The organism is Shewanella sp. 2_MG-2023 (genome assembly GCF_030548905.1).
GTDB lineage: Bacteria > Pseudomonadota > Gammaproteobacteria > Enterobacterales > Shewanellaceae > Shewanella > Shewanella electrodiphila.
Genome location: NZ_JAUOSO010000012.1, coordinates 57672 through 115342 on the forward strand (window position 1 = coordinate 57672; position 57671 = coordinate 115342).

The window sequence follows — 57671 nt, forward strand, 5'->3', positions numbered from 1 at the left end:
GTTGGGTGATTAATCGTCTTTGGACACCAAGTAATGGCTTAGATCGAGTCGTTCCTCAAGCAGGATTCATTGCAAAACTCACGCTTACAGGTCAATTGATATTCACTATCAGTCATCCTCAAACCATCGGTGTTTATCGTCCAGACCAACCATTTAGACCTACCGATATCGCCATTGCAGATAACGGCGACATATACGTGACTGATGGCTACGGTTCGGATTACGTTTTACAATACGACTGCAACGGAAAATATATCCGTCATTGGGGTGGGCATGATAATAGTGACGAACGTTTAAACTTAGCTAACACCCATGGTATTGGTATCGACAAGCGCCAATCTGTTAAAAATGTTTCTTCTGATAAGTCACAGCATCTCATCATTAGCTCTCGTGCTGACAATACATTAAAACAATATTCTTTAACTGGCGACTACCTCGACACCATTGATGTTGCAGGTGCTTATATAGGTGGACCCGTTTTTCATGGCGATCATTTTTTTGCGCCTGTGTGCTGGTCGCACATTGATGGCCATAATGCTGATAATTCTGGTTTCATTAGTGTTTTTGATATTAATAATAAAGTCATATCAAATTTGGGTGGAACAGCGCCTGAATATATTGATAACGTTTTACAGCCTATGCAAACCACTTGGGATGTATTTAAGCACTGTCATGGACTATGTATCGATAATGACGAAAATATTTATGTTGGCCAATGGAATGCACAGCAAACCTATCCAATACAGCTAATTAGAATATAACCTTTTCATTGTAAAACCGGCTTTTGGCAATAATAGAAGCCATGTTCAATATATAAGAACCGAGAACTATTTAAGTTTACTGGCAAGTACTTGTCATAAGCTATCAACATAGTTAAATGGCATAATGAATGAAACGTTAATTGCTGCTAGCAGCCTAATTGTTTGGTAATTTGGGCTGCTGTATTCATAACAAGGTGTTTAATTTTCTCAGTGCTATATTTTGCGCCTAATTGTGTATTTAGTGAAGATACAGAGAGTGCAGCAACCACTGACCCTAGTGGTTTTCCAATCAAGGTTGAAAAATCATATACACCTTCTGTCAGCTCACTTTTACCTGCTATGTAACTCAGTTTTTGTATATTAGCAAGTTCGTTAATAAAAGCGGTTTGTTCATGTGATGCTAACTGAATAAAGCCTTGATCACGTTTTAAAATCATATCTCGTACTTCTTCATTACTGTTTGCCAATAACACTTTACCTGATGCAGTAGTGCTCGTTGGGAAAATTGAACCTTCGGTAATATTCAATGACACAGGGGTATGGCTACGAGCCTGTACAATTACCATAACCTTACTCTGATACAGCATGCTTAAATGGCATGACAACCCAATTTGGACGGCTAAGTCTTCCATATGAGGAAGCGCACATTGACGCATTTGATCTACCGGAGAAATGGAATGCGATAAATTATAGAGCTTGAGCGATATACGATAACAACCTGATTTTTCGTCTCTAATTAGATACCCTCTAGCTTCTAAGCCAATTAATATGCGATAAATTTCATTAGCGCTACGTTTTAATCCCTTAGCTATTTCTGCTTGTGATTTAGGTACTGATTGTTCGGTTAAATACTCTAAGACATCCAGCGCTTTATCCAACGCAGGTACTGCGTATTTATTTTCTTGCTGATAAACCATTACTTTTATCCATTTTAAACTTTAAACCTTTAACGCTTGAAAACGTCAAATCTAAGTCATTTCCTTGCGGTTAAACCACAAAATCATCGCCGTTTACATTCATATATGAATATCAAATTTAAATTTAAATATTATTTGTATATATTGCGTTAACTGTTCTAACATTGTCAACAATCTACATAATTAAACATAAAGACTACATAATTAAACATAAAGACAATGTCAGAGGAAAAGCATGAGCAATCAATTATTGTTAACTGATAAGCAAGTACAAGACTTTCACCGAGACGGTTACGTTATTGTGAAAGGCTATTACAACCAAGCAGAAATTAGCAAACTACAAGATACGGTATTTAATGATGAATCCTTATACCAACGTGCTTGGGATAAAAAAGATGCCACTGGCACAGTAAGCAAAGTGTGTTTATGGCAAGAGTTAGGTGACGATTTTTATAGCATGTTTTCCCGTGGTAAGCGCTTAGCCGATTCTGTGGAAAAGATCCTTGGTGAGCCGGTATTTCATACTACAACTAAAATTATGATGAAAGAGCCTTTAGTGGGTGGAGCATGGGAGTGGCATCAAGACTACGGCTATTGGGCAACCGACAATTTCCATTTATACCCTAAAATCGTTAGTTGTATGATCGCAATTAACAAAGCAACGATAGAAAACGGTTGTCTAGAAGTATTGAAAGGTTCACATCATATTGGCCGAATTGATCACAACAAAACTGGCGATCAAAAAGGTGCAAATATGACATTTGTTGAAGAAGCATTAAAACATCATGAGCTAGTAAAAGTTGAATTAGACCCTGGTGACACGCTTTTCTTCCATTGTAACTTGTTGCATAAGTCAAACCAAAACACTTCAACAGAACCACGTTGGGTGATGATACCCGCATATTGCGCCGAGTCAGCTAAACCATTTAGAGAGAACTCTTTGGTATACATGCCACTCGAAAAAGTAGAAGACAATGCCATAATAAATTGGCGAGAAACTGCATCGGCTTAAGTTGATGCTACTTACATACTGACTAGTTTACCATTTTGCACAAGTATACAATCCATACCAGCATTTTGTGCTGCTTGAAAGCCTATTTGAGTATCCTCAAACACAATACACTTGTGTGCTGGGATACTCATTTTACTGGCCGCGGTTAAGAATGTTTCTGGGTGTGGTTTGCCATTTTTAACATCCGATGACGTCACCAGTGCTGCCAAGTTAGATAAAATACCGTGTTCTGCTAACAACTCTTCTGCATGCTTCCTATCGGAACCTGTACCAACGGCTATCGGCATTTTATTTAAATAAAACTGATATATTTCATTAGTTACCTGAATGAGTGCTGGTGTCGATGTATCTTCTCGCCAGAAACTTCTTTTAGTGAATGTAACAGCCTCTGGATCATGAGACAGATTAAATTTCTCATTTAAAAGCACCGCTATTTGTTTTGTAGGTACACCACCTAAATTCCACATGTAAGCTTTGTCGAATGGAATACTGTAATGTTCACAGGTTCTTTGCCATGCTTTTGCATGTCTTGGCATGGAGTCAACTAAAGTGCCATCCATGTCAAAGATTATGCCTTGATATTTATTTAAATCCACGGCCAACTCCTGCTCTGAAGCTTATGTTAAGTAAGCTAAATTCTTACACATAGAACCAATAAATAACACAAGCTTTCCATACCGGCATACTCAAACAGCATATATTTAATACTTTTCGGCCTTATGTAGGTATTTAAAGCTCAATTTGCACAATATTATGTTGTTAACTATTTACAATGTTATTTGATAAAACCGAGATAGCACAATGAAAGTAAGTGAATTACCAGATCCGTTTGAGCAGACTCGCCTTAACGAAGGCGCTGCAATCATTGATGACCAAGATGACCCTGTCACTATGGTTTTGGGGCTAAAAGATGTTAGAAAGTGCGCCCATAACTGGAAAGTATTTCAATCTGGCGGCGAAGAAGTTGGCCGTATCGTTGTACCTTCTGAAATGGCTATTCGTGATACTCGTCAAATACCTTTTGAAGTTGACCCACCTAAACATAAAGGCTATCGCGATTTAGTTGAACCTTGGTTTAAACGTCCTTTAGAACTCGCTTATCAAGAAAAACTTAGCGATATCATTAATGATCTTGTTGATGAAGTTATCGCTAGGCCGACAGTTGAAGTAGTCACAGACTTTGCACTCAAATTACAATCACGCGCTCTTACTTTACTGCTTAACATTCCTTATGAGGAATCTGAGCTTTGGATCAGTTGGGGGACGCATGTATTTAGAAGTGATGACACTGCACTTGATGCCAGTAAAGCTAATATTTTATATGACTACATTGACACACAAATAGATAAAGCCGCGAAAAATCCAGGTGATGATTTATATTCGCTGCTGCTTAAAAGTGAAGCAAACGGTAAAAAGCTTACCAGAGAAGAAGTTAAAGGCGTGATGATTCTTACCTTTGCCGGGGGACGCGATACCATTATCAATGCTGTTACTAATACAGTTGCTTATTTAGCTGATCATCCAGAGTCATTAGTGAGATTAGATATTGAGCCTGACATTACTGGAAAAGCAGTGGAAGAGCTTGTTCGTTATTTCTCACCACTAACCCATATGGGACGCATTGCCACGGAAGATACTCAAGTATGTGAACATGCAATAAAAGCACAAAGCCGCATTTCATTATGCTGGGCTTCTGCAAACCGCGATAGTAAAGCATTTGAAAATGCCAATGAAGTGGTACTTGATCGTAAAATCAACCCACATGTCGGTTTCGGATTTAGTACCCATAACTGTTTAGGCGCAACGCATGCTAGGCAACTACTAGCCTTATTACTTAAATCATTAGCATCTAAAGTCAATTCAATTACCGTTAATAGCGCTGAAGATAATATTGAAGACTGGGATAAGTTCCAGCGGAAAATAGGTTTTCACGCTTTGAATGTCACGTTCAAGGCTAAGTAAGTTAATTGTATCTTAGGGGGAAATTATGGCGAAAATCACATTTATTACACAAGAAGACGAGCAAGTAACGTTAGAAGCAGACTCAGGCTCAGTGATGGAACTGGCCGTTCAAAATGGTATCTCTGGCATCGATGGCGACTGTGGTGGTGTATGTTCATGTGCCACCTGTCATGTTCACGTAGCTCCGGAATACCAAAGCAAGGTAGGTAAGGCCAGCGAAATAGAGCAAGACATGCTGGAATTAGACGACAATGCGAATGAACATAGCCGCTTATGCTGTCAAATTGAAATATCAGAAGATATTGATGGCGTTATTTTAACGGTAGCTGGCTAACGTTAGCCATTAACAAAAACATAGAGAACATTATGTCGTTATCTGAACATCAAACTTGCCTAATCATAGGCGCAAGCCACGGCGGCATTAGCGCTGCTTTTTCACTAAGAAAAGAGGGTTGGCTAGGTAGTATTATTTTAATTGATAGCGACCCTACACTGCCTTATCACAGACCACCGCTTTCTAAAGCCTACTTAACGGATGTAAATGCTGATCAACCGCAGGTACTTAAAGCAAAGACGGCTTATGATAAAGCTAACATTACTTTAATGTTAGGTGAAAAAGTAACACAACTGGATCCAGAGAAACAAATAGCCCTTTTGGCAAATGGTGTTTCCCTTCGCTATAACAAATTAATTATTTCTACTGGTGCACGCCCTTTTATTCCTCCTATTAAAGGATTAGATACGGCCCAAAATGTTTTTGCACTGCGCACTGCAGAAGATGTTAACCAAATTCGTACAAGGTTCAACCATACTGAACAAAAGCGAGTTGTAATCATTGGTGGTGGTTATATTGGTTTAGAAACCGCTGCCTCACTTAATAAACTAGGCGGAAAAATTTCCGTACTAGAGCGTGAGAGCCGTTTACTTGCTCGAGTTACATCGCCAGAAATGTCTGCATATTTTGAACAACTGCACTTAAACAACGGCGTTAACATTCAAACTTCTAAAAATGTGCAAGCTATAAAATATTCAAACGACGAGCAAATAGTTTGCTGTGAAGACGGCAGCAACTATCCAGCTGACATTATTCTTATTGGTGTTGGAGTTCGGGTAAACCAAGAGTTAGCTGAGCAGGCTGGTATTGATGTAGATAAAGGTCTTATAAAGGGCATCAAAGTTACAAAAACCTGTCAAACTAACCACGATGACATTTATGCAATAGGAGACTGCGCATACCACCATAATCAATATTACGATCGCTGGCTGCGTTTAGAATCAGTACAAAATGCAGTTGACCAAGGCAAAGTCGCGAGCGCAAACATTTGTGAAAAAGACAACACGTATAATGCTCTACCTTGGTTTTGGTCAGATCAATTTGATGTAAAACTTCAAATGGTTGGTTTAGCGGCTGGTTACGATAATATTGTCATTCGTAAAGAACTGTGTGAAAGACTTAGTAAAGAATTTAGTGAAAAACTCAGTGAGCAAAAGGCAGCACAAGAAAGATTTTCTGTTTGGTATTTTAAAGGTGATCGCTTGCTTGCTATTGACGCGGTAAATCACGCAAAGGCTTATGTGTTAGGCACAAAGCTTTTAAAAACACATTCGACATTAAACAAAGCTCAACTCGCCAATAGCCAAACTGATTTGTCTATTGAAGCTCTTACTCGGTAACTTTAACTATTGTATTCCATGCTGTGCAGCATTCTCTCACCCCATAAGGTTAAATAAGATGGCCTTAGTTGACTTTGGTTAGTTGACTTTGGTTAGTTGGCTTTGGTTAGTTGACTATAGCTTAGTTACGAAAATAGCTAGGTATGAAAATAGCTTAGTTATGACTCTAGCTAAGCTAAAACTAAATAGCGGGCTAGCCCTTTCATTCTGTATGATTTGGATTAAGCCTGCCATTCTCTAACTTTCCTGAGCAAGTGTTGAATTTTCCTAACCAGTGGACCAATAGCATAGAGGCAATTTAGTACATTAATCTGAATAAAAATTGAATTTAGTCACCCTACTTTTAAGAGCGGCCAATAATCCACACATTATCCAAAACATCAATAAACGACTAAAAATGAGATTTTAAATCTTCACTTCAGGCCACAACGCCATTCAGTTATTAGCCATAGGGTTAAAGCAAAACTAGTTTGGATAACCATTCGGATTTTTAGATTGCCAGCGCCAAGTATCTTTCATGATGTCTTCTAATGACTTTGTAGGCTGCCAACCTAATTGAGCTTTCGCTTTGGTTGCATCGGCCCAAAAAGCGGGTAAATCACCATCTCGACGAGGTGAGAATTCATAATCCACCTTTTGCTTTGAATATTTTTCAAAACCATGAACAATTTCAAGTACGGACAAAGGCTCACCTGTACCTAAGTTAAATGCTTCACAGCAACCACTGTGTTGTTTTATTAACCATGTAAGGGCATCTATATGACCATCGGCTAAATCCGTAACGTGAATATAGTCTCGTAAACAAGTGCCATCTTTAGTTGGGTAGTCATCGCCAAATATAGCAAGCTTTTTACGCTTTCCTACCGCAACCTGAGCAACAAATGGCATTAAATTATTCGGTATGCCATTTGGGTCTTCACCAATTTCTCCACTAATATCAGCACCTATTGGATTGAAGTACCTTAAGTTTGCTACTTTAAAATCACTGTTAGCTTTACAATAATCCATTAAAATTTGTTCTACCATGGCTTTGGTTTTACCATAGGGGCTTGAAGGATTACCTATTGGCTGACTTTCTTTATAAGGCGGCTCGTTTGCTTCACCATAAACGGTTGCCGACGAACTAAAGACTAGCTGATTAACATTAAATTTTTTCATCACAAACAACAACATCATCGTACCTTGAACGTTGTTGTAATAATATTCCAGAGGTTTTTGTACTGACTCTCCAACCGCTTTTAGACCTGCAAAATGTATGACTGCATCAATTTTATGTTTAGAAAAAACATACTCCATAGCTTCTTTATCTAGAATATCGGTCTCTATGAAGGTAACCACTTTTCCCGTTAATTTTTCAACCCGTAAAATAGATTCTTTTGAAGAATTAGACAGATTATCAACAACAACGACTTCGTAACCTTTATTAAGCAACGAAAGCAATGTATGGCTACCAATATACCCTGCTCCACCTGTTACTAGTACTTTACTCATAATTTCATCCTTGCATTAATGAGTTGTAACCACTGACACCCCTTGAACAGGCTGACTAATATATATGCTTTCTTTTAACCCTGTCTTAGCTTGATATTTTTCTTCTATGACTTGGGTGACTGAATTCACTTGTTCATCTGGTACTAAAGCGACAATGCAGCCACCAAAGCCACCGCCTGTCATACGTACACCACCTGACTCAGCTAGCACATCACCAATGATATCGACTAAAAAATCAATTTCTGGCGTAGTGATTTCAAACAAGTCACGCATTGATACATGGCTTTGTGCCATTAATTGACTAATTGATTGAATGTCATTTTCGTTAAAGGCTTTCATTGCTTCAAGCGTGCGTTGGTTTTCATATACGATATGCTCTGCCCGTTTTGCCACGGTATCATCCAATTCATGCTTTTTAAGTTCGAACAACGTAATAGGCACGTCTCTTAAATGTGATACGCCAAAGTGATTAGCAGCCACTTCACATTGCTGACGGCGGACATTGTACTCACTGTCGACCAAACCACGTTTCACATTAGAATTAACCATCATTATGGTCATCCCCTTTGGTATAGAGACATCTATCAATTTTAAGCTACGGCAGTCTATACCTAGGGCCATTTGCTCTTTACCACAAGCTGAAATTAGTTGATCCATAATGCCGCATGCACAACCGACAAAATTGTTCTCCGCCGCTTGACTTATCAAGGCATCATCTTGTTTTGAAATACCTAATTGGCAATATTGGTCAAAGGCATATGTTACCCCAACTTCTAAAGCTGCAGAGGAGCTTAAACCTGCACCTTGAGGGACATTGCCAGTAATGGCTAAGTTGCAACCTTTTAATGGATAGTTACGTTTTTGCAATTCGGCTACTACACCACGTACATAGTTTGCCCACTGCTTTCCTTTAACGTGTTCAATCGGCTCACTTAAGGAAAATTCATCCTGTTCACTTTCGTAGTCTAGTGCCACCACACTCACTTTATCATCAGCTCTAGGCGACACGGCTACAAAGGTGGCGTAATCTATCGCACATGGTAATACAAACCCATCATTGTAATCAGTGTGCTCACCAATCAAATTGACCCGTCCAGGCGCTTTAACAATAAAAGATGCCGGCTGTGAAAAGTGCTGTTCAAATCCTGATTTAACTTTTTCTACTAGACTCATGGTACTTTCCTACGAGTTGGCATTTTCTTGAATGGTGTAATGAACATCTGATAAAGCACGTAAACGTTCAGCTGCTTGCTCGGCGGTGAGATCCCGCTGCGCCTCGGCCATCATTTCATAACCCACCATGAATTTTTTAATCGTGGCTGAGCGCAATAATGGAGGGAAAAAGTGAGCATGTAATTGCCATTCACTGTGAGCTTGACCATCATAAGGTGCACCATGCCAACCCATAGAATAGGGAAATGAGCATTGGAATAAGTTATCGTACTTAGCGGTTATTCTGCGCAATATTTCAGCCAATGTAGATTTTTGTTGGCTTGATAACTCGGTCATTCTCGTCACAGGAAACTTAGGCAACACTAGTGTTTCAAAAGGCCAAGCCGCCCAATACGGAACAACGACTAGCCAATCATTATTTTCAACTACCGTTCGACTGCCGTCACTTGATTCACGTTTAGCGTAATCAAGCAACAAACAACTACCATATTCGCTTTGATAAGTGCTGAAGCTATCTTGTTTCTTTTCGACCAATGTAGGTAAATGGTTTTGCGCCCAAATTTGCCCATGGGGATGAGGATTTGAACACCCCATTACAGCCCCCTTATTTTCAAACACTTGTACCCAATGATACTTTTCAGATAGCTGAGCACATTGTGTTTGCCATGTATCGATTACGGCGCTAACTTCTTGATGAGTCAATTCAGGTAATGAACGGGCATGATCTGGTGAGAAACATATGACGCGACTTTCGCCTTGTTCTGCTTTCAAACGAAATAAAGGGTCGGATTGTTCAAAGTCAGGTGTTTGCTCATTTAATGCCGCGAAGTCATTAGTAAACACAAATGTGCCAGAATATTCAGGGTTTACTTCACCATTAACACGGGTATTCCCTTTACATAAATAGCACGACTCGTCATAACTTGGCTTTACACTGACGTCAGCTGACTCTTCTTGTCCTTGCCATGGACGTTTAGCGCGATGTGGGGATACTAATACCCACTCATTAATTAACGGGTTAAACCTGCGGTGCGGGTGTTCAGTTGGATCGAATGTCGTCATATCAATAATCTACATTTAATTGTCAACAAATAATAAAGTGAAAAATAAAAAGCTATTATCTAGCTCCCTAATTTTCGTTAATGCTTTATCTAACAGCGTTCTGGAACCTAGCCACATCTCGTATTATTTGTGCGGCGTAAATTTACAGATGTAGTTTCTTATAGCTTTCATCATATTTATGGCATAGGCCGTAATAAATACCAGATTTTTCGATTTCTATTTCTTCTGGTTGTCACAATAAAACAATGGCTTCAGATGCAAACTGCACTGTTATTTATGGTCCATTTGTAGCAAAGCAACTTGCGATTTCGCCTTCAAAGTTTCACACCACTACTTCGTGGTCACTAATTCCGCTTCAATTTCTTCAATGGTTTTGTGTTTAGTTTCCGGCAACAACTTGTATAAAAATGCAAAACCAACAACGCCACTGACAGCATAGAATAAAAAGACATCAGCAGCGCCTAAGTTATTTAATAACCAAGGAAAAAACTGTTGAACCAAATAGCTCACCATCGAACTAATAAAAGCAAAAACTGGAATAGCAACACCACGGACACCAGTTGGAAATATTTCTGAAAATAGTACCCAAAGTATTGGTCCTAAGGAGTAATGAAAAGCAACAATAAATAACATGATACCTGTCATCACAAGCGCAACATTAATGTTAGTCGCGCTTTGCATTAATACGCTTTCAACCGCTCTAAGTTCTGATTCAGATAACTGCGCCTTTAGCGCTGCTTTAAATTCAACATCGGTATCAAATGTTTTACCTGCCAACGCTTCAATACCTGCAACCTGGTGTGTCTTTTGAATTTCAACAATCTCATCAGTGGTAAGTTGATAAGTTGCTTGCTTAAAGCCAATATGACAAATATATAAACTTATACTAGCTAAAATAAGACCGGACATAAGTAGTGGTCGACGGCCTACTTTATCAATTAAGAAAATAGCTAAAATAGTAAAGGCTACGCCGACTACACCTACTACAACAGCATTTAGAAAAGCTGCATCTGTTCCTACGCCAATTTGTTCAAATACAGTTGGTGCATAAAATAATATGGCATTAATACCAGTTGTCTGCTGAACAATAGCGATAGTTAACGCAATAAATACCACTTTACGTAACTTGGTTGAGAACAAGGATTTAAAAGATGCGAAAAATGATTGGCTAGCGGGGTCTATTTCAAGACTTCGTTTAACTTGTGCGACTTCTTTTTCTGGCGATAAGTCATGATCAAATCGGGCAATAATCTCTTTTGCTTCTTCTTCTTTGCCTTTCATGATCAACCAGCGCGGGCTCTTAGGAACAGTAAATAAAAGGCCGAACCAAACAATGGCAGGGATAATTTCAATGCCTAACATCCAGCGCCATGTTTGCGTATCCAACCCCAGAGCTACAACCCAGTCCGCACCAGATTGTGACAACTGCAACATACCGTAGTTAATAAAATAAGCTGCTGAAAAACCAACAACTATACTTACTTGTACAATAGAAACTAGCTTGCCACGAATGTTTGCCGGTGCTATTTCACCTATATACATGGCAGCTACAGATAAAGAAGTAAAAGCCAACCCGCCAATAAACCTAGCAATAACTAAAGTTTCATAATTTGGTGCGAAGGTAGAAGCAATTGCGGAAAATATATAGATAAAGGAAATGCCGATTAGAGTTTTCTTACGACCTAGTTGATTGCAAACGTGACCCGTGAACATTAAAGCAAGTAAAACAGCTAAGCCTGGTGCACTTACCATAGTACCCACTTCCATATCCGATAATGAAAACTCAGCGGAAACATATTTTATCGTGCCAGAAATCAGCGCAGCATCGAGTCCTAATATAAAAGCGCCAAAGGCAACCACCATGGCACAATAATATACGCTGTGCGAATCACTATTCATAAACATCCCCGTTTTTACTTTTCTTTATTGTTGTTGTCTCTATGAGATCTCCCACCTAATTGAAGCGGTAAATCAACTTATGACAACTCTCCCTTAAGTTGCAATCATGTTACCCTATAAATGCGAAATTGTTAACAATTAAATATATACAAGCTTATTTTTATATCTGCAACTTAAACACAAAGCACTAATACCATTTAATTTCAATAAGTTAACGTGTGATTACCTTTAAGGAATTAGAATCGAACAATCATTAAGCCAACAAGATTACCAACCAAACACCTTACCTAAAAGTGGGAATGCTTCTCACGATATGATTATCAGCAATTGGCAAATTAACTTATTAACTTGACTGTACAGGGGAAAGCTATACATCAGCCATTACCATGTAAAAACTGTCATGCACTCGCAGTTAATAGCCAAGATAACATCATGATGTTTAACGACTACCCTATTAATCCTGTCGTAATTTACAATAAGGATGGCGATTAATTGATAACTGGGGGACTATTTTTCCTAGCGCTTACTCGGTGAAAGTTGCCAACAAAAACGATGAAGGTTTCCTTTATATTTTAGCTAGTGGTTTAATAGTCTATCGCTATTGGAATAGATAACTATTGGGGCTTGCGATCCACTATTTAATAAAGTCAATTCACAAGCTGATTTCATTGCCAAAACAAGGTTAGATATCAAGCTTATATTTAACTTGGGAGATCATTTGATATGGCATCTAAATGCCTAAGCTTGCTTAAGTTGGTTTAAATGATCGACCAATACAAAACATAATTCTATGTACTGAACAGCTTCTACTTTGCCAACTTCATACCCTTTTGCATGGGCAACTTTATTTCGAAGAACACGTAGTTCGCTGAATAATTTTGCTTTTTTGGTATCAATGATTTGTTCAGTGACTAGCGTCTCTTCAATGTCTTTATAGCGTGTATTAGAATCTAAAATGACATTCGGTAGTTTGGTGCTGATAAGGTTTTCTGCGGCTTTATCTACTTCACTCCAAGCTTGTAAAATTGACGAGCTAGGTAAATTGTCGACTGATGCGATTAAAACAGATTTCTTGTCAATTTCCAGTTCAGGAAATGCTCCTTCGGCTTTTTTAGATACCGCTTTTAAATCTTGGCCAAATTCCACTTCAAAATCTTTGAATTTAAACTTTTTGGCTAATGGAATTAACGCTGACAATGGCTTTTGAAGTGTGACGACACTAAAAATAAAAACTAGCGGCCAAGCGAGCTTATCTAATAACTCAATAAAAAATTGCATTCCATTCATTTACTGACAAATCCTTTGTTCAAAGTATCTAAATTAAGTTGTTACATTTTTTGTCTTTCTTCTACACACTCGTATGAACCCATTTCAAACTCACGACACACCCATGGTCGATTCTCATAAATCGTACACATTAGGGTTTCTCTATCAACAGCAATACACCAACCATCGTCTAGGCGTTTCATCACTTCACCGCCCCATTGATCTTCACCGATATACTCTATGGGTACGCCCGTCTCTGAGATTAAAATCACTTCTAATTTACAACAACACGCTTTACAACCAGTACAGGTTATATTGGGATCGATATCTGTACTATCTATACTTAAAATTTCAGTGATTTCTATTTTCATATCAGCCGTTGCTGTAGCGTATAGCTGTATTTTAAACAAATAAGCTAAGTGTGTTATCTAGGGCAGATGATACCTTAGCCCCGTACTTATACATAACTTAATGACTGAATAGCGTGAAATTTGCAGAATTAATTAACCAATAAATTAATAAGTCAGTGACTTAACCTCATCTATTGTTAAATATCGCCATGTTCCAGTAGGAATATCTACCGTTAAGTTTCCAATCTTTTCGCGGTGTAACTGTTTTACTTTATTCCCTACAGCAAAGAACATTCTTTTGACTTGGTGGTAGCGTCCTTCAGAAATAGTCAATAAAACTTGATGTGCAGCAGGTTCATGGCTTGGATCTGTTTCAATGTGTTCAAGCTTAGCGGGTAACGTGGGTTTAGATTCCCCCTGTAACAGCAAGCCTTCAGCAAATCTTTCAGCTACGCCTAGTATTAAGGCTTTTGCTAATGTGACTCGATATGTTTTCTCACATTGCATTTCTGGTCTCATGATATTAAAAGACCAGCGCCCATCATCAGTGATAAGCACTAAACCTGTTGTGTCGGCGTCTAATCGGCCAGCAATATGAAGCTCATCCTTATTCTCAATTTCAAGATAATGTAAAATCGAAGGATAATCTCCATCTACATTTGAGCATATTGTATCTACCGGCTTATTAAACATTAAATACCTAAAAGGCCTTGGGACTAACTGCTTACCTTGATATTCAATATAATTATTTTCATGCACTTGGTAACGAACATCTGTTATGACTTGTTGATTAACAGTGACTTCACCAGATTCAATACAAGTGGTTACTTGTTGCTTCGTTAATCGAGTGCTGCGCATTACAAATTTGTCTAATCTCATTTATTTATCTAATCACTTATATTGACGAGTATTTTACACTTAACACCCAAACAAAAAACGGCCCTGAAGCCGTTTTAATACTGAAATGATTTACTGATTAGCAGATAAAGTTAGAACCAAACTTCTTCTATGGCATCAGCAATAACCGGCGCAAAGTTACCTAAGATATTACTGTGACCACCGGTGTAAATAGCAAAGCTATTATCAATAGGTTCTAACGATTCATCTAAGGTTAACATATAGGTTAATGATGGAAACAGAACCGTCGTAATGTCATCCATTACTTCAGCACCAGCAACTAATGTATAGTCGTCATTTGATAATTCAGAATATGTGGTTTCATATAACTCTTCAGCTGAGACTTCTTCAATCTCACTTACATTAGTCAATAAAACAGGATTATCACTATCACTTGCTAATGAAAGTGATGTGGTTTCGTAACCTTCAGGCTCAGACCATGTATAGCTATAACCATCGCTTTGAATATATTGGCGAGTATTCTCAAAATACACTTTTGATGCAGAGTCATCGGTCGCTAAATGAAATACAACACGGCTATTATTATAGCTACGGGCATTATCTTTATTGATAACCGCTTGTTCCATTGAATATTCAATTTTCACTTCTCGGACGTCGTTGTCATTGACTGTATTAATGCAATGGGTGTCGATTTTTTTAGTGGCCACACATAAACGATTAATGACCGCATCAGACAAGCCTAATTGGCGTGCCTGATCTTTAAAACCCGAATCTATCTTAGCGTCAGGAACAATGGGTTTAGGGTGAATAATATCATCGAGTAAATCACAGCCACTAACACTGACACATAACACACCAAAAACGATCAATTGTTTCATTTAGATTCTCATTAGATAGCACACTTATAAATGTTATTGTGTCAAAAAATAATTAAAATCAGTAGCTTTAATTTTATGGTTTAGCAAAAAGTGGGGAGATTACAGATGTGCTAACGAAAAATTTAAACAGAATGTACCTATTTTTACAGATTATTTACCCTAAATAGCAATTAGGTAATATGTCCTGCTACCTTTTAATACAGAGAATCTAATCTCTCATAATAAGATGTTTTGTTGTATTTACAGTTTAAGACTAATCTATAAACAGAATGATGATTAACAAGGATAAGTTACATGACCTTTAATCCCCTTAAAATAACTACACTTTCATCAATATCTTTATTAGCTATGGTAAGTGTTAATTTATCTGCAGCTTCTTTAAGTGGTCTCAGTCAATACAAAGGCTCAGGAAGTATTACCCAAGGCTTAGCTAAAACAATTGAACCGAATATTTTTGACTGTAAAAGCGGGCGCAGTCGCATGGCTGGTATTGGAGAAATTTCCGATTCAAAAGGTAAAGTATGGACTGTTCCTGCTACAAACCACTTTACTACAGCTCCAAAAGCAATCGATTTATATGAGCAATGTGCAGGCATCACTCACAGCAGTATTGCTGATGTCAATCAAGCTGATGTGCCACTCGTTGTTGTTGACCCTGATGGGGAAGAAATTACTGGCTATATTTTTGCTGACAATTATTTTGAGCTATATATCAACGGCAAAATGATCGCAGTTGATACCGTTCCTTTTACGCCATTTAATTCAAGTCTGGTTAAATTTAAAGTCCGTACACCCTATACGATTGCAATTAAAGTCATTGATTGGGAAGAAAATCTGGGATTGGGAACAGAAAAGAATCGAGGTAAAGCTTATCACCCTGGTGATGGCGGTTTTATAGCAAGTTTTAGTGACGGCACTGTCACTAATGAAGATTGGCAAGCGCAAACTTTTTATACCTCGCCTATTTATGATTTGACTTGTTTAACAGAATCTAAAGGTAAACGTATGTCCATTACATGCAGTACACTAGGGACTGATGAAGGACAAGATGCTTTTGCTGTTCATTGGCAGACACCGAATAACTGGATGACTAAAGAGTTTGATTCAAGTTTGTGGCCACAAGCAACGCTATACACAGAAGATGAAATTGGTGTAAACAATAAAAAAGCGTATATGAACTTTATTGATAAATTTAGCGGTGCTGGCGCCAGTTTTATTTGGTCAACGAATGTAGTACTCGATAACGAAGTATTATTAAGATACACAGTAAAATAATACGCTTAGGTTATTTTTAATCATACCCACAAGGAGTGAAATGATGCTCCTTGTGGTACCGTTAATGAATTCATCAGGCACATTCCAACGTTGAGTTTCAAGCCCCTATCTCAGATAGGTTCTATTGTAAAAAAGCGACTATATCCTTAACACTTTAGTGTTTCGAATCTGTGATAATTTCATACTATCTGCTCAGCTACCTAGGTCATGCACCGATCAATTTTCTCGAGCTATTTGAGAATATTTTTTGAAATATGAGTGTAAGTAAGACACTTGCCAAAATAGAGCCAACTAAACTAGCGAGCCCATATAAACCTATTTCGAATGTATTTCTGTCAGTTATTAGCCAATTTTGAGCTACATAAATAATCCAGCCCATAAAAAATACATGTAAAAAATAAACTGAAAACGCCATATCACCTAACACAGTCACCAACGATAAGAATGAGATTTGCTTTGGTGTCTTTGCAGATTTAGGTTTTTCTGTTGCTAAATACAACCCAACTAACACAACACCTGTAATAATCAATTTTTGCAAATAGATTAATGACTGCCTAACAGAAAACCAACCAGTATCGTAAAAGTCGAAAAAATAACTAGCGACAATCGCTACACTTAACACCACTAATAACAATAATAAGCTTTTGATGTGTAGATTAATCAAATCTAAAATTCGCTTGAAATGACAGCCGAAGAATAAGCCTGTTGCGTAGGCTCCAGCAAAATAAAAAAACGTTTGTAACTTAATAAAGTCAGGAAATGGACTACGTGAAATGACCAAAGGTATCAGCATAATGGTCAATGTAAGCCATTTATATTGAGGATTGCTAACCAATTGCCATAACAATGGCGTTAATAGATATAGCACCATTAACACGGGGATATACCACAAATGAATTGACGCTTTTCCTAACAACAAACTGATGAAAAATTCATTTTGAGGCATTTCGCTTTGCCACCCCCCATAAAACGAAAAGTAAAATAACGATACTGCAATATAGGGTAAAATTACATGTAATAACTTTTTTTCATAAAACTGTTTCCAGGAGCGTTTTGCTAATACCATGCTAAATAGCATTCCGGAGATAAGTGCAAAATAAAGCGTTGAGCCATGAAACAACATTTCAGTTATCGAAAAAAGAACCTTAAGTCCTATCGAGTCTAACGACCCTGTCCAAAAAATCATAAATGACCAAGCATGTGCGCCAACAATTGCAATAATGGCTAAACCTCTAAACAAATGTAGAGGCAGATTAAAGCTTGTCTTAGTTTGGCTGTGTTTATTAAGTGCTAGTTGGTTGAATATTCTGTATAGCTTTGGCATGTTTTTATCTTAATTAGCAATCCCTTAACTTACTAAGCTAGCGACTGTACTAATAATATTCAATTACATACGATTGCAGGTAATTTCTTTTATACCCCTATTTATTTTTTATCAGTGAGCTAACAACATTATTCCGTTCATCAGGGCTTCTGTTTTAAGGATTCAGGGATGATCAGCTAATGCGACTTGAGGGGTAATATGGTGGAAATTAATGCTGGTAAAACACTAGTATGAAATTTTATTATGTTGCCTAGTTATTATTAATTTCAGCTATTTTTCTCAAATACCTTAAAGGCTCAATGATAAACTTCCACAATGAGACAATGTATCTCAGCCGAATTTGAACACTGTCACCCTTAACACTGTCATCTTTATTACTGCCATATTGAATACTGTCACCCATCTGATTTAATTGTACTTTTAACTAATTCTGCGTCATTTAGTTAGGTTAAATTTACCAAGACACACTTGTCACAACCTATTAATATAGGTAGCATCGAGCCATAAAATATTCAATTATGCACAATAGGATTTCCCAACATGGAAAGTGGTATCCCGCCAAATTCTCAAGTAAATGATCAAGTAATCAACCAAACAGAGACTGCGCAAAAGTTAGCTACCAGAGAACAGCAAATTGACAACCTCATCGTTCAACAATTGGCTAAAAAACCTTGGTATCAGAATCCTGAAATGATTGTTGCTTTTTCTGCATTAGTCATTGGCATTGTGACCACTTTTACCTCGATTTATTCGGCAGCAATCGATCGCGCATACGCTAGAGCTTCAGTTTGGCCCAGTGTTGAAATAGCTAGAGGCTATGGTTACGATTCATTTAGATATATTGTTTCTAACAATGGTACAGGACCAGCGGTCATCAAGTACGCTAAGGTAACACACGATAAAAAATATCTATCCCAATGGAGAGATATCAATGTATTCGAAGAGGTTACGCAATCTCACATAGGAAAAACGGTGTTATCTGCGCAAAAGACGATCACGCCAGTGCTGTACAAAGGTAATAAAGTTGATGATATTTTAAAAGCGGATAATTTAATTTCAATAGAGCTTTGCTACTGCTCTATTTACGACGAATGCTGGATTGTGAATCGTGATAATAATCCCATGCCAATTGAGCAATGTGTGATTGATGATAAGTACAAGTTTTTACAATAATGAACTCAACTCATTCATCTGAGTAAATAAAAACTCATCGAATTAAATTTAACATAAAAATTGATAATAACTTATTTTCAGATTCAATGACGCTAAGTTATTTCTCTAAACCACTCATTACTCCACGGAAGGTGTAAATTGAAAAAGTTATTCGTTTTAATCGTTCTTTATGCGTTATATCAAAATTGGGATGCCATAACCAATAACACGAACAAGCCCACTTTTGCAGCCGACAATGTCGTGGTGATGTACTCAACGGACTGGTGCGGTTACTGCAAGAATGCACGTCAGTTCTTTAATGACAATAACATCGCGTTTGCTGATTATGATATTGAAAAGTCTTATGATGCTAATGAGCGCTATGAAGCATTAGGTGGGCAAGCGATTCCCCTCTTACAAGTCAATGGCGTGATTATCCGTGGGTTTCAACCTCGTAAGATTGTTGCTTCATTGCATTAAGCCTTGCTAGATGCTTGTACTTGCAATAACTCTATGATTTCATCCGTTACTTGAATCATATTCTTCTGAATATTTTCGGATAGTAATTTTAGGTTATTAAAATCTGGTTTATTGATTATTACAGCCTCAATAATTGAATATTGAGGCATTTCACTGTTATTTTTATTCCACTTTGTTGATTTTAACCAGTTCCAGTATTCTTTTTGAACTGGAATAGTATTTCCTAAAAGCCAAACCTCGAATCTCATTTCTAAGTGATTTAACACAAGAGTGAATTTTAAATTTTTACGCTTTAAAAAATCATTGGTGTAATAAAAATATGTGAAATCCATGTAGCCATGGCGAATTTTTGTAAAAGAGTATTGGTGTTCTAAATCTTTTACTAGTTCCGTTCTGGTGTTCATTACAAATTTCACCAACTCGTTATACGCAACTAATATATCGCCTTTGCGCAGCTCTTTATGATAAAGAGTCACAATGTCATTCAAGTTTTTCATTATAACCTTCCAACCTACACCTGCACTGATACCTAGCCTCATTATATTTCAATTCGGTCACCATGACTCGGTGGCGTCGAAGTGACTGTAAAGACTAAATCAAGATCGTGTTGGTTGCTCAGTTGATGTCTTGAACCTGCAGGAATATGTATCCCCTCATTTGGGGATAACCTAAAAGTTTCCCCCTCAAGTTCCATGGTTGCAATACCGGATAATATAAAAAAGAATTGCTCAGCTTTAACATGGAAATGGCGAGACTCGGCACAACCCGCAGGAACTCTTTCCTGGATTACACTTAAGCTATCTGATTTTACAAGGTGCCAACCATCACATTGATTGCCCCAAGTATATTGTTCAGCTAATTGATGACTAATGACGGTCATGCGTGCTCCTTAAAATAAAACGCTACGTTAAACGGAGCAATAATCGGAAAATTATTATGGTTTTTTCACAAAATATAATTATAAACAAGTCTGGGTAAAACCTTATGCCACATTAAGAGGCTAAAAATAGTTGGCTCCAAAGTTCAGAGGGATGAAACCTAACCAGCTGTTTTTAAGCTATTTTAATAACTTTCTGCATTACATTACAAAAGGGCTTCTTTATAACTGCTATCGAAGTTAACAAGCAACTTACTTAGGTATTTTAAATTTATTTTATTTGGTTTAAATCCGGAGTTTATCTGAATATTATCGATATGCTTTTTTAAGCTCTGTTCATCTTTCGACCAAAAAGCTATATTCCCCAACACAAAGTCATTCCAATGCATTGGAAACTTAGATAAGTCTTCATTGTCTATTAAAACGCTTTTTGCGTGTGTGATTGCTTGTTCATAATTACCAGCAAAGCCCTCCATTTGAGCAAGGTGCCAGATTAAAGCATTCTCTTTTGAATTATTATGTTTGATGAAGGTTTTAATTAAACTTGCTGCTTCAGCATAACAACCTGACGCTTCTAACAACCTAAAACCTGAATCATTTGTTTGATCAAATTTCTGATAAGTTAAATTCAAATCTGCTTCGAGTCTATCAGCAAGTTCAGATTTACAATCAGCGAGAACTGAATTAGAAAAAGTAAGTAATAGAATTGCTAGTGAAACGCCAATCTTCATTGTGATACTCCTTTTAAACAACTTGGTCTGTGTTTGATTGCTGTTAAACCTCGTTTGAGATAATTTTTACTTTTCTTTTTTTACTTTATGTGACAAACGAAGACCATAGATAATTGAAGCTATGCCAAGCAGTGATATCATTAGTGCTTGTTGAGATCCTGCAAAGAATGACCATACTCCTGGAATTAAAATAATTACACCAATTGCATAGAAAATAGTTGGTCCTATTAAGCGTTTAGACCTTTCAGAATGCCCCTTATATAAGGCATCTTTTCCAAAGCTTATAAAAGAGCTTCCAAATAGTATTAACACGACCATCGCACCAATAACAAAACTATCATCTTCTTTCCACATCATTCCTTCCAACAGTCTGCCAATAACAAGCCAGAAAGCACTGACGACAGAACCAGTACCAATAATAAAAAATGGTATAGCTATTATTACCCTTGAAGTTTTTAACTTATTCATTTAATCCCCGTTATAAAACAGAACTAATAACACTTCACATATGGAGCAGATGCTTGCTGGTTACTATTTTTTGTTTAATTTCCCAAAAAATTATTTTGGCTACCAGTTTTCACTGTATTTTTTATTAGCTTCAAATGCTTCCATTTCTAACGGTGCTTTATCGTATTCGTATTTCGACATATCGGAAAAATGTTGGCTTACTACTTCATCTAAGCTGGCTCTTTCTATTTGTAGTACATGAACCAATTCATGAGCTAGTCTCGTCCTATTTAACTCAAAGTCTTTACGAGCGTATATTGAATAACCGAAGACTTGAGCATTGTTTATTATTCCTTCACCAACAATCCCAACCGCTTCACCAAAAACCTTTAATGCGAAGTTTTCATAAGGGAAAGGTACTTCATTAACATAAACAATTCTTACTTTTTCTGGATGTACGATTCCAATTTCAGCCGCGAGCAACAACTCTTTTTTATCTAAGGAGACGCCTATTTCCTGCCCTTTTCGATCTACCTCATATGCCCAGTCTATATACTGAGGCAACAATACACTGGTTATAATTTTTTCATAAGAAAGGACAATAACAATGGCTACAGTTATAAACATTAAAGTTATGATTTTAAGTATTTTCATTTTATTAAACATTCTTTCTCTTATTTGATATTGTTCTTCCGCTTTCCTATATGTAACTTGCATTATAATTCCCTTATATTCAATTATTTAAAACTAATACATGCGGAACTTAAATTAGCATGCCGACTAACAGGCTTATTAGCATAATTCCGAAAAACATCCTTAGCTATTCAACGCAATATATATCGCTAACATGCCTAAATTATCAATATTTTTAGCAAGTTATCAGCTTAGTAACCTTGAAACAATTATCCTTTTGGGTAGATAAAACAGAGAATAAATTTTAACGAGAATCTTTATTCTCGATAAAAAATCCGCAGAGTTCTTAAATTACGCTACATATCAATACGTTAAGTCCTCATAATCTAAAACCGAGAATTTTATTGATTACATAACGAGAAATAAAATGGCGCAAATTTAAAGAAATAAATGATACCTGCGTGAATACACAGGCATTAAAGCTAATGAGAGATTGAGTGTGTTAATGAATATTTTGTGCTGCTTCTCTTTTAGTACATTATTTTACAATGGCGAGTTAGGTAAAGCTGTTTACATGATGGAGACAGACAAATTTAATACTCCGTCTGTTCCATGTTGTAGAAGTAAGTGACTGTGACTACCCTTGCCTATATCGACATAATCACGTATTCAAGCCTGTTAAACTTAAGCCTCTGCTATATGAAAACAATATAGGTTGTTGTTAGTTATTATTTATTAGTTATTAGAATTTTTTAAAGCTGTCTTTAAGATTGCACCAAGAGCTTTTATAAAGAGCAAATTGCAAGCGTCATTGACAGTGTAATTAGTTTAATTGACTTAAACCTTCATAGCTTGATTCATATCTTACTGCTCTGAACACTTCTGAGCCTACGTTATATTCCCACGTAATATTGAAGTTGTTGTCGTACTCAAATAAACGGCCTTCTGTCCCTTCACAAACGAGCGTATTACCATTGGTTAATCTTTGTGCACCTGAAATTCGCGATGCATAAAACTCACCAGTCACACCTTCGCTATAACTGCTGAGCATTTCACCTTCAGTACAATCATTTTCTGCTGAACAAAACTCATCGACTGATGAATAATCGCCTTCGGGTCTGTTAGTCCCATTATTGAAGACTAAGATATTGCCTGCCCCAGCAAGCCCTTCATCAATCCATTGTGCGTCATGCTGTACAAACAATGTTTGTTCACCTGTACTCTCATATGCAGCAGGATTACCAATACGTGAAACGATTCCTTGAGTTGAATCTTGATGGTTTACAATCCAGTATTCATTAAAGTTATGCACGCTTAACAAAATTTGATCTGTATCCACGTTGTAATCTACCGAATTAATATGGGTCCAGTCTGAAGCGCCGGCACCATTAAAGTAATTAAGGTTAATTTTGTCACTGTGCGCCGCTATGTCTGAAACAAAAGTATCGCTAATTTCTTCATCAACATTTTGCACGATATGATCCCAAACACTCCAACGCCAGACTGTATCTCCATCAATACAAGGATTACTGCTACTAGCACGGCAGATTTCATATACCGCACCAGCCCATAGTGAATCATCAGCGACTTGTGTTCGCCCTAGTGCTAGGGCTTCCTCTGCAGTTTTTGCTTCCCAAACTATGGCAAGGATATTGCCATTGGGTAACACTTCTACATCGTGATGACTTAAATATTGATCAGTTGACAGACTAGTACTCCATACTGGATTACTGTCCCAATCCAGTATTTCGATAATCCCACCTGTACCGCCCGCCATGTCAGCAAAAACAGGATCGATATTATCGCTAGTACCAGTGCGTAATAACGTGCCATCTTCTAAAAGGTAGACTGATAATCCAGGGCGGTAATCACTTTGCCAACTATGAACAGTTTCACCAAGTTCATTTATAAGGTAAGTTTCGGTAGATTTTAAAGGTGAGAATAAAGTGAACTGCTGGGTATCAGTGCTATTGGATTCGATATCTCGAACACAACGGACTTTATTATTACTCCGTAAGATATCACCCTGAGGCCCTTTATAATAAAACACCCCGTCTGTTCCTTGTGCTGATGTTGCGCCAGGTTCACTAGCAACATCAAGTTTATCGTTACTTCGTTGTGAGCCTGCGCCATGAACATCTAAAATCGTACTTTGCATGTAACCTAAAGCTCGACCAAATGACACGTAGACTGCATTACTGCCGTCACCGTCGTTATCAACGTGTGTCGTTGACGCCCAGTAGTAGCCCCAATCAATAACACCTTCTTCATTCACAAACGAGGTACTATTAAATATGCTGTTTATAGCTGCTTGGTTGTGGGTATCTGGCGAAACAGTGTAATCAACAATACTTTGTAGTTCTTTTGCATTAGGCAGACGCCAATCAGTTTGGCTTGCTGTTGTAGCTGTTTGGCACTGTTGTACAGCATCATCCCAATTGTTCGAGTCAGTGTCGGTTTGCTGCCACATTAAGCCTGTTGCATTATCACTCACTGTTTTATTGTTATTATCAACAAATTGATTAACACCATAGTCTGTATTACCTGTAACACAGCGAACATAATATTCTTTTGTATCTGTCGGGTAGCCTTTAATTCTTCCGTCAACATAGTTAACACCAAACATGGTTGGGTCGCCAAACATCGTGTTGCTGACATAAAGTGTGGTTGATGCATATTGACCATCAATGATGCGATCATTCTCGGAATTTAAATCCCCAAATGCCCAATCAAAAACAGGATCGATAAAAGGGACAAGCGTTGATGTATCTGTACCTTGATAGTTACTCGCATCTTTACCACTGAATAGAATAAGTGAATATGCTTCTTTTACGCTGGGCAAACGCCAGTCTTCTCGGTCTGCAAAATCGAGCGCTTCGCAATATTCAACGGCTTCATTTTGATATAATTTGTCATCGTAATTTACCAGGCCGTCTGCATTAATATCGGTGCTTTGTAACCAAATTAAGCCAGTCACATTATCGGTAACGGTTGTGCCATCATTACTGAGTGTATAACTCGGTTGATTTCCCGAAATATCAGCATCGTAGCCGCTGCCTTCACATGTTTCAGCTTGGCCTGTTGATGAGTCATAACAAATGATTTGATTGGTATCTACTATGGTATAAGTGTTTTCTGCACTGGTGGATGAACTGCTTATAATGACCGTAGCAGCCTCACTATTATCAGTGCCATCGTTGACTGTAAGTGAAATAACATAATCACCATCGGTATCAGCTATAAAATTGGGTGTTGAACTCGACACATCAGATAAACTTACGATGCCGCTAGGGGCAGAAGTGATGATCCAGTTGTAGGTTAACGTGTCACCATCTGGATCTGTACTAGCACTTGCATCAAGGGTAACCAACTCACCAGTCATTACCATTTGATCATCGCCAGGGTTCGCAATAGGAATCGTGTTATTTGGTAATTCTACAGCGGCAGAATCAGAATCTCCTGAACCACAGCCAATAAGAGAGAATGAAAAAAATATCATCACAAGTGACAGATTTATTACTCTAACTTTACTATGCATCTTTATACTTATTTTCTGAGTTATTGTAATTAAATTATACACATACGCATGTAAACAATAATGAGTAACATGTAAAGCTAAGTAAATTATACTGTTAACATGTCAACCGCATAAATTGTAGCTCTGCTAAGCCTAATGTATCGCCAACCTAGTGCTACAAACATCCAGTTAAAATCGATAGATAAAATACTCATGAAACGTATTTAAAGTTAAGTAAAGTTTATTTTTGTTGGCTTTATTATTGCTATTTTAATTAGCGATAATGCATTAATCACGACTCGATTAAACCTGAGTAAAAACATAACTACCATTAAGTTGTTATGCATAATGTTTACTAGATAGGTTTTAACTGATGCTTTTTAATACATCTTTAGCAAAAGATAGGTTTTATTAGATGGTTTTTAAAAATAGGTATTTTATGAAAAAGCGAATTCTTGGAGTTTCAGTGTTTATTTCATTGCTAGCAGCTTCTGCATATGCAACAGATTTAGCTAATTCATCATTTAATATAACAAGTTACCCAATTGTCGATACAGGGCAAAGGATATCCTACAACAATACTGCCGCAATGCCATTACCTGACAAGGCCAATAGCTTTTATGGCCAGGATGCAAACTATCGCTCTAATCCTCCATCATATACAGACAATAATAATGGCACGATTACAGATAATGTAACCGGCTTAATGTGGCAACAACAAATGGGTGAAAAACTTACCTATGAGCAGGCATTACAAAAAATATCCAGTTTAAAATTGGCTGGATATGGTGACTGGCGGATCCCTACGATTAAAGAGCTCTACTCGCTTATTCAATTTTCAGGCAGCGTTAAAGGGCAAAAAGCCCTTACTCCTTTCATCGACACCCACTTTTTTAGTCAACCCATTGGTAATACTCAAGCTGGTGAACGAGAAATTGATGCTCAAACATGGTCTAGTACTGAATATGTTGGCAAGACAATGAAAAATGATCAGACGATTTTTGGCGTAAACTTTGTTGATGGCCGAATTAAAGGTTATCCAAAGTATAATCCTCGCACAAAATCTGCGAATAAAATGTACTTTAGATTCGTTAGAGGCAATGAAGCTTATGGTAAAAATAATTTCGTTGACAATAATGATGGCACCATTACAGATTTAGGCACAGGCTTAATCTGGCAACAAGATGACAGCAAGCATGGTCTGAATTGGCAAGAAGCATTGCAGTATTCAGAAAACCTCACATTAGCAGGCCATAGCGATTGGCGCTTACCCAATGCAAAAGAATTGCAAAGTATTTTGGATTATAGTCGTTCACCCGAAACCAGCCACTCAGCTGCTATTGACCCTATTTTCTCAACAACAGCAATAACAAATGAAGCTGGCGATAAAGATTACCCTTATTATTGGAGCTCCACCACTCATCTTGATGGGCCAGTGCCTGCATCTGGCGCTGTTTATGTTGCTTTCGGTAAAGCTTTGGGCGTAATGCGCGGTAATACAATGGATGTTCACGGTGCGGGTTCTCAGCGCAGTGATCCTAAAACGGGTAAACCCATGTCCCGTGGGCCACAAGGCGATTACATTCGAGTTGATAACTATGTGCGTAGCGTAAGGGCTGGTAATATTGAGCTTGCCACTGAAGCAAGTCACCAATACCAAGCTGAACAAGTGTATCAATATTCAAATAGCTCTTCGGCGATAGTTGATACTACAAATACAAGCATGAGTACAAGTTCAGACAACAAAACTCATAAAATGGCCCATAACAAAAACAGTTCTCCACATAATAAATTCATTAATCGATTTGATAAAAATGGCGACGGAAAAGTATCGGCATCAGAGTTTCAAGCAAGTACAAAACGATTTAATCATTTTGATAAAAATAAAGATGGTTATATCACGGCTAATGAAGCCCCGACAGGACCACCTAAAAATACAAAATAGAACATAATGTTGCAGTATATATTCTAAGCTTTTGTAAAATAGAGAGTATAACTGTTTACTAACACGAGATATTCACGAGGCTTTAGATTTAAATGCCCGGTCATCATTATGTGCTTATTATTTGCACATAACGATGATTTATTGTTCTGTATATTTCAACTATCTATTTATAAGCGGCTATTTTTAAGTGATTGCTTCCAAATGCCTGTTTCGGCAAGCCTATATTATGATTTGTTTCTATTGATGGATAGCGTTACAGATTAGCATAATGCACGCATTGGTTTTGAACTGCGGTTTGCTTAAGCAACTGAGTGAATTGCGCCTTACCACCTGCTCTTTCATCATTTAACAATTTTTCCATGTGTTGTGCTTGTGAAACAACTTGCTCCATTGCCGTTTGTCTCGCCTGTTGTTCTGATTGCCCTGTTAATACTAATTGCTCAACAAGGTTTGAGTAATTCTCGTAAACCATGCCTTTGTAATAATCCGCTTCAGTCGCCATTGGTGTATGGGAATAAATGATAGAACAGCTCACGGCTGATTCTATGTTCGCCCTAGCTTGATCGATTTGGATTACAACTGACTGCTGCGTTGAATAGCTGGCATTTGCTGCCACAGAAAAGAAAGCAAACATTGCGACCATGATTAATTTTTTCATATTTAATATACCTTTTACGTCGATGCGAGTAAGCCAGTGATGTAGTTAACTTGTACTAAGGTAACGACTTTCATCATTTATTAGTTACCTTTTTGCGCCAGTTAGTTCCAAAGATTTTTTACATTACATACCGCTTTACTGAATTAGCTAACTTGATAGCTATTTTACCTACTTTTGCTAAACCTAAGCTGAACAACCAATTAACTTGTTCAATTCATGATGGTTCTTTTTAAGAAGCCTCAACGCTATCTTCGAATAAATAACCAACAGATTGTTCAAATCGAATACAAATAAACGGAATTGATTGCCAATTTTACGGGGAGCACTATAATACTGTATAAATATACAGTTATTTTAGATATGAAATTTATGAACGTTATTCCTATTTTTGCTAGCGCTGGGATCACCGGGTTTGAGTCCCCTGCAGCAGAATATCGACAACTACCACTCAGTTTAGATGAACTGTTAATTGAGCACCCGAGTGCCACCTTCATTGGTCAAGCCAGTGGTGACTCAATGGAAAAGATAGGCATATTTGATAAAGATATTCTGATTGTCGATCGTCACGTCAACGTTGAAAACCATGATGTAATCGTGGCTAATTACAACGGCAACTTCGTCTGTAAGCTGATTGATACCAAGCGCCGATTACTGTTGTCGGCCAATGACCATCACAATAGCGTGTTAATCCAAGAGCACGACAATTTTAGTGTTGAGGGCGTGGTGATCCGTTCAATTCGTTGCCATCGCCAAAGTCCTTTATTAGTTAATGATTAGAATGGGCGGTTAACTTATGTACGCCTTGGTTGATGCCAATTCATTTTATTGTAGCGCTGAACAGGTTTTCAGACCTGAATGGCGCGGTCGCCCTATTGTTGTGTTATCCAATAATGACGGTTGTATTGTTGCCGCCAACCGACAAGCAAAAGCGTTAGGCATTGGTAAGTTTGGCCCTTACTTTGAAGTCAAAGACTTATGCCACGAACTTGGCGTAATTGCGCTCTCCTCTAACTATGAATTATATGGTTCGCTTTCTAGTGCGATGATGGACGTCATTGGCCGCTTCGCACCAGAGCAACACATATATTCAATTGATGAATCCTTCTTATCATTTAAACAAACTTATCCTGCAATTCCTTGCTTGCTGACCCATGCGGCTCATATACGCCGCGCAGTATGGAAAGAAACTCGCTTGCCTGTTTGTGTCGGTATCGGTGAAACCCTGACCCTAGCAAAAGTGGCAAACCATGCGGCAAAAAAACTGAGTGGCTATAATGGCGTTTGTTATATTGACTCAGTTCAGCAACGACAAAATATTCTCGCTAGCATGAAGGTCACCGATGTATGGGGAATTGGTTCTCGTATAGGCAAAAGGTTACAACAAATGGGCATTCAAACTGCACTTGCCCTTTCTAAACTCCAGCCAGGGCTTGCACGAAAAAGCTTTAGCATTGAAATAGAGCGCACGGTACGTGAATTGAATGGCGAAGAATGTAAGGGCTGGGACAGTGCTCGAGCAGATAAGCAGCAAATTTTTTCGACTCGCAGTGTCGGTGAGCGCATCACAGACAAAGAGGCATTACTACAAGCCTTAAGTAAGCATGCTGGGATTGCGGCAGCGAAAGCACGCAAACAAGGTTCTGCAGCAAGTAGCTTACTCATTTTTGCCCGAAACTCCCCCTATGATGAACAGCCTAGCGGTTTTAAGTATCACTACCGCTGCGCGACGCCAACCAACGACAGTTGTGAACTCATCAGTCATGCAACAAGCATTGGAAGCCAACTGTTTAACCCCTCTACCCGTTATTATAAAATCGGCGTCGGGCTGGTGGACTTATGTCCTGTACAACATTTACAAGGTGATTTGTTCACGCCGCCTAAAGATCCTGCATTAATGCAAGTTTGTGATACGCTCAATCAACGTTATGGCACTGACTCAGTGTTTGTGGCTGCACAAGGTATTGGCGGAAAATGGCATATGCGCCGCGACTTACTGACACCGCAATACACCACCAGCTGGCAAGATATTCCTCAGGTTAGTTGCCGTTAAAATAAAGCGCCTGTGCATTTATTCAATGCTGTAATAGCTCAAGCAGCAGTTGTTCGAGCTTCAATTGCTCAATCACATCTATTCAATCTACAATCATTCAACCTACAGTCATTTAATCAACAGTCACTTAATCAACGTGACTCATAAGCTGCCACTCAATAAGCAGTGTATTGACCTTATATTGCCCATTTTATACCGCTAAACAACTTGTGCGCAGCAACAAAAACAGCGCCTAAACAACACAAAAATATAACGACATAATAACGTGAATTACACATGTGTGGGCTTTTACAAGCTAATATCAGCATAATTGAATAAACCTCGACTGGATCATTGTTTTAGCGGCGAAAATATAGACAATACGCACCTTCAAATTTTTATCGGATTACTGTGCGTGCCTGAGTTTGCTTTAAATCAGTTATTTTTTATCCAAGCAATTGGATTTGTCTCAATGGCCATAGGTTGGTGGGCAAATAGTCAACAGCAAGACTGCAAATTTATTCATGGCAATATGGTAGCTGCAATACTTACTGCTGTTCATTTAGGTCTATTAGGCAGTTTTTTAGGCATGGCGAATCAACTAGTAAATGTTATTCGCTTTCGTTGTTGTCAAAGCATCAGTAAGGATGACTCAATTAACTTGTCCCCTTTATTCCTGACTATGCTTTTTAGCGGTGTTGCGATACTACAGGGTTTAATGTGGGCTGAACATTGGAGTGAATGGTGTGCAGTCATGGCTGCTGTCGTCATGAGTGTTAGCTTATTTTACTTTGCAGGCAGCCAGTTAAGACTCGCTATGATAGCCAGTAACACACTGAACCTTATTCTATCAATATATTTGATGTCATGGTCAGGAATACTCTATCAAGTAATGACGATGATTATTTTATCTCAAGGCCTGATTCAGCAGTATTTACAAAGCAAATCCTATATCGAAGCGAATAGTATCGAAGCGAATAGCATCGGAATGAATAGTATCGAAGCGAATAATGACTATGTTGAGCTGGTAAAATAGATAGAGAGTGGATTGAGTGTAAATGCTTAACTTACGCAGACATCCACCATTACAGCTCGATACATAAATTCGATACTTAAACTCAGTACAAAAGCCCAGCACTCCCCTATCTCCAACTCTTATCTTTAAAATCATATCGCTACTTTTAAAGCAGCTAATTAATGCGTATTGTAATCAGCCATAGTTAAGCAGCCAGTGTGATGATCAATTAAGTTGGATCAAAAGCTTAAATGAATCATAGAAAACAGTTTTATTCACGACTTTAACAGGGATACAGGAGTTATAAATGCCACATTGTATTATTGAGCACTCGACAGAAATTGATGGAAATCTGCTCGTACCGTTAGTTCACCGAGGTGCGTTAACTTCAAACTTATTTGACCCAGAAGGCAGTGATATCAAGGTAAGGGCCATCGCTTACTCACATTACCAAACCGGTGCAGTTGATATTAATTTTATCCACGTTACCTTGAAGATCCTTTCTGGGCGTGATGTTGAGCAAAAATCAAAACTCACTCAATTAGTACTCGCGCAATTGAAGGCCTTATCAATAAAGGATTGTTCTATTTCGGTAGAAGTTGATGATATAGACAGAGAAAGCTACGCCAAAGTCGTTGTGTAGACAAAATAACGACATAAACTAATTTGTAAGGATACAATGAAGTGAAAATATGGAAACTCGTTATCGTGACTGTGATGCTTGCTGGCTGTTCAGCTACTGAAGTACATTTATATACGCGCTATTTATCAGAGGCTGAGATTGAGAAAGTCACCACGACGCTGGAACAAGCTAACTATAAAGTGACAACCAATACCCACGCTTTCCCTGATACGGTAAATCAATCAACCATCTTATATTCCCCCTTTATAAAGGATGAAACTCACCTTCAAGGACTTATTGGTTCCCTCTCTGATAATGGCTGGGTAATTCCTAACGTTGAAATGCTAAAGTCTGGAAATCACTGGTATAGCAAAGATAATGTGGGTTTATTTTTGCTGCCTGATGGCGTTAAGCCTAAAGATAAAGTCACCACACGAGATCTGGCTAACGAATACCAAAGCAGAAATTGCGATACGTTAGTGGCTCTGGAGCTTAACGAAGATAATACTTATGAATTATCATATACCAGTAAGGCAGTCACACACTCAGATCATCTGAAAGGCAGCTGGAAAATGAGGAGTTATCCCTATATAGAGTTAACCTCATTAAACAGGCAATGGTGGTTTTATTTTGAAATAGAGCAGACAATTGAAACCGATAAAATCAGTGAAGTTAGCATTATCGAATTTAAGCCTTTAAACCAATATACGTCTTTCCCTGGTTGCAGCTTTGCTAGTGGCGTAAGGATTTGATCAAATAAGATGCGAGTGAATAAAAAAGGGAGCCGAAGCTCCCTTTAAAAATAACATGTTGCAGACACTAATTAAGCTGAGCTTATAACTAGACTAGGTGCAAGCACTTATAAATCGCACTTAAACCCAACTTATAGAGCATTAAGATAGGCTTTTAATGCCTTAAGCCTGATGGTTGCGCCACCAATAATATCCATAAACCCTAAAAAGTCAGCTGGTTTATCCGCCGAGATCCAGCCTGAACCTGTAGCACCAATTGGTATGATATAACCTTCCGGCTCTTCAAACTCGATAATCACTGTACGGCCGTGACTGCTGTTGTTGTTACCCACGTGCTGTCTAACATGTTGGGTTCCTGCCATTGGGCTGATTAACGACTCGCCCGTCCCCGTAGTGACACTGTGAACACGTCCACGAAAAATCTCACCAGGAAATGCATCAACATAAAACTCTGCAAATTGACCAGGTTTAATATAGCGATACGTTTGATCAGCAATACGCATTTCTAAAAACTTTTTAGAAGTATCATAAAGATGCATGTTACCAATACGACTACCGACTGCAACATTGGTTATTGATAACTGGCCATCAAATTGCGCTCTGATCTCACGGCGATCGTCATTCCATTTAGCAGAACTAATCTGCGCATCGAACGAACGTAACTGCGCGCGATGGGTTTCAAGCTCAGCTTTGACAGAAGCGATTTCAGCCACTGTGGATTCGATTTTAGCGTCAAGATCGTCACGGGTCATTTCACTGGCATGTTCACCTAAATTGATAACACGCTCAAAATTACGCTTATCATTATTTAACGTTACCGTTAACGAATGCATTCTAAGTTTTAATGCTTCTTTTTTAGCAAGCTCTGCCGCTTTTTGCGCTTCAAGAGAATCTATTTCTTGTTCGCTGTCTACTGATACCAGTTTATAGATTAAATCGCCTTTTTTTACCTGTTGGTTATGAGTCACATAGATTTCTTCAATCTCTTGACCAAATAAAGGGCTTAACACCGCGTGAGGTGCTTTAATCGTTGAACTATCGGTTAAATCGGCTGGAGACCAAAAACGGTGTGCGGTAAAAAGCATAAATGCGATAAAAATACCTAAACCAACAGAACGAACCGCATTAGCAAGGTTCCATTTGATAACACCGAGTTTTACTAGGAGCCATATAATGAGTACATATGGGAGCATAATCTCTTTCATTTACTTGTCTCCTTTTAAGCCGTTACTAATGATGCTAGAAAGTCTGTTAGCTAATACATCCCAGCGACCGAAAGCAATAATGATGGCTAAAACCCACCAGGTTTTATCGATGAATAAGCCACATAATGATAAGGCAAACACAATTTGTGTATGGGCGCTCGACATGGCCTCAGCCTTATGAACAGCAACTTCATGCAGGCGCCAAAATAGCAGCAGCGTATAACAAATAATGCCAATGGTGACCACAAACACAAAGCCCATAAAAAATTCAGAATCTAACAGGGCTAAAATGCTGGGGTAACCATTAACAAAGTAGCCTTCAGGTAATTGCTTACCGTGTATTTGAGTGAGTAATGAGAAGCCATAACTTAATAGTCCGATAACCGATAACGATAAAATAAATGTGGTCATTTTTCGCACATAGAAAGATAACTTATTGCTCAACGATGGTTGTACCGTGTCGATATCAGGTAATTCAGTCATAAAGATCCTAAAAGCATGAGATATGTAACAGCGAGAGTAACAATGTCTCGCTGTATATGAGCTGAATACTAGCAATGACTCACAGTAATAACGGAATAACCGATATTCCAAATGGCTTATTTACTTTGTTCGATAATGTGTTTGTGGAATAGATGGTGTAATATGAAGTTAACGTGTTCTAAATTATCGGTATATTATGGATCTTAATGCACTTAATGTGTTCATTACCCTATATAGAGCAGGCTCGACCCAAAGAGCGGCTAAACAACTCGGAAGATCACAATCTTTTGTGTCAAAAGTGTTGGCGCAATTACGTGAAGAATTAAGCGATCCCTTATTCATACGCACCGCAAATGGTCTTCAGCCAACCAGCTACGCTGACAAGATTGCCCCTAAAATACAAAGTTCTATAGAACAAATCAACCTGGCTTTAGAACCTGAGTATTTTGATCCTAAAAACCTGCAATATATTACGGTTCATTTAGGCGAACCACTAATGGTCATGATGGGAAAAGATCTCATTGATGCAATTAGAGCAGAGACCTCAGCAGTAATTGAGTTAAGACAATGGCGTAAAACAAGTAATGACGGCTTAATTGATGGCTCAATTGATATTGGAATACAAACCTTAAGAGAGCGACCACAACAGCTATACCAGAAGAAAATTGCTTCAGGTTATGGCTCATTAGTGGGCAATAAAAATGGCGAGTTTATTAAGCTGATTATTGAAGACCTAAATGAGTATGTTGAGCTGTATCGCGCCATAGACGTGAAACTCAACCCAACCATTATTGTTGATAATTATAGTGTGCAAAGCCAATTACTTGCCGATAATTACTCTTATCAATTTAAGCTAGAGTCAGATGATAGCCATAAAGCGATTGCTGTCGATTTAGCTGTCATCTGCAGTGCTGCGCGTCGTCATGAAGCAAAAATTTCATGGTTATCTGAGTTATGTCAAAAAGTCATGTTGCAATCTATCGCTAATAGTTAGTCCACTCGAAAGTGAGGCATTATGAGTCAGAGAAGTATTCACGCTTTATTTAAACCAAAGTCTATTGCCGTCATTGGTGCATCAAATAAAGAAAAGCGCGCTGGTCGCGTATTAATGAAGAACTTACTGGGTAGCGGATTTTCAGGCCCTATCATGCCGGTGACGCCTAAATACGACGCCGTGATGGGCGTATTGGCCTACCCTAATATTGAATCTCTGCCCATCAAACCTGACTTAGCCATCATCTGTACTCGAGCAAGTCGAGTCCCCAGTATTGTAGAAACCTTAGCGCAATTTGGTTGTAAGGTAGTCATTATCATGGCATCGGGCATGGCCAATGAATATGATGACAATGGCGTGAGTTTACTCAGTTTAACTCAGCAGCACGCTAAACGTTTTGGCATGCGTATTTTAGGCTCAAACAGCCTAGGTATGATAATTCCACCTATTGGTCTTAATGCCAGCTTAGCCCATAGCAGTGCCAAGAAAGGCAAAATCGCATTTGTGTCTCAATCCGCAGCTATTTGTACTACGGTGCTCGATTGGGCCAATAATAAAGACATCGGCTTTTCATCATTTATATCCCTAGGGGATGCATCAGATATTGATTTTGATGAGTTGCTGGATTATCTCGGTAGAGATAGCAGCACCAGCGCCATTATGCTTTATATCGATTCTATCAATGAAAAACGCCATTTCCTGTCCGCAGCCCGAGCAGCAGCGCGTAATAAACCCATCTTTGTGATTAAATCAGGCCGTAGCCAAGAAGGCATCGCAGCCGCCATGCTACATACTGGTGGTAAAGGCGGAAATGATGCGGTTTATGAAGCGGCATTTAAACGTGCTGGTATGCTACGTGTTAATGATTTAATAGAGCTGTTTGCTGCAGTTGAAAGTTTAGCCCATTCAACCCCTCTTAAAGGTGAACGTGTTGCCATTATAAGTAATGGCGGCGGCCCTGCGGTACTCGCTGCTGATGAGCTCATAATAAAAGGCGGTAAATTAGCTCAACTATCAGAAGACACCATTAAAAAACTCAATGAAATCTTGCCAACAACATGGTCTGGCCAAAACCCAATCGATATTGTCGGTGATGCCAATAGCGAACGATATACCAAGGCATTAAATATCTTGATGGACAGCCAGGAAATGGATGCCATCTTAGTATTGCATTCCCCTTCAGCATTAGAAGAAAGTGACGAAATTGCCAATAGTTTAATTGCTGCAATTAAAGATCACCCTAATCGAAATCGACTGAATATCTTAACCAACTGGAGCGGTGAAAACTCAGCTTACCAGGCAAGAAAACTGTTTAATAAAGCGGTGATCCCAACTTATCGAACGCCTGAAGGCGCAGTGAAAGCCTTCATGCACATGGTTGAATATCGACGTAACCAAAGGTTGCTTCAAGAAGTACCGCAATCTATTCCTGATAATATCCCTGCTGATGCAAACAGTGCGAGAAAGCTGCTGCAAAAGGCGCAAAATGAGCAACGTTTCATTTTAGAAACCCATGAAACCAGCGACATTTTAAAAGCTTATGGCCTGAATACCATTCAAACTTGTTTTGCTAAAACGGCAGATGAAGCCATTAAGCTTGCCAACGAACTTGGATATCCTGTTGCGCTTAAAGTACAGTCACCAGATTTAATGTATAAGTCAGATGCTCATGGCGTCATGCTTAATCTAACCAACGATGATGAAGTCCGACAAGCGGCACATTCAATAATAAGTCGCGTTAAAGAGATTAATCCAGATGCCAAGATTGACGGCATGATAGTGCAAAAAATGGCCTTAACAGCAGGAGCGCAGGAAGTACGAGTTTCTGTTATTAATGACCCTGTGTTTGGTCCAGCTATTTGTTTGGGTGAAGGAGGTTCTGAGTGGGATCCTACCCGTGATGCGTCAGTTGCCCTACCACCTTTGAACATGACACTAGCACGATACATGGTCATTCAAGCTCTAAAAGCGAATAAGCTTAGAGACAGACATTTGCCTTTAGGTTTAGACATGAATGCCTTGTGTGTCATGCTGACGCAAATATCGCATCTTATAATTGATTGCCCCGAAATTGCATCATTGGATTTAAATCCCGTTCTGGCAGCTGGCAAGACGATCACTTTACTTGATGTGAATATGAAACTGAACCAAGCCGATATCGACCCTAAAACGCGCTTGGCCATTATGCCTTATCCAAAAGAGTTAGAACAAACAGCCATCTTGAAAAATGGCTTAAAAGTCATGCTTAGACCTATTTTACCAGAAGACGAACCTAAGCATTTAGCCTTTGATAATTCACTTAGTGATGAAGACAGATACAAGCGCTATTTTGGTGTGCGCTCTCGTATGACCCATGAAGAAATGGCAGTATTAACCCAAATTGATTACGCCCGCGAAATGGCATTCATCGCTACCGCAGAGGACGATAATGGTGAATCAATCACCCTTGGCGCTGTTAGGGCATCAACTGATCCTGATAATACCGAAGCTGAATTTGCTATGGCTGTACGTGGAGATTACCAAGGGATTGGTCTAGGAAAATTATTGTTAGAAAAGTTAGTCGATTACTATAAAACTACCGATACTCCGGTACTTGCAGGCTTCACCATGTTTGAAAACCGCAGTATGGCAAATCTTGCAAAGAATCTTGGTTTTGCAGTCTCATTTGATATGGAGGAGCATTTGATCAAAATGCACATGGACATGCCTACTTCATCTACATCAAACCAAGAGTAAATGACCCTGTGATAATAAATGTTTAAACACGATTGAGTTAAGAGTGACTCAACAGGCTCTAAACGGCTGAACGCGAATGTAATAGCATGAATTTCTGTTCAGTTTGGGCAAGGATATAACGAATTTAAATCAAAACGGAATTTGACAGTACTATGATTAGAAAATGCATGATTGGCTTGCTATGTACAGTTTCATTGATTGTTAATGCAGAAAGCTATCAAACGGAAAACTTCACCATTGAATACGATAAAAACATTTCTATTAACACCATAAAGCAGTTAGCAAACCGTGTTGATAAAAATAGAGAAGTCGTTCTATCTTATTTACAGCAGTCTTCGGTCTATGTTGGAACTCCGATTAACGAGCATCTCATTATTTATGTTTCCAAAAAAAGACGCACGCCTTACCAAGATTGGAACACAATACATATCCCCGAAAAAAGAGTCCTAGCTGCTTTTTCAGATAGCCAGTCTGAACACTCTGGTATGGCTATTATCCATGAATTGACTCACGTTTATGCCGTTAGTGCATTTAGAAAACAAAAGAAAAATGGATATGAAGATCGTTTTTATGATGACGGCCTTGCCGTGTTTTTACAGCATCGCTTTGGTGGAACACCAGAATATCCAGATTTTGGCACTGACTTATATAGGGCTGTTGCAGAGCAATCAGCAAAATATGGGAGTTTGATTTCACTGACTGAAGCAGAAGATATTAGGCATTCAGCAAAAACTGGAACCGCTAGGAAGCTCGCATATCTGCAAGAAGGTGCATTTACGCAATTTATCATTGAGCGTTACGGGTTAGATATTTATTTAAAATTATACCAAGGTGACGAGCCACACACCTTAACGGGGAAAACATTTAGTCAATTAGAAAAAGATTGGATTGAGTTAATTAATGTATTTGCAGTTTAACTAAACTGTCGACATTAAGTGCCAATAACTACAATTGTACTTATTGGCCGTCAGTGTTAGACAGTAGTAAAATTTAGATAAGCGTCAATGATGACAGTCATAACATTCATACTAGTTTGGACGCTTAGTTTATTAGCCTTTCACACAGTTTCTGCCAGATGATTTTGCTTGATACAACATATCGTCTGCGCGTTTTAATAAGGTTTCAGAATCATCCCCTGGTTGAATATTGGCAAGTCCAATCGACACGGTAATATTACCTAGTTGCTGTTTTTTTTCTTTGCCAATCGTTAATTGCCGCGCGGCAATACGCTCTCTTATACTTTCAGCAACAGTAAATGCATCTTTAAATTCTGTGTTAGGTAAAAGAACAACAAACTCTTCACCACCATAACGCGCGACAAAGTCATTGCCTTTCACTGACTGTTTTAATGCAAAGCCGACAAATGATAAGACCTTATCACCCACTAAGTGTCCGTGGGTATCATTAAATGCTTTGAAATGATCAATATCAACCATCAGTAAACTGCAAGGTATTTGGTTTTGAGTGAATAAGCTGACTTGTTCCGTTGAAAATATTTCATAGGCGCGGCGATTATTTAAGGAGGTGAGCTCATCGGTCATAGCGACTTTACTGAGGTTATCCATCTCTTCTTTAAGTTGGCTCAACTCGTCCCCTAAAGTTTCAATATCGGCTTTCATTGATTGGTTATTAGAGATGACCTGCTCTATCTCTGAGCTAATATTAACGACTAGTTCATTCAGTGTTTGAGGGTTAAGCTCTGTTTGAAGCTCTTGATTAAAATGTGAGAGATTACTTGAGAAGTCATCGGTACCAGAAGCAAACTGATTAATGCGATTCACTAAGCTATTAATGAGTAGCTGGGTTTCAATCTGGACATTCTCAATCACTTCAGGCGATTGCTCTTGTATGAAGTTATTGTATAAACCTTGATTGACTGAAGGGGTAAATTCAACCTCATTAGCAAGAAGACCATCAATCGCACGCTTTAAACTCAAATTGGTTTCTGAATAGTATTGATACCAAATGGCATAATTTTCAGGCGTGACAGGAATGTTTAACGCTGACATTTGCGGCACAGCCATACGTAATATTTGTGCAGAATTTTCAAGATTAGTATTCAAGAGAACATCCTATTCATCAATGTGAGAATCATATTTCGAAACAGTCAATCTGCACTAGTGACCTACAAGTCGCTTTAGCAATACACATAAAAAGTATACTTCACCAGTGTATTAAAATTATTTATTTAAGCAATGGAATTTAATATATAAAATGAAAAACATTGAATATAAAAGATATTTTAAGCTTTCATGGGGTGTGCTTATCGTAAAATCCTCGTGAATTAAAAATAAATAAAAAAATAAAACCCTTTTTGAACCCCAAACCGTTTATATCTATAACAAGGTTTTAGATACCAGTAATACACTAGCATTTTACAAGTGAGAATCCATATGAAAATTAGTCTTAACAGCGCATTTAAAAATCTAATCAAGTTGTCTGCAGTTGGCGCCATTGCCACTATGTCATTTTCATCTGTAGCGACTAGTCCTGTGCCGAATCAATTTGAGCGCCCTAACATGATTTCAAGTCATTCATTTACACAAGAGAGCTATCAAGAAATTGAACAAGCTAAAATGTTTCCTAAGCCTACAGAGAACCAAGTACAGCATATATTATCGCTTTCTAAACGTGACGATGAAGCGAGTTATAAAGTGGAAATTCAGATTGGTCAAAACAAAATGGTCGACTGTAATCAACATCGATTGATGGGCGAAATTGTAAAGCAAAACCTGCAAGGTTGGGGTTATAGTTACTATACACTTGATAAATTGACCGATGGGCCAAGTACAATGATGATGTGTCGCGAGCCTAAAACAGCAAAATTTGTGACGCTAGGGGAAAGTATTACAATTGATTATGACAGCCGCTTACCTAAGGTCTTTTATTTGCCTGAAGGTGCCGAACTTCGTTACCGTATTTGGCAAGTCAAAAGTGATTACCAATACACAGGTAATCAATAAAACAGGATTGGTGCTCGCGGTGTAGGTTAACTTACTGATTGGCAGATAAAAACATGTTAATAACGTTTAACCCGCACCACTTGCATTACTTCTATGGTAAAACCTGCAACCGCTTCTTCATCGTTGTAGTAAATAAGGCTCACTAATTGATCTTTAAGCGACTTATACTTTTTAGGTCGCTTAAATTTAAATGGAACGTCATAACCGTCTATCATAAGTGTATGCAGCACCCACTCTTCTTTCTCTCTTTGTATGTGAGAGATAACTTTAACGCCTTCTAAATGATTAAGTTTTTCATGTTTCTTTAGCAAGCCCTCAACTGCTTTGTTCTTCATTTTAGTGCGCTCCATTTTGGTTATATTTGTCGATACAGTTAACGATATCTTGATAACGATACTCACTACAATAACCGAAACCCGGTAACTGTTTCACTCTTATTCTGGCGAATATAGGCACGGTCATACCTGCCAAAAACTTAGCTTGCACAGATACTGAAACAGATAGATGCCCTTTCGTTAGCATGTGCTGATTAAAGCTGTCTAAATGTGCTTGGATGTCGGTTAAGTTTTCGATGGGTGCTATGGCTTTTTGCGGCAAAATGGCCGGTTTTCCACGACAAACACTACAATGACCACACTGCGAAGGCGCCGCATTATCGTCAAAGTAATGCGCTAACCGCGCTGTAATACAGGTTTGTGATTCAAAAAAAGCTAACAATTGATTTAAACGAGCGATTTCTTTGACTTCATTGCTCTGGAAGTAATCTGATAACTGACCAATGAGATCTTTTTGCACTAGCGCTGCAGGGTTTACTTCGAAAACTTGTATAATTTTTTTGGTCTCTAATAAGATCATCTGCTTATCTGCAAGATACTCTAATGCTGCAACCACACGCTGCCTTTCAGCCCCATAAGCTTGATATAAACTATCAAAATCTAGTTGACCCCAAACCTTCTTAAAACGTGTATGTTCAAAAATTTGATTTAAAAATGTCTGCCTTTGCTCATCAAAGCCTGCAAGTAATTGATGTTTATCAACTAGAAATTGATACTTAAACTCAGCAAAATAAGCAAAACTAGGTTTAACGACCTTGGCTAATTCAAGTTGAACCAATAAGGTTTTAAGCGGCAATAACTTGATATTGCAACTACTGGATATACTAGATTCTTGCATTTCCCAGCGGCCATTATCCACTTCAGCGGTGATATGCTGAATTAATTTGGCAATGGCACTCGGTTCTGGAGTATCACCATAAACAAAGTTTTCTATGGTACTGAGACCATCTTTGTTTGCTAAAGTGACACAATGCGACAAACCATTATCACGCCCAGCTCTGCCAATTTCTTGGCTGTAATTCTCAATCGATTTGGGTAAATCATAATGGATAACAAAGCGTATGTTACTTTTATCTATCCCCATGCCAAAAGCAATGGTAGCGACAATAATATTGATTTCGCCATTCATGAAACGATGTTGGATCTGATTTCGAGTATCAGATTCAAGACCCGCATGATAAGCCGTGGCCTGAAAGCCTTGAGTCGTTAAGTACTGCGCAACATCCTCAGCCGTTTTTTGCAAAGTCACGTATATAATGCCCGCACCGTTATACTGGCTGACGCAATGGCTCAAGCTGGTATTTTTTTCACTTTCTAAAACGGGTAATACACTGATATCAAGGTTAGCTCGATAAAACCCTGTTTGAACCACTTGCTGAGGCAATATATTAAACCGCTTAGCCATATCCTGTTTTACTTTGGCAGTTGCTGTTGCTGTTAATAGCAATACTTGAGGAATAGCGAACTCCTGACAATAAACAGGAATTTTCAAATAGTCAGGCCTGAAATTGTGACCCCACTCAGAGATACAGTGCGCTTCATCAACAACCAATAACGAAATAGTAATTGAAGATAAAAACTGCCTAAAGCGTTCATTTTTAAAACGTTCAACAGACACCATTAATATTTTAGTCTGCCCGCTACGCACATCACGCATCACTTGCTGGCTTTGTTCATAGGTCAAACTTGAATCAATACTCGCTGCACTAATTCCTTTACTATGTAAGAAAGCTATTTGATCCTTCATTAAGGCCAACAGTGGCGAAATCACTAACGTTACATTAGCAAGCTGCAGTGCGCTAAATTGATAGCATAGTGACTTACCAGAACCCGTTGGAAAAATGGCTAAAGAAGAATGCCCTGACAATATATGTTCAATGACAGCTTGTTGCCCTTCATGAAATTGATCAAAACCAAATTGTTGTTTTAATAACGCAGTTAATGCTGAGGCTGTTGTAGATATGTGAGAACTTGGCTGTTGCATGTCGACGCCTTTATTGATTGAAAGCAGTCGAACGCTTACGACTTACGAGCAATATATTGATTGATTAAATCAGTCAGTTTATCTTCAAACACTTCTTGTACTTGTTCAAGGTCATGACCAAAGCGCTGTAAATATTTTGCAGCTTGCGCGCGAGTGAGCATTTTATTGGCTAAACAATAAGCCATTTCGTCTAATTGTTTATTAAAACGAGGTTCAAGTAACCACTGGCAACTGTCTGTATCAAACGCAGCTAACGTTTGCTGAGCAAGATTACAAAAGGTATCAATGTGATCTATACCATCTGGTCCTAAACAACCTGGCTCTAAACGGTAAAGAACAATTAATTTATTATCAAACATACTAAGCGCGCATCCTATGCGTAAACAATTGAACTGATTTACAAATTATCCAAAAATCAATTAAGTTAAAAAGAAAAACTAGCCTTCTTTGGCTATTATCATAGCTTGTTTAAACTTATCAATATAGTTTTCGATTGGCACAATGTCTTCTTTTAAGCGTCTATTGCGCCCAAGCAAAGAGGACTCCACAAATAATTCAAACCAAGATGATAATGCCTCACCATTTTTAGGTTCATCTATTGCACTAAACGCTAATGCAGCAACTTCAGCGGTAGACAACTGAAAGTCATGACTGCCCTTTCTTAATTCATAAGTGGCTAAGGTTTCCGGATTAAAAGATAGCAAAGGTAAATCATGAAGGTATGGACTCTTGCGAAACATTTTAATCGCTTGGCGCCAGCTACCATCCAGTAAAATGAGTAACGGTATTTTTTTAGGCTTATCAGCTTGATGCGCTAAAGAAGCATTAACTGCATTATCAATGTTTGACTGCTTGCACACTGATAGTTGATCAATATGCTCTACCACTTGCTGACCTTCTTGTGCATATTGAGCGGGGAAAATTAACAAAGGCTGATATTGAGCATCATTAATCATCTCAATCATTTGCTTATTGGGATCTTTACGCGACCAAAGAAAAGCGCTGGTATTAGGCACGGTATCAGCAATGAGACGACCACTATTTGTCGGCTTTAATACTTCGTCATCATACATGATCAACATAAAGCTAGCTGACGTGTTGAGATACTGCCTATGCTCACAGGTACAGAAAATCTCTCCTAATAAACACCATGGGCAACGAATAAGCTTCATTCCTCTAGCTGCAAAAGGTTTTGTTGAAATTGATTTTCTGTATTGGTACAGACGATGAACAGCATGTTGCTGCTCAGGTGGTATCGCCAACATGTTGGACTCTCTTTCTATCGCAATATGGGAATGACTTAAGGACAGCTATAGTTTTGCTATTAAGGAAAATTATCATGCTTGCTTGATACATAATTATCTTAGTATCAAATGATAGTGTATTAAACACAAATAGATGCAGTCGTTTACATTTACGTTCAAAAATATTCATCACCAATTAAGGTGATGAATGATTTTTTCCTAGCTATAATATTCTACGTAGTAAAAAATCAGCTTTTAAGCGTTTAATTCTAGTCATAATTTTTTTCACAGGAACTGGATATTTCTGTAAAGTTTCAATTTGACTGTAATGAAACAGCTTCTCAGTGTGGGTAAGAATCAGATCTTGTTCAGCTTCAAAATTGACCTTCCAAGCACCAGATTCATCATGCAGTAGTAAGCCATTTTCTAGATCCAAAGCCCAAGCCCGTGGGTTAAGATTAGAGCCTGTGATGAGGTGTTTTTTGCCATCAGCACTGATCCCTTTCAAATGGTAACTATTAATTCCATTTTTCCAAAGGTGGATCCTAAGCTGACCATTTTCAACAGCCCATTGTTGGCGCTTAACAAACTTGCGTAACGATTGCTCGTACATATACGGCAATGCACCAATGGTAGAAAATTCTTTTTCAGGTGGTATATAAAAATCGTTAGCCGTTTTATCACCGACAACAATATCAATACTTTTGCCATTACGAAGATGACGAGTCAGTGCACGCACCAAGGCATTAGGTGGATTAAAATATGGCGTACAAATAAACAATGACTCTTGAGACTCATCGACAAGCTTAACAACTACTTCATTAAGCTTATTCTTTTTACGGCCTAACCCCACAAGCGGTGTCACACGATTACCAATACGCGTACTTTCAAATTCGTATTTAGAACGCCCTAGGCGCGTCTTGAATGTGCGAATATCGTTCTTTTCAGGGCACTGCTCGCTACTACGATCTTGCGTTAATGAGCAAACCGCTGGATCGCTAACTAAATACTGATGAATAAATGCAGTCATGCTTCTTGCAAGTTCAGCAGATTCAATCAGGTGATAGCGATCAAAGCGATATTTTTCAAATTGCTGGAAATAGATATTATTGATACTTGCACCACTGAAGATGACAGCATCATCGATAATGAAACCTTTAAGGTGCAAAACGCCCATAAATTCACGGGATTTAACAGGCACCCCAAGAATATCAAATGGGACTTCAGCTTCAGCCATTGCTTTGCGGTACATAATGTAATTACCGCTATCGCCTTTATGACCAATTAAGCCACGACGTGCACGATGATAATCTACTAGTACAACAATATTAATTTCAGGATTGGCAGCTTTAACTGCTAATAACGCATTTAAGACTTCGCGTCCTGCTTCGTCATCTTCCAAATACAACGCAGCTATATAGATCGCTTTTTTCGCGTTCGCGATGCGTGAAAGTAATTCAGTTTTAAACTGAATCGGATCTAATAACCATTTTAATGATTCAGCTTGTAATGCGATACCACCTAGCTTGTCCAGCAAGGCAACCTCCTTAAATGATTGTCAGTGTTACTCACTGAGTTCGCCGTTTTTAAATGACTATTCGTATTGAATTTAAGCATCAGCCCTATTTTTATTCTAGGTTTGAACAATAAAATGCTTAATCTATCAATCGATATATCTGAAACGACGCAATAACAAATTTACTAAAATAATTGGAGATAGAAATTACCGACTTAACTGCGTTCGAGCAAGGTTTTTCTCAACTTAAACACGTGTTTGGTTAGTTTATGAGAAACAATTAATATATTTGGGCTTAAACGCTAACGATTTACTCACGAAGGTGACCCAATATTTTCTGTAAAATCGACTATTTCTCAGCCACAAGCAAAGATCTTTAATGTAAACCACACGTAAATGACGTATTTTAACTTTACCTATATTGATTGTATCTAATTATGCCTTTTCCTATTCGAGCCTTATCCTTTGCGGTAGTCATTCTGGCAATGAGTTTTCCAGTGTTAGCAAATGACTATTTAACTAATATGATGAATATCATCAGCCCATCACAGTCACAGATATCAGTGAGTGTTTGGGATGTTGAAAGCCAAAAAAACATCTATACACTCAATGATAATACCTTAATGTTACCTGCTAGCATTCAGAAATTAATCACTGCAGTAGCTGCGAGCCATCAATTAGGTAAAGATTTTCATTATGAAACCCAAATGACTCATGACGGTGTTATCAATAACAATGTCTTAAACGGTAACCTGTATATCCACTTTCAAGGGGATCCAACCCTAAAACGTAAACACCTCGATGCGCTCATCCAGCAATTAAAGCAAAAAGGGATCAGTAATATTAGCGGTGATGTATATCTAGTTGCAGAAGAGTCTAAACAAACTCGCGCACCAGGCTGGGCTTGGGACGATTTAGGCATTTGTTATGCGGCGCCGGTGTCAAATTACATTATTGATAGAAATTGCGTTAAAGCGACGCTGACGCCGTCTAAAGTGGCGTCTACCGTTTCAATTAAATCAATTTATCCAATCACGATGACATCAACAGCTAAGTTTGATCAAACCATTGATGTAAAAGAAGCACAAAAACATTTTTGTGAATTGCATATGCAACGATTTGATAATAACCATTATCAAATTGATGGTTGTTACCCAGGCAACAAATCCATTCGATTAGCGATAGCAGTAAACGATCCGAGTTTATACAGCAAAGGGGTAATTGAAGATTTACTCCAACAAAACAAGATTAACTATCTTAGTATTAACACTGTATCAAAGGTTAATCAGCCACAAACAGTCATTGCAACACATCAATCAAAACCGCTACCCGTTTTATTAAAAACCATGTTACAAAAATCTGATAATTTAATTGCTGACAGTTTATTAAAACAAATTGGCAGACAGTATTTTTTTCAATACCAAAAGCAATTACGAACTGAGCAAGCAGCCCCTTTAGATGAGATACAGTGGAATAATACTGTACCTAAAGATGGATTTTTAGTCGGAGCAAAAGCCATTGAGCATATAATGCTAGAACTTGGTTTACCTTATATTGAAGCAAACATTGTCGATGGCTCTGGCTTGTCACGTTACAACCTTATTACAGCCCATCAAATGATGGCGCTATTACAACTAATCAAAACAGACGAGCAATTAAACTATCTAGAAACATTACTACCCGTTTCTGGTGAGTCTGGTACCCTCAAATACAAAAAATATTTCAATCAACCACCGTTAAAGAGTGAAGTGGCCGCTAAAACCGGCACTATGATGGGCGTAGAAAACTTGGCAGGATATTTAGATGCAGATAATGGTAAGCAATACGCATTTGTCATCATAGAAAACGGCTTAAGCCCTAAAGCAAAAAAAGCCAGACTGGCACCTTTTAGTGCCCTTTTGCTGCAAACGTTGAATGATTTGCCTTAAACCTTAAGTATCGGTCTTTGCGCTATCAAGCAAATTGCTGCTTAAGCTTATTTATTGTAGATACTAAAAAGCACCTTAAATTAAGGTGCTTTTTTCTGATAAGTGCTTACAAGTCGATAATTTAAAACAAGTCTGCAGGCATTGCCATAATAGCATCATCACCTTGACTAACCTGCGCAATATGGAAATCCGCTTTAGGCAGAACTTTGTCCATATAGAACTTTGCCACAAATTGTTTTTGTTGCGCAAAACTTTGATCTTCATGACCTTGTGAACGTTCAGCCATCAGCAATGAGTAATAACCGTAAAGGATAAAACCAAATGCATCTAAGAAATCAACCGCACTGGCATTAATTAATGCTGGCTGAGTTAATTTATGCTCATTGATGTGATTTGCAATGGTGAGTAAATTATCAAAGCGCAAGCTGATCGCCTTTTTGTCAGCGTCAGACACATGTTCAAAACCGGCTAACTCTTGGTTAATCTCAGCAACGAAACTAGTTAACGTTGCGACATTGTCACCTGTGACTTTACGACCTAAAAAGTCGATAGCCTGAATGCCGTTTGTTCCTTCATAAATCTGCGCTATTCGCGTGTCACGGACAAATTGTTCTATACCCGTTTCGCGAATATAACCATGACCACCGAATACTTGTTGCGCCATGATTGTAGCGTCTAAACCACGGTCAGTTAAGAAGGCTTTAGAAACTGGTGTTAATAAGCCAACATATTTTGTCGCTTTTGCTTTAACATCACCTTCACTGTGCTTGGCCAAATCAAGTTGTTTACCAGTAAACACTGATAATGCACGACCCGCATCAGTAATTGACTTGATTGTTAATAGCATACGACGTACATCGCCATGCACAATAATTGGATCTGCAGTAGCGCCAGTTGCTGACCCTCCTGCTGCGACGCCTTGTACACGTTCTTTAGCATAGTCGGCAGCCATTTGATAAGCACCTTGAGCACTGCCTAAACCTTGAATACCAATAGCCAAGCGCTCATAGTTCATCATAGTGAACATACACACCAAGCCACGATCGACTCTACCAACTAAAAAACCTTTGGCATTGTCGTAATTCATCACACATGTGGCAGATGCTTTAAGGCCCATTTTATGTTCTATAGAACCAACAGTCACCCCATTAGAATCACCTAATGAACCGTCATCATTAACATTGATTTTAGGCACTAAAAATAAAGATATACCACTGGAGTTAGGCAATTTAGCCAATACTAAGTGAATAACGTTTTCTGTTAAATCATGATCGCCACCGGTAATGAAAATTTTGCTACCAGAAATTAAGTAACTGCCATCATCTTGAGGTTCAGCTTTAGTACGAATGTTACGTAAATCTGAACCCGCTTGCGGCTCAGTCATGTCCATTGCACCTGACCACTGGCCAGAATAAAGATTAGGTAAATATTTTTCTTTTAACTCTTCTGTTGCGTGCGCATTAATACATAATGCGGCGCCAGCAGTCAGTGAACTATATAAAGTAAATGAGTTACAGGCGCTGTAATTCATCTCATCAACTAATACACCAAGCATTTTCGGCATTCCCATGCCACCAAAACCTGGCTCACCACAAAGTCCTACCCAACCACCTTCTGAAAATTGCTGGTAAGTTTCTTTAAACCCATCCGGCGTGATGACCTTACCATCAATATGTCTGACTTCTTGTTCATCCCCATTTCGGTTAATAGGTTGAATTAGGTCACGGCTTATCTTGCTCGCTTCATCTAAAATAGCGACAGCAGTGTCCATATCGACCATTTCAGCCATAGCAGGCATGTTTTGCCAAGTATTGGTGGCGTCGAAGACATTTTCTAATAAAAACTGCATGTCTTTTAAAGGTGCTTGGTAAGGGTTCATATCAGACTCTTAAACAGATAATTAAAACAGTTGTTTCAATTTATACAAAAGTCGCAATAAACACAAGTTCAATCGCATGTTAACCACATAAAAAAAGGATATTTCTAAAAGCACTTTGGAAAGATAACTGCTGTCAATTATCTTAGATAATTAGCAGGGTTTTATTGATAAAATGAGAACGATATTAGATAAGTAACTTTTATTGCTGTTGCTCGTAAGCAGCACCCAGCAATGCAAAATAATCTATAATACAAGCCATGATCTGTTTGCGATGCTCCATAGAGGGATATATCATTTTTGAAACAGTATCGGTATCTAATGTCCCTGAGACCAAATACTGGTTATAAATATGACCGTCTGATTCAATTGCAGCCTCAAATGCCCTTGCCATTAGCTCTGTAGGTTTAGAAAAATAGTAACTTCCTTGCTGCTTATCAATGGCGATAGCCTTGTTCACATAATCACTTGCACTCTTGCCGTCATCACTCAACAATACCAATTTAAATAACGCTGACAGTTTGTCATTTAGTTGGTGAGGTTTTAACAACACATCTTTGAGCCATAAATCAGATGCACAACTGTATTTAACGCTAAAGGCAGAATGGGAACTCCTCATATTGCTACCAACATCAAAAGCCTTATCAACAATGTAATGATCAAATGCATGCCAGAACTCATGTGCTAAAGCTCCTGCACCTGCATTTTTAGCTAAAGCTAGTTCTTTCGTGGTCGGGGAATAATGAGCCTGCACGCCTTTTTGACCACCTCGGCCAAATAACAAGTTCAATGTTTGTCGCAACCCCAGTAATCTTGTAGGCACTTGTAATATCTGTGATAAATCAGCTAATGAATCAAAAACTAGATTAGCTGCAATGTCAGACTCTTCTCTAGTAACCCATTTGCCGACACTAATATGCCTCAAACCAAAAGTATGTTTGATATCAATAAAATTGGCTTGCTGCCCTTCTCGGTAATCAGCACCATTTCTATAGTAGTGAGTTTTTTTAAGCACGATGATTACCTAGTAAAGCATGAATGAAATGGTATTTAATTATAAATTTAAGCAATAAAAAAGCCCCGTAAAGAGGCTTTAATAATTATGATTTAGATAAACGAATTAGCCATTAAACACATCATTTGAATAATGAGAGTTTACTCCGTGTTTACCACATTAAATCATCAGGAATTGCATAATCTGCGTATGGATCATCTGCTTGTTCAACTTGTTCAGTTTGGGTATTGGTATTTTCTTCCCATAAATAACCACACCACTCAGGTACCAATAAGTTTACACGCTCAGCCAGTTTGTGAGGTACAAGGTAGCTCTTATCTTCGTGGCGTACGATACCTACAGCGCCAGATAATAACTGACCTTGCAGCTTTTCTGTTACGTAAATAGATAAAATCTTAGTGCTCATAGTGAAATTAAATTTGATTTCAGCATCTTTAGGGATGCTAATGGCAAACTTATTAAACTCGGTAATAAGACCACGAACTTGACCTTTCTCACTCGCCTCTGCAAATCGTTTCTCGTTTAAAGCGCGATCTTTTTCTGTTTGCGCTAACTTTTGATCTGCAATTTGCTGTTTCAAATCAGCACTGCCGTCATCGACCTTGGCTTTTTTCTGTTTACGTTTTTGAGTTTTAACGTCTCGCGCTTTTTGCTTACTCGCGAGTCCTGCTTTTAGCAATTGCTCTTGCAATGCGTTGGCCATTTAAATCACCTTTAAAAAAATTGTATTACTGTTCAGGTAAATGTTTTGCTAATGCATCCATTGCAGCACCTGCACCACCTAATGACCAACCACCATCGACAGGTAATATTGTTCCGGTAATGTATGAAGCCATGTCAGATGCTAGAAATAACGCAGCATTGGCAATATCTTGTTTTTGTCCGTTACGTTTAAGCGGCACACTATCAGCTATCATAGATTTTAATGCTTTACTCGGTGCTAAGCGATCAAAACCTTCAGTTTCTGCGATAGGACCCGGCACAATAGAATTGACTCGAATACCTTCAACGCCCCATTCTATGGCTAAGGTACGTGTCAGCATATCAACACCCGCTTTTGCTGCACATACGTGCACTTGTAACGCCATTGGCACATAGGCTTGAGGTGCTGAAATTTGAATGACACTGGCAGACGTTTTGCCATCAGTCTCTTTTATGCCTCTCACCAATAATGGATATGCTTGTTTAATCACTTGAAAGCTGCCAAGTAAATCAATATCCATAACCGATTTAAAGCCATTTACCGATAAATCTTTCGCTCGTGCTGGAAAGTTTCCTGCAGCGCCACTGACCAACACATCAATATGGCCGAACTGTGCTTCAATCTCTGAAAAACCCGAAGCAACAGCTTCAGGATCTCTGACATCAAAACTCACGCCTATGTGCTGACCTCGAGGGTTAGCTGACTTTAAAGCATCTACAGCAGCACTCACTTTTTCAATACTGCGACTGGCAACAGCAACATTTGCCCCTTGCTGAGAAAAAGCGCAAGCAATACCAAGATTAATGCCACTTGTACCACCAATAACAACAACGTTCTTTCCATGATAATCAAACATTATGCACTCCTGCTTAGGTGATACTATTAGAATATTGTTCAATATCTACATGATTACGTTAATGAATTAACGATTTGATGTAATGAAGCTAATGGATCGGTTGCTTTAGTAATTGGGCGACCAATCACTAAATAATCAGAGCCCGCAGCAATCGCCTTCGGTGGCGTCATTACGCGATGTTGATCACCAACATCAGCACCAACAGGGCGAATACCTGGAGTGATTAGATTAAAGTCTTTACCAAAGCTTGTTTTAAGCATAGTGGCTTCTTGAGCTGAACACACAACGCCATCAAGACCAGCTTGGTGTGTTAGCGCAGCTAAACGTTTAACATGTTCAGATGCAGGAACATTTATCCCTAATAATGATAAATCTTCATCACTCATTGACGTTAATACTGTTACAGCGATTAGCAAAGGTGCGTCATTACCATAATTGCCTAATGCATTTTTTGCTGCCTGCATCATCGCTAACCCACCACTTGCATGGACGTTCGTCATCCAAACACCAAGGTCCGCTGCTGCAGACACGGCTTTTGCTACAGTATTAGGAATATCATGAAATTTTAAATCTAGAAATAAATCGAATTCACGATCATGGATGTCTTTTACCAATTGTGGTCCAAATAAAGTAAACATTTCTTTGCCTACTTTAAGGCGACACATAGATGGATCAAGCTTATCAATCAGTGATAGTGCCTCATTTTTATTGTCATAATCTAAGGCTACTACAATCGGTTTATCTGCCATGTTTACTCCGTAAGGTGTTTATTAACGCATTTCAGCTATAGGGTATTAAATGAAATGTTTGATTGGTAACCCAATGTTTTAATCGGTTATCGTTGTTACCTTTGGCCACGCATATTGCCATGCTCTGGCGTTATTCTCCGTCTAAGCCTTTAACACGTTTGATGCTGCCCCATTCTTTACAAGACGGACAATGCCAATACAAACTGTGCGCTGGGAAACCACATGAGCAGCAACGATAACTGGGTCTAAATTTAATCTGTTGTTCAACTAACTTTTCAAGCATAGATAAACTTTGTTTAGCTTGGCCATCTTCTGCTTGTTTGATATGTAGTTGCATTAAATGCTGAAAACCCTTCATCGTTGGGTGACGGTAAAGATGATCTAACACCATCTTTTCAGCATTTTTGGTATTACCTTGTTCAATCATGTGTTTTGCTAGTGCAATAATGACACTTGCCCCAGCGCCTGCCTCTAGGGCTTGTTGTAACAAGGATTGATAACCTTCAGCGTCGTTTGTGTCGCGATAGACTTGTTTTGCAACACCAATGGCATCAGAAAATAATTCAATATCAGCTAGTTTTAGTTCCAAGATAGCTTTTTTACATAAATTAACTTGATTTGAATCGAGATAAATTTTTGCCAAAGTTAACCAAGCACGACCACATTTATCATCGAGTTTAATTGCTTGTTGTAGTAATTTGATTTTCTCAGCGCCATCTGTAGATTCATCAGCAAGCTGACAATAAAAATGGGCTGTAATTGATTTTAAAACTTGCTGACGCTTGCGGCTTAAACCTTTAGTGATGTTAATGGCGTTCTGCCATTCTTTGGTAACTTGATAAATAGAGATCAGCTGAGTTTCAGCTTCTTCACTATGATCATCTTGACTAACAAGGTTTAAAAATATTTCTTCAGCTCTGTCGTAGAAACCAGCCGCTAAATAATCTTTACCCAACTCCATCATAGCAATATCACGTTGTTCTGTGGTTAAGCTAGGTCTGGCAATTAAGTTTTGATGAATTCTGATGGAGCGGTCGACTTCGCCGCGTTTTCTAAAAAGCGAACCTAATGAAAGGTGAGTATCAATGGTTTCATCATCGACATCTAACATGGTAATAAACAAATCGACTGCTTTGTCAGATTCGTTTGAAAGTAAAAAATTAAGCCCAGTAAAATAGTCTCTACTGAGTTTTTTACTTTGCTGTTTTTGATTCTGTCGTATACTTCTTCGTCCCATATACCAGCCATAACCAGCCGCTATAGGTAACAACAGAAAGAGGATTTCTAGCATATTACGCGACGGTATCCTGTACAGTTGGCTCAGAAATATTGTTCGTTAGTTGAGCAATAGTTTTGTTCCTTTTTCTAACGACCATTTTCAACTTAACAATATAATAAGCAGCAAATAACCAACTAATGATGAAGCCGGCTAAAAATACAACCGCGAGGACAACAGGTAATCGATACTGTCCTTCAGCGATAAAATAACTGACAGTAACAATTTGCTCATTCTTAGCACCAAAAAGTAGCGCAAGAACAAAGAATAAACCAACAATGACAATGGCAATAAAAGATTTCACGTGCAGCTCCATTCTATCTGTGAAAGATAAGATCGAAATTTACCAATATAATGATTATCCAAGAATTTTAGTCAACTAACCAGCTTTGCTGAGCATTAGATACAAAAAAGCCTCCAAAAGGAGGCTTTTTAATCAAGCGTTAATCATTGATTAACCGCATCGACACGTTCACGCAGTTCTTTGCCAGGCTTAAAGTGCGGTACATATTTGCCTTCCAAGTCAACTGAGGTTCCAGTTTTAGGATTACGGCCAACACGTGGTGCACGGAAATGAAGTGAAAAACTACCAAAGCCACGGATCTCTATGCGATCACCGCCTTCTAATGTTGTCGCCATTTGCTCTAACATTTCTTTTATAGCACTTTCCACTTCTTTCGCCGACAGCTGCGACTGCCTAGTGGCAAGTTTTTCGATCAGTTCGGATTTCGTCATCCTATACCCTCTATTATCAAGCCAAACACAGTCGCCTAATGGGAAACAAAGTACGTTTCCCACACAACAGGCGATTTATTACTTACGAGCTGCTTTAAACGCTTCAGCCATTGCATTACTAATAACAGCATCATCTTGCTTGTTAATAGTTGCCATTGCTTCTTTCTCATCTGCTTCATCTTTCGCTTTGATAGATAAGCTGATAGAACGGTTCTTGCGATCTACGCCCATGAACTTAGATTCAACTTTGTCACCTACAGAGAATTGTGTAGATGCGTCTTCGATACGCTCGCGAGAGATATCTGCAACGCGAAGGTAACCTTCAACAGTTTCAGCTAGTTCAATTGTAACGCCTTTAGCGTCAACAGCAGTAACTACACCATTTACAATAGTACCTTTCTTCTTGTCTGCCAAGTAAGCATTGAAAGGATCGTCTTCAGTTTGCTTAACGCCTAAGCTGATACGCTCACGCTCAGGGTCAACAGAAAGAACTACTGCGTGGATTTCGTCACCTTTCTTGTACTCAGATACAGCGTCTTCGCCAGTACCGTTCCAAGAAATGTCAGATAAGTGAACAAGACCGTCGATGCCGCCGTCAAGACCAATGAAGATACCGAAGTCAGTGATAGACTTGATCTTACCAGAAACTTTATCGCCCTTGTTGAAACGAGTAGCGAAATCATCCCATGGATTAGTCTTACATTGCTTAAGACCTAGAGAAATACGACGACGTTCTTCATCGATGTCTAGAACTAGAACTTCAACTTCATCACCTAAGTTAACAACTTTAGATGGGTGGATGTTCTTGTTAGTCCAATCCATTTCAGAAACGTGAACAAGACCTTCAACGCCTTCTTCGATTTCAACGAAACAACCGTAGTCAGTTAAGTTCGTTACGCGACCAGTAAGACGAGTGCTTTCTGGGTAGCGCTTGCTGATTTCTAACCATGGATCTTCGCCAAGTTGCTTAAGACCTAGTGATACGCGAGTACGCTCACGGTCATACTTAAGAACTTTAACGTTGATTTCGTCACCAACATTAACGATTTCAGATGGGTGCTTAACACGCTTCCAAGCCATATCAGTGATATGTAGAAGACCGTCAACGCCACCTAAGTCTACGAATGCACCGTAGTCAGTAAGGTTCTTAACGATACCTTTAACTGCTTGACCTTCTTGAAGGTTCTCAAGAAGAGCATCACGCTCTGCACTGCTTTCTGATTCGATAACAGCACGACGTGAAACAACAACGTTGTTACGCTTCTGGTCAAGTTTGATAACTTTGAATTCTAATTCTTTGTACTCTAGGTGAGCGGTATCGCGAACTGGGCGAACGTCTACTAGAGAACCTGGTAAGAAGGCACGGATACCGTTTAATTCAACAGTGAAACCACCTTTAACTTTACCATTGATGATACCGATAACAGTTTCAGCATCTTCGTAAGCTTTTTCTAGAACAATCCAAGCTTCGTGACGTTTCGCTTTTTCACGAGATAATTGAGTTTCACCGAAACCGTCTTCAACAGAGTCAAGTGCAACATCAACTTCGTCGCCAACAGCGATTTCTAAAACACCTTGAGCGTTTTTGAATTCGTCAGCAGAAATTGGGCTTTCAGACTTAAGACCAGCGTCAACTAGTACAGTACCGTTTTCGATGCGTACAACTACACCACGTACGATAGAACCAGGACGGAACTCAAGTTCATTTAGGGATTGTTCAAATAGATCAGCAAAAGATTCAGTCATTTTATGATTACTTTCTTTTATAAACCACCATCCATCCTGGATGTGGAGTCAATTAATTTATTTACATCATCCGTGATATAAATGTTGTTTCATAATCTCTCAGAATTAAGAAATTACGTTAAGTTTTTATTGATGTGTTCAAGCACAAGCTCAAGCACTTCATTAATACCTATACCACTAGTATCAATCACTAGCGCATCATCTGCAGGCACTAAAGGTGAGACTGAACGATTAATATCGCGGTCATCACGTTCAATGATTTCAGATAAAAGGCGATCGATATTAACATCGAAGCCCTTGTCCTGCAACTGTTTATAGCGTCGCTGCGCCCTTTCCTCTGCTGATGCAGTAAGGAAAATCTTAGCTGGAGCATTAGGAAAAACGACCGTCCCCATGTCTCTGCCATCGGCGACTAAACCAGGTGTGTTACTAAAAGCACGCTGACGACGCAATAATGCTTCGCGAACACGAGGGAATGCAGCAATTTTTGACGCTGCATTGCCACATTCTTGAGTACGGATGCTGGTAGATACATCTTCGCCTTCAAGAATCACTTTAACTTGTTCA

General features: G+C 38.6%; 55 protein-coding genes (2 of these 55 cut by a window edge). 19 read left to right on the forward strand and 36 right to left on the reverse strand.

The genetic code is table 11. The features are described from left to right. Positions 1-761: the 3' portion of a 6-bladed beta-propeller gene (locus Q4600_RS13055; RefSeq protein WP_303516782.1), read on the forward strand. 328 nt of this gene lie to the left of the window's left edge; only the last 761 of its 1089 coding nucleotides appear in the window; its start codon lies off the left edge, out of view; the stop codon is at positions 759-761. A 146-nt stretch (positions 762-907) separates the two neighbouring features. Here Q4600_RS13055 and Q4600_RS13060 read toward each other — a convergent pair whose 3' ends face one another. Then, a complete protein-coding gene (locus Q4600_RS13060; RefSeq protein WP_303516784.1) occupies positions 908-1678 on the reverse strand; it encodes an IclR family transcriptional regulator in 771 nt (256 codons plus the stop codon). Positions 1679-1913: 235 nt separating this feature from the next. Between Q4600_RS13060 and Q4600_RS13065 the strand changes: the two genes are divergently transcribed. Then, a complete protein-coding gene (locus Q4600_RS13065; protein ID WP_303516786.1) occupies positions 1914-2690 on the forward strand; it encodes a phytanoyl-CoA dioxygenase family protein in 777 nt (258 codons plus the stop codon). Between the two features lie 11 nt (positions 2691-2701). Here the strand turns inward: Q4600_RS13065 and Q4600_RS13070 are convergent, their stop codons facing one another. Then, positions 2702-3286 (reverse strand): beta-phosphoglucomutase family hydrolase, encoded by a 585-nt coding sequence (locus Q4600_RS13070; protein ID WP_303516788.1) that lies wholly within the window; start codon positions 3284-3286, stop codon positions 2702-2704. Positions 3287-3491: 205 nt separating this feature from the next. Here Q4600_RS13070 and Q4600_RS13075 point away from each other — a divergent pair, with 205 nt between their 5' ends. From Q4600_RS13075 to Q4600_RS13085, 3 genes are read left to right on the forward strand one after another with little or no spacing between them, the layout of a single operon-like run. Further along, the gene (locus tag Q4600_RS13075; RefSeq protein ID WP_303516790.1) at positions 3492-4652 is read left to right on the forward strand and encodes a cytochrome P450; all 1161 of its coding nucleotides are present in this window, start codon (positions 3492-3494) and stop codon (positions 4650-4652) included. Between the two features lie 25 nt (positions 4653-4677). Next, positions 4678-4986 carry a 2Fe-2S iron-sulfur cluster-binding protein gene (locus Q4600_RS13080; protein WP_303516792.1) on the forward strand — a complete coding sequence of 103 codons (309 nt, stop codon included), beginning with the start codon at positions 4678-4680 and terminating at the stop codon, positions 4984-4986. 32 nt (positions 4987-5018) lie between these two features. Next, complete coding sequence (locus Q4600_RS13085; protein ID WP_303516793.1) at positions 5019-6326, forward strand: NAD(P)/FAD-dependent oxidoreductase; 1308 nt, start codon at positions 5019-5021, stop codon at positions 6324-6326. Between the two features lie 465 nt (positions 6327-6791). Here the strand turns inward: Q4600_RS13085 and galE are convergent, their stop codons facing one another. The 8 genes from galE to Q4600_RS13125 form a co-directional block, all read right to left on the reverse strand. Then, positions 6792-7817: a UDP-glucose 4-epimerase GalE gene (gene galE, locus Q4600_RS13090; protein ID WP_303516795.1), complete on the reverse strand. Its 1026-nt coding sequence runs from the start codon at positions 7815-7817 to the stop codon at positions 6792-6794. A gap of 15 nt (positions 7818-7832) precedes the next feature. Continuing rightward, a complete protein-coding gene (gene galK / locus Q4600_RS13095; protein ID WP_303516797.1) occupies positions 7833-8990 on the reverse strand; it encodes a galactokinase in 1158 nt (385 codons plus the stop codon). A 9-nt stretch (positions 8991-8999) separates the two neighbouring features. Next, positions 9000-10052: a UDP-glucose--hexose-1-phosphate uridylyltransferase gene (locus tag Q4600_RS13100; protein ID WP_303516799.1), complete on the reverse strand. Its 1053-nt coding sequence runs from the start codon at positions 10050-10052 to the stop codon at positions 9000-9002. A gap of 330 nt (positions 10053-10382) precedes the next feature. After that, complete coding sequence (locus Q4600_RS13105; RefSeq protein WP_303516801.1) at positions 10383-11957, reverse strand: sugar porter family MFS transporter; 1575 nt, start codon at positions 11955-11957, stop codon at positions 10383-10385. Between the two features lie 732 nt (positions 11958-12689). Next, positions 12690-13238, reverse strand: a complete 549-nt coding sequence (locus Q4600_RS13110) for a hypothetical protein (RefSeq protein WP_303516803.1) — start codon at positions 13236-13238, stop codon at positions 12690-12692. Between the two features lie 41 nt (positions 13239-13279). Next, entirely contained in the window at positions 13280-13588 is a 309-nt protein-coding gene (locus Q4600_RS13115; protein WP_303516805.1) for a YkgJ family cysteine cluster protein, read from the reverse strand. Positions 13589-13732: 144 nt separating this feature from the next. Further along, on the reverse strand, positions 13733-14446 hold the full coding sequence (locus Q4600_RS13120; protein WP_303516807.1) for a pseudouridine synthase: 714 nt from the start codon (positions 14444-14446) through the stop codon (positions 13733-13735). Positions 14447-14556: 110 nt separating this feature from the next. Then, complete coding sequence (locus Q4600_RS13125) at positions 14557-15303, reverse strand: hypothetical protein (protein WP_303516809.1); 747 nt, start codon at positions 15301-15303, stop codon at positions 14557-14559. 294 nt (positions 15304-15597) lie between these two features. On the opposite strand from Q4600_RS13125, the gene Q4600_RS13130 reads away from it, so the two are divergent. After that, positions 15598-16578, forward strand: coding sequence for a hypothetical protein (locus tag Q4600_RS13130; protein ID WP_303516811.1), 981 nt, complete (start codon positions 15598-15600; stop codon positions 16576-16578). 205 nt (positions 16579-16783) lie between these two features. On the opposite strand, the gene Q4600_RS13135 is transcribed toward Q4600_RS13130, so the two are convergent. Further along, positions 16784-17902, reverse strand: coding sequence for an acyltransferase (locus tag Q4600_RS13135; protein WP_303516813.1), 1119 nt, complete (start codon positions 17900-17902; stop codon positions 16784-16786). 540 nt (positions 17903-18442) lie between these two features. Here Q4600_RS13135 and Q4600_RS13140 point away from each other — a divergent pair. Together Q4600_RS13140 and Q4600_RS13145 are read left to right on the forward strand one after the other, a co-directional pair. Then, positions 18443-19075 carry a hypothetical protein gene (locus tag Q4600_RS13140; protein WP_303516815.1) on the forward strand — a complete coding sequence of 211 codons (633 nt, stop codon included), beginning with the start codon at positions 18443-18445 and terminating at the stop codon, positions 19073-19075. 138 nt (positions 19076-19213) lie between these two features. Continuing rightward, entirely contained in the window at positions 19214-19534 is a 321-nt protein-coding gene (locus tag Q4600_RS13145) for a glutaredoxin domain-containing protein (protein WP_102527338.1), read from the forward strand. Here the strand turns inward: Q4600_RS13145 and Q4600_RS13150 are convergent. From Q4600_RS13150 to Q4600_RS13175, 6 genes are all read right to left on the reverse strand, one after another. Further along, positions 19531-20031, reverse strand: coding sequence for a hypothetical protein (locus Q4600_RS13150; protein WP_303516818.1), 501 nt, complete (start codon positions 20029-20031; stop codon positions 19531-19533). The two genes, Q4600_RS13145 and Q4600_RS13150, sit on opposite strands and share 4 nt — an antisense overlap. A gap of 41 nt (positions 20032-20072) precedes the next feature. Next, positions 20073-20414, reverse strand: coding sequence for a cupin domain-containing protein (locus Q4600_RS13155; protein ID WP_303516820.1), 342 nt, complete (start codon positions 20412-20414; stop codon positions 20073-20075). Between the two features lie 203 nt (positions 20415-20617). After that, positions 20618-21142 (reverse strand): hypothetical protein, encoded by a 525-nt coding sequence (locus Q4600_RS13160; RefSeq protein WP_303516821.1) that lies wholly within the window; start codon positions 21140-21142, stop codon positions 20618-20620. A 66-nt stretch (positions 21143-21208) separates the two neighbouring features. Continuing rightward, the gene (locus Q4600_RS13165) at positions 21209-21610 is read right to left on the reverse strand and encodes a hypothetical protein (RefSeq protein WP_303516822.1); all 402 of its coding nucleotides are present in this window, start codon (positions 21608-21610) and stop codon (positions 21209-21211) included. A 99-nt stretch (positions 21611-21709) separates the two neighbouring features. Further along, positions 21710-22306, reverse strand: a complete 597-nt coding sequence (locus Q4600_RS13170) for a hypothetical protein (RefSeq protein ID WP_303516824.1) — start codon at positions 22304-22306, stop codon at positions 21710-21712. A 739-nt stretch (positions 22307-23045) separates the two neighbouring features. After that, positions 23046-25760 (reverse strand): DUF1566 domain-containing protein, encoded by a 2715-nt coding sequence (locus tag Q4600_RS13175; protein ID WP_303516826.1) that lies wholly within the window; start codon positions 25758-25760, stop codon positions 23046-23048. A 418-nt stretch (positions 25761-26178) separates the two neighbouring features. Between Q4600_RS13175 and Q4600_RS13180 the strand changes: the two genes are divergently transcribed. Further along, on the forward strand, positions 26179-27684 hold the full coding sequence (locus tag Q4600_RS13180) for a DUF1566 domain-containing protein (RefSeq protein WP_303516827.1): 1506 nt from the start codon (positions 26179-26181) through the stop codon (positions 27682-27684). A gap of 253 nt (positions 27685-27937) precedes the next feature. Here Q4600_RS13180 and Q4600_RS13185 read toward each other — a convergent pair whose 3' ends face one another. After that, complete coding sequence (locus Q4600_RS13185; RefSeq protein ID WP_229368721.1) at positions 27938-28342, reverse strand: hypothetical protein; 405 nt, start codon at positions 28340-28342, stop codon at positions 27938-27940. Positions 28343-28711: 369 nt separating this feature from the next. On the opposite strand from Q4600_RS13185, the gene Q4600_RS13190 reads away from it, so the two are divergent. From Q4600_RS13190 to Q4600_RS13210, 5 genes are all read left to right on the forward strand, one after another. Beyond that, positions 28712-29119 carry a LexA family transcriptional regulator gene (locus Q4600_RS13190; RefSeq protein WP_303516829.1) on the forward strand — a complete coding sequence of 136 codons (408 nt, stop codon included), beginning with the start codon at positions 28712-28714 and terminating at the stop codon, positions 29117-29119. A 16-nt stretch (positions 29120-29135) separates the two neighbouring features. Further along, positions 29136-30392 (forward strand): Y-family DNA polymerase, encoded by a 1257-nt coding sequence (locus Q4600_RS13195; protein ID WP_102527349.1) that lies wholly within the window; start codon positions 29136-29138, stop codon positions 30390-30392. Positions 30393-30786: 394 nt separating this feature from the next. Further along, complete coding sequence (locus tag Q4600_RS13200) at positions 30787-31407, forward strand: YgjV family protein (protein ID WP_303516831.1); 621 nt, start codon at positions 30787-30789, stop codon at positions 31405-31407. A 286-nt stretch (positions 31408-31693) separates the two neighbouring features. Then, positions 31694-32029 carry a 5-carboxymethyl-2-hydroxymuconate Delta-isomerase gene (locus tag Q4600_RS13205; protein WP_102527350.1) on the forward strand — a complete coding sequence of 112 codons (336 nt, stop codon included), beginning with the start codon at positions 31694-31696 and terminating at the stop codon, positions 32027-32029. 41 nt (positions 32030-32070) lie between these two features. Further along, positions 32071-32760, forward strand: a complete 690-nt coding sequence (locus Q4600_RS13210; protein ID WP_303516834.1) for a hypothetical protein — start codon at positions 32071-32073, stop codon at positions 32758-32760. Between the two features lie 131 nt (positions 32761-32891). Here the strand turns inward: Q4600_RS13210 and Q4600_RS13215 are convergent, their stop codons facing one another. Together Q4600_RS13215 and Q4600_RS13220 are read right to left on the reverse strand one after the other, a co-directional pair. Continuing rightward, positions 32892-33965: an HlyD family secretion protein gene (locus tag Q4600_RS13215; protein WP_248955202.1), complete on the reverse strand. Its 1074-nt coding sequence runs from the start codon at positions 33963-33965 to the stop codon at positions 32892-32894. After that, positions 33966-34448 (reverse strand): magnesium transporter, encoded by a 483-nt coding sequence (locus Q4600_RS13220; protein WP_303516838.1) that lies wholly within the window; start codon positions 34446-34448, stop codon positions 33966-33968. Positions 34449-34644: 196 nt separating this feature from the next. On the opposite strand from Q4600_RS13220, the gene Q4600_RS13225 reads away from it, so the two are divergent. The 3 genes from Q4600_RS13225 to Q4600_RS13235 all read left to right on the forward strand — a co-directional run bounded on the left by Q4600_RS13225 (position 34645) and on the right by Q4600_RS13235 (position 39095). Then, a complete protein-coding gene (locus Q4600_RS13225) occupies positions 34645-35442 on the forward strand; it encodes a LysR family transcriptional regulator (protein ID WP_303516840.1) in 798 nt (265 codons plus the stop codon). Between the two features lie 21 nt (positions 35443-35463). Continuing rightward, positions 35464-38178 (forward strand): acetate--CoA ligase family protein, encoded by a 2715-nt coding sequence (locus tag Q4600_RS13230; RefSeq protein ID WP_303516842.1) that lies wholly within the window; start codon positions 35464-35466, stop codon positions 38176-38178. Between the two features lie 167 nt (positions 38179-38345). Then, on the forward strand, positions 38346-39095 hold the full coding sequence (locus Q4600_RS13235) for a hypothetical protein (RefSeq protein WP_303516844.1): 750 nt from the start codon (positions 38346-38348) through the stop codon (positions 39093-39095). Positions 39096-39227: 132 nt separating this feature from the next. On the opposite strand, the gene Q4600_RS13240 is transcribed toward Q4600_RS13235, so the two are convergent. Beyond that, positions 39228-40202 carry a GGDEF domain-containing protein gene (locus Q4600_RS13240; protein ID WP_303516930.1) on the reverse strand — a complete coding sequence of 325 codons (975 nt, stop codon included), beginning with the start codon at positions 40200-40202 and terminating at the stop codon, positions 39228-39230. A 369-nt stretch (positions 40203-40571) separates the two neighbouring features. On the opposite strand from Q4600_RS13240, the gene eco reads away from it, so the two are divergent. Beyond that, positions 40572-41141 carry a serine protease inhibitor ecotin gene (gene eco / locus Q4600_RS13245; RefSeq protein WP_303516846.1) on the forward strand — a complete coding sequence of 190 codons (570 nt, stop codon included), beginning with the start codon at positions 40572-40574 and terminating at the stop codon, positions 41139-41141. A gap of 56 nt (positions 41142-41197) precedes the next feature. Here eco and Q4600_RS13250 read toward each other — a convergent pair whose 3' ends face one another. The 5 genes from Q4600_RS13250 to pssA all read right to left on the reverse strand — a co-directional run bounded on the left by Q4600_RS13250 (position 41198) and on the right by pssA (position 46241). After that, complete coding sequence (locus tag Q4600_RS13250) at positions 41198-41476, reverse strand: hypothetical protein (RefSeq protein WP_303516848.1); 279 nt, start codon at positions 41474-41476, stop codon at positions 41198-41200. A gap of 1 nt (position 41477) precedes the next feature. Beyond that, the gene (locus Q4600_RS13255; protein WP_303516850.1) at positions 41478-43460 is read right to left on the reverse strand and encodes an ATP-dependent DNA helicase RecQ; all 1983 of its coding nucleotides are present in this window, start codon (positions 43458-43460) and stop codon (positions 41478-41480) included. A gap of 35 nt (positions 43461-43495) precedes the next feature. Continuing rightward, on the reverse strand, positions 43496-43819 hold the full coding sequence (locus Q4600_RS13260) for a hypothetical protein (RefSeq protein ID WP_102527360.1): 324 nt from the start codon (positions 43817-43819) through the stop codon (positions 43496-43498). Positions 43820-43897: 78 nt separating this feature from the next. Next, positions 43898-44722 carry a tRNA-uridine aminocarboxypropyltransferase gene (locus Q4600_RS13265; protein ID WP_229368798.1) on the reverse strand — a complete coding sequence of 275 codons (825 nt, stop codon included), beginning with the start codon at positions 44720-44722 and terminating at the stop codon, positions 43898-43900. A 205-nt stretch (positions 44723-44927) separates the two neighbouring features. Continuing rightward, on the reverse strand, positions 44928-46241 hold the full coding sequence (gene pssA, locus Q4600_RS13270; protein ID WP_303516853.1) for a CDP-diacylglycerol--serine O-phosphatidyltransferase: 1314 nt from the start codon (positions 46239-46241) through the stop codon (positions 44928-44930). A 416-nt stretch (positions 46242-46657) separates the two neighbouring features. Between pssA and dacB the strand changes: the two genes are divergently transcribed. Further along, positions 46658-48148, forward strand: coding sequence for a D-alanyl-D-alanine carboxypeptidase/D-alanyl-D-alanine-endopeptidase (dacB, locus tag Q4600_RS13275; RefSeq protein ID WP_303516855.1), 1491 nt, complete (start codon positions 46658-46660; stop codon positions 48146-48148). Between the two features lie 121 nt (positions 48149-48269). On the opposite strand, the gene Q4600_RS13280 is transcribed toward dacB, so the two are convergent. The 10 genes from Q4600_RS13280 to cmk all read right to left on the reverse strand — a co-directional run. Continuing rightward, the gene (locus Q4600_RS13280) at positions 48270-50027 is read right to left on the reverse strand and encodes an acyl-CoA dehydrogenase family protein (RefSeq protein ID WP_303516856.1); all 1758 of its coding nucleotides are present in this window, start codon (positions 50025-50027) and stop codon (positions 48270-48272) included. Between the two features lie 199 nt (positions 50028-50226). Beyond that, positions 50227-51039: a CLCA_X family protein gene (locus Q4600_RS13285; RefSeq protein WP_303516858.1), complete on the reverse strand. Its 813-nt coding sequence runs from the start codon at positions 51037-51039 to the stop codon at positions 50227-50229. Positions 51040-51190: 151 nt separating this feature from the next. Then, positions 51191-51742 carry a DUF2058 domain-containing protein gene (locus Q4600_RS13290; RefSeq protein ID WP_229368736.1) on the reverse strand — a complete coding sequence of 184 codons (552 nt, stop codon included), beginning with the start codon at positions 51740-51742 and terminating at the stop codon, positions 51191-51193. A 25-nt stretch (positions 51743-51767) separates the two neighbouring features. Further along, entirely contained in the window at positions 51768-52598 is an 831-nt protein-coding gene (locus tag Q4600_RS13295; protein WP_303516861.1) for an SDR family oxidoreductase, read from the reverse strand. A 53-nt stretch (positions 52599-52651) separates the two neighbouring features. Then, positions 52652-53347: an orotidine-5'-phosphate decarboxylase gene (gene pyrF / locus Q4600_RS13300; RefSeq protein ID WP_102527367.1), complete on the reverse strand. Its 696-nt coding sequence runs from the start codon at positions 53345-53347 to the stop codon at positions 52652-52654. A gap of 130 nt (positions 53348-53477) precedes the next feature. After that, positions 53478-54638, reverse strand: coding sequence for a lipopolysaccharide assembly protein LapB (gene lapB, locus Q4600_RS13305; RefSeq protein ID WP_102527368.1), 1161 nt, complete (start codon positions 54636-54638; stop codon positions 53478-53480). 1 nt (position 54639) lies between these two features. Further along, a complete protein-coding gene (locus Q4600_RS13310; protein ID WP_229368740.1) occupies positions 54640-54927 on the reverse strand; it encodes a lipopolysaccharide assembly protein LapA domain-containing protein in 288 nt (95 codons plus the stop codon). A 143-nt stretch (positions 54928-55070) separates the two neighbouring features. Then, complete coding sequence (gene ihfB, locus Q4600_RS13315; RefSeq protein ID WP_229368741.1) at positions 55071-55358, reverse strand: integration host factor subunit beta; 288 nt, start codon at positions 55356-55358, stop codon at positions 55071-55073. 78 nt (positions 55359-55436) lie between these two features. Further along, entirely contained in the window at positions 55437-57125 is a 1689-nt protein-coding gene (gene rpsA, locus Q4600_RS13320) for a 30S ribosomal protein S1 (RefSeq protein ID WP_277868760.1), read from the reverse strand. 92 nt (positions 57126-57217) lie between these two features. Then, positions 57218-57671 carry the 3' portion of a (d)CMP kinase gene (gene cmk / locus Q4600_RS13325; RefSeq protein ID WP_229368742.1) on the reverse strand. 224 nt of this gene lie beyond the right edge of the window, so 454 of the gene's 678 nt are visible here — the last part of the coding sequence; its start codon lies beyond the right edge, outside the window; it ends in the stop codon at positions 57218-57220.

Excerpts from the sequence above, each read along its gene's own strand:
- Q4600_RS13130 (WP_303516811.1), top strand. The coding sequence starts at position 15,598 with ATGACCTTTAATCCCCTTAAAATAACTACACTTTCATCAATATCTTTA.
- Q4600_RS13280 (WP_303516856.1), bottom strand. The coding sequence starts at position 50,027 with ATGAACCCTTACCAAGCACCTTTAAAAGACATGCAGTTTTTATTAGAA.
- Q4600_RS13165 (WP_303516822.1), bottom strand. The coding sequence starts at position 21,610 with ATGAATAAGTTAAAAACTTCAAGGGTAATAATAGCTATACCATTTTTT.
- Q4600_RS13290 (WP_229368736.1), bottom strand. The coding sequence starts at position 51,742 with ATGGCCAACGCATTGCAAGAGCAATTGCTAAAAGCAGGACTCGCGAGT.
- lapB (WP_102527368.1), bottom strand. The coding sequence starts at position 54,638 with ATGCTAGAAATCCTCTTTCTGTTGTTACCTATAGCGGCTGGTTATGGC.
- Q4600_RS13215 (WP_248955202.1), bottom strand. The coding sequence starts at position 33,965 with ATGAAAGAGATTATGCTCCCATATGTACTCATTATATGGCTCCTAGTA.
- dacB (WP_303516855.1), top strand. The coding sequence starts at position 46,658 with ATGCCTTTTCCTATTCGAGCCTTATCCTTTGCGGTAGTCATTCTGGCA.
- Q4600_RS13260 (WP_102527360.1), bottom strand. The coding sequence starts at position 43,819 with ATGTTTGATAATAAATTAATTGTTCTTTACCGTTTAGAGCCAGGTTGT.
- Q4600_RS13175 (WP_303516826.1), bottom strand. The coding sequence starts at position 25,760 with ATGCATAGTAAAGTTAGAGTAATAAATCTGTCACTTGTGATGATATTT.
- Q4600_RS13220 (WP_303516838.1), bottom strand. The coding sequence starts at position 34,448 with ATGACTGAATTACCTGATATCGACACGGTACAACCATCGTTGAGCAAT.
- Q4600_RS13180 (WP_303516827.1), top strand. The coding sequence starts at position 26,179 with ATGAAAAAGCGAATTCTTGGAGTTTCAGTGTTTATTTCATTGCTAGCA.
- Q4600_RS13080 (WP_303516792.1), top strand. The coding sequence starts at position 4,678 with ATGGCGAAAATCACATTTATTACACAAGAAGACGAGCAAGTAACGTTA.
- Q4600_RS13195 (WP_102527349.1), top strand. The coding sequence starts at position 29,136 with ATGTACGCCTTGGTTGATGCCAATTCATTTTATTGTAGCGCTGAACAG.
- Q4600_RS13225 (WP_303516840.1), top strand. The coding sequence starts at position 34,645 with ATGGATCTTAATGCACTTAATGTGTTCATTACCCTATATAGAGCAGGC.
- Q4600_RS13065 (WP_303516786.1), top strand. The coding sequence starts at position 1,914 with ATGAGCAATCAATTATTGTTAACTGATAAGCAAGTACAAGACTTTCAC.
- Q4600_RS13060 (WP_303516784.1), bottom strand. The coding sequence starts at position 1,678 with ATGGTTTATCAGCAAGAAAATAAATACGCAGTACCTGCGTTGGATAAA.
- Q4600_RS13205 (WP_102527350.1), top strand. The coding sequence starts at position 31,694 with ATGCCACATTGTATTATTGAGCACTCGACAGAAATTGATGGAAATCTG.
- Q4600_RS13110 (WP_303516803.1), bottom strand. The coding sequence starts at position 13,238 with ATGAATGGAATGCAATTTTTTATTGAGTTATTAGATAAGCTCGCTTGG.
- Q4600_RS13160 (WP_303516821.1), bottom strand. The coding sequence starts at position 21,142 with ATGAAGATTGGCGTTTCACTAGCAATTCTATTACTTACTTTTTCTAAT.
- Q4600_RS13230 (WP_303516842.1), top strand. The coding sequence starts at position 35,464 with ATGAGTCAGAGAAGTATTCACGCTTTATTTAAACCAAAGTCTATTGCC.
- Q4600_RS13295 (WP_303516861.1), bottom strand. The coding sequence starts at position 52,598 with ATGTTTGATTATCATGGAAAGAACGTTGTTGTTATTGGTGGTACAAGT.
- Q4600_RS13150 (WP_303516818.1), bottom strand. The coding sequence starts at position 20,031 with ATGAAAAACTTGAATGACATTGTGACTCTTTATCATAAAGAGCTGCGC.
- Q4600_RS13185 (WP_229368721.1), bottom strand. The coding sequence starts at position 28,342 with ATGAAAAAATTAATCATGGTCGCAATGTTTGCTTTCTTTTCTGTGGCA.
- galE (WP_303516795.1), bottom strand. The coding sequence starts at position 7,817 with ATGAGTAAAGTACTAGTAACAGGTGGAGCAGGGTATATTGGTAGCCAT.
- ihfB (WP_229368741.1), bottom strand. The coding sequence starts at position 55,358 with ATGACGAAATCCGAACTGATCGAAAAACTTGCCACTAGGCAGTCGCAG.
- galK (WP_303516797.1), bottom strand. The coding sequence starts at position 8,990 with ATGAGTCTAGTAGAAAAAGTTAAATCAGGATTTGAACAGCACTTTTCA.
- Q4600_RS13140 (WP_303516815.1), top strand. The coding sequence starts at position 18,443 with ATGGAAAGTGGTATCCCGCCAAATTCTCAAGTAAATGATCAAGTAATC.
- pyrF (WP_102527367.1), bottom strand. The coding sequence starts at position 53,347 with ATGGCAGATAAACCGATTGTAGTAGCCTTAGATTATGACAATAAAAAT.
- Q4600_RS13100 (WP_303516799.1), bottom strand. The coding sequence starts at position 10,052 with ATGACGACATTCGATCCAACTGAACACCCGCACCGCAGGTTTAACCCG.
- Q4600_RS13115 (WP_303516805.1), bottom strand. The coding sequence starts at position 13,588 with ATGAAAATAGAAATCACTGAAATTTTAAGTATAGATAGTACAGATATC.
- Q4600_RS13075 (WP_303516790.1), top strand. The coding sequence starts at position 3,492 with ATGAAAGTAAGTGAATTACCAGATCCGTTTGAGCAGACTCGCCTTAAC.
- Q4600_RS13255 (WP_303516850.1), bottom strand. The coding sequence starts at position 43,460 with ATGCAACAGCCAAGTTCTCACATATCTACAACAGCCTCAGCATTAACT.
- Q4600_RS13190 (WP_303516829.1), top strand. The coding sequence starts at position 28,712 with ATGAACGTTATTCCTATTTTTGCTAGCGCTGGGATCACCGGGTTTGAG.
- eco (WP_303516846.1), top strand. The coding sequence starts at position 40,572 with ATGAAAATTAGTCTTAACAGCGCATTTAAAAATCTAATCAAGTTGTCT.
- Q4600_RS13120 (WP_303516807.1), bottom strand. The coding sequence starts at position 14,446 with ATGAGATTAGACAAATTTGTAATGCGCAGCACTCGATTAACGAAGCAA.
- Q4600_RS13250 (WP_303516848.1), bottom strand. The coding sequence starts at position 41,476 with ATGAAGAACAAAGCAGTTGAGGGCTTGCTAAAGAAACATGAAAAACTT.
- Q4600_RS13135 (WP_303516813.1), bottom strand. The coding sequence starts at position 17,902 with ATGCCAAAGCTATACAGAATATTCAACCAACTAGCACTTAATAAACAC.
- Q4600_RS13085 (WP_303516793.1), top strand. The coding sequence starts at position 5,019 with ATGTCGTTATCTGAACATCAAACTTGCCTAATCATAGGCGCAAGCCAC.
- Q4600_RS13235 (WP_303516844.1), top strand. The coding sequence starts at position 38,346 with ATGATTGGCTTGCTATGTACAGTTTCATTGATTGTTAATGCAGAAAGC.
- Q4600_RS13170 (WP_303516824.1), bottom strand. The coding sequence starts at position 22,306 with ATGCAAGTTACATATAGGAAAGCGGAAGAACAATATCAAATAAGAGAA.
- Q4600_RS13240 (WP_303516930.1), bottom strand. The coding sequence starts at position 40,202 with ATGGCTGTGCCGCAAATGTCAGCGTTAAACATTCCTGTCACGCCTGAA.
- Q4600_RS13105 (WP_303516801.1), bottom strand. The coding sequence starts at position 11,957 with ATGTTTATGAATAGTGATTCGCACAGCGTATATTATTGTGCCATGGTG.
- Q4600_RS13125 (WP_303516809.1), bottom strand. The coding sequence starts at position 15,303 with ATGAAACAATTGATCGTTTTTGGTGTGTTATGTGTCAGTGTTAGTGGC.
- Q4600_RS13155 (WP_303516820.1), bottom strand. The coding sequence starts at position 20,414 with ATGACCGTCATTAGTCATCAATTAGCTGAACAATATACTTGGGGCAAT.